Below are 55,185 nucleotides of genomic sequence, written 5' to 3' on the forward strand. Positions count from 1 at the left end.
TCGACGGCATCCGCTTCGATAGCAAGGCAGAAGCCGCCTATTATGCCAAACTCAAACAGCGTGAGAAAGCCGGTGAAGTCGGTGGCGTAGAGCTACAGCGACCATTCGCCATCCTCGGCCCGAAGGGCGAGCTTATCACGACATACAAGGCAGACTTTGCCTTTTGGGATTTCAAAGAAGACCGCTTTCGCGTGATCGATGTGAAGGGCGTGGAAACACAGGTTTTCAAGCTCAAGCGCAAGCTCGTTAAAGCTTATCTCGGCATTGATGTGGAGTTGGCAAAATGAGCAAAGACCGCATCCCGTATTTTGATTTCTACCCGTCTGACTTCATGCACGGCGTTCGAGGCCTGTCGGCTCAGGAAGTCGGCGTCTATACTATGATGCTTTGCCGCATCTATGAAGAAAACGGGCCGGTAGAATATCACGTCATGCGCCTCGCAACCTATTGCGGCATGCGTGAAGCAACGTTCGTTAGGACAGTCGAAAAGCTCATTGAGCTTGGCAAGCTGGATCTTGTTGACGGCATGATTTCCAACCATCGCGCCGAAGCCGAAATTTCAAGTCGTGCGCACAAGTTGAAAATTAATTCCAAGGCAGGAAAAGCAAGTGCCGAAAAAAGGCAACAAAATCAACGATTGAGTTCAACGGACGTTCAACAGGCGTTCAACCATACAGATACAGATACAGATACAGATAATACATCTTCACTTCGTTCAGATGTAACGATCAAGCCAGATTTCGAAAGCGAATTTGAACAGCAGTTTTGGCCAGCTTATCCCCGCCGTGTCGGCAAGGGGCAGGCTCTCAAGGCATTCCGTGCTGCTCGAAAGCAAAACGATCTGGAAACGATCATGGCAGGCGTTCGGCGCTATTCCGCCAGCCGCCAAGGCGAAAACCCTGAATTCACGAAACACGCTTCGACGTGGCTCAACGGCCAGTGCTGGCTCGATGAAGCCGATCCGAAGTTCACCACAGCCCGAAACGAACCGCCTCCAAAGCCTCGAAATATCGGGGATGCAATACGCGACGAAGCAAGGCGACTTGGAGTTTTGAGAAATGAACCAGATAGCGAAAACCGAGGATTTCACAGCGAAGGCCAGCCAGCAGGAAATGTTCGAGTGCTTGACCTTGCTTTCAAGCCTGCCCTCAAGGGCTTCGGCTGACGATCAGGTCAACATTGCTGGTTTCTACATGGCTCTCGAAGGTGTGACACGCCACGGCCTCCAGACAGCAACGAAGCAAATCATGCAGGGTTCGCTCGGCCACGCCTTTCTCCCAAGCCCGCCAGAGCTTCGTCAGGAATGTGACAAGGTGATGAAGCCGATCCTCGAAGCCCGTGCCAGAGACAGCTACGAGCGCCGTATTCTCAAGGAAATGGCAGCAGATAATACTCGGGCAAAATGGACGCCAGAAAGCCGCGCCCGCGTAACTGCAAAGTGGGAAGCCACAAAGGCAAAGCAGCGCCTCGACAACGCGGCAGAAGAAACCCGCAGCGACCAGTACGACACAAGCCCAGAGGCTTCCATGGCTCGTCTCAAGCAAGCAGCGGAAGCCAACGGCAAGGAATTCAATCTCGACAATCTCAAGAACGCGCCAAGCGACACATTCAAGCAAGCAGGGAGGGCAGCATAATGGCCGATACAAAGTTTACGCCGGGGCCGTGGGTTTACGATGAAGATCGTAGGCACATTGTTAGAGATGGTGATTACGATGTTTGTAGTATCGATATTGGATGGAATGAGAGCGATCAATCTGAGTTAGCAGAGATGGATGCTACAGCCCACCTAATCTCCGCAGCGCCAGAGCTTTATGAGGCGCTCTACCGTCTCGTCAGGGATTGTGAAATCGCAGGTCTTCAAGAGCAAGCCGGTTTCGATTGCTGGATCAACATGGCTAACAAGGCCCTCGCCAAAGCTCGCGGGGAGGCTCCATCATGACGGCTTACAGCCCCCACACCTGTCCGCTTTGGCTATTCCGATCAGGCAAGGACACTTACGAAATAGCCGCCATTCTCAGGATTAACGAATCCGAAGTTGAGCGCCGCATTCACATCGTGCGCAGCCATGAAACAAGAAAGAAAGCACGGTTTGAACGCCCCGGCGATCAAGCGGCATAGGAGAAGGCGATGGGACGAATTAAGCGAATGGTCAGATGGCTAATCAGTCGTGCAGCAAATTTGACGCCGAACGTGACCTACTACGCGAAGTCGTGGCCAGTGCGCATAAACGAGAAGCTCGTAGACATCGCTTCTCAAAAGGATGGGAAGTCAACCCCTATGACCGTGGCCTCAATCTCCATGTGCTGCGCTCTGCATTCAAACTTGCAAGTGGGAGATAGAGCCGAAATCGAACTTCATGGCGTGACTACCGGAGGCGACGAGGTTGGAAACTTCGTTGTGAACGTGAAGCGCATCTAAGCATAACCCCAGGCGATGAGGAAACACTATGGCGGCGAAGACCAAAACAGAACGCAGAAAGTTAAGGCTTCTGGAACAGGCTCAAGCAAGAGCCAATCAGTGGAAGCCTAAAGAGGATATCGTCTTCATGGACGTTGATAATCCTTTTTATAGCAGGGCGCACAATGCAAGCAGTACAAACCCGCCAAAGATAAGGGCCGCTTTGAATGCGAAGGAAAGCGCAATTTCCAGCATGGCGGCACGTGGTCATCTAAGCGTGGCTCAGATCCGAGCTGCTAAGACTTTTTGTTCACTATGGGAGGCCATCGGTGGCGCAGGAGCCAAGGCAATCGATTATTCCAGGGCCAAAGTTGACGGCGGTAAGAACGCGCAAGATATTTCAGACAGACAGCTGCAGGCAGGCGTTGAATTGAAAAAATGCTCCGATCTTCTAGGCATTCTCGGCTACGAGCTGGTAGTCCGTACAGCAGGCATGGGAATGACCATTGAAGACATAGCAGGAAAAGAACGCCGACGCCGAGACCACGCCACCGATAGCCTGCGAGGTTGTTTAGATGTGCTGGCTGTCCGGTGGGGATATTCTAACGCAAAGATAAGAGGGTGGGCGGCTTAGCCCGTCCTGCCGCAGAGGGCGATTAGAATAGCTTCGCTACGAGCCAGATAACAGTTCCATAAATTAGCCCGCCCACGAATACCATAAACACCATTGCTTGGATCGGGTGGCCTCCGAAGACTGGTTGCTTTAGCCAGCGGATAGCAAATTGGATAATGCCGAGCGCAGCGCCAATAAGCAAAGCAGTAACGTAACTCATGAATCCCCCTCAGTGCCACCCGGCACAGCGAATGAATAGCAGTAAGATAATGGAAAGGAAATAATGATGATGGATAGCGCCGCAGCGTGGGCAGCAGAGCAGCTTAATGCTTCACTCCGCTCTCTATTTCAGTCAGAGAAGCCTCCAGAACGTCAACGAAATTATGGATCAGTTTCGCTTCTTCAGTCTGGCCGCTGTCGTACAACTGTTTCACTTGATCTCTCAAAAAAGAAACAGCGACGTCTTTTGAAAGAACTCCTGACTTTATCAGCATGACAAGGATCGACCGATCCAAAAACTGATGCGCATTGTGAGCTGCTAAATGCCCATCTTTTACCATAGTGACCGCCCCTCCGTTGTTAACTCAACCAATCAAGCCGAGTCGCAACCGGGAGTCGAGGGCTACTTGTTTTTGCTCTTACGGAGCTTGTTCGCATTTGCGAGTAATGCATCAACCTCATTCAACAAACTGCGTGCGCGATTAAAGGCATCATCCTCTGTTTCCGCATGGGCATTCACCTGTGGCTCGTAAGTGTCCATTTCAAGCGTAGTTTGAAGACGGTGAATAATCTCGGCGTTCATTGAGCGATTATTCTGTTCAGCTTCCGCACGGATGCGGTCCCGCATCCCTTCTGGGAAACGGAGCATAAACTTATCGCTTTCTCGTCCTGTTGATACTGTCATGGTGACATATTCATAAGCACGAAAGGCCAATTGTGAAAATCGTGGCACGGTGACATCTTTACGCTTGCAGGTTATGTGTCACTGTGACATATATATAGGTGTCACGGTGACACAAAGGAGTTGTAGATGTACCCAAGCCAAATAGCCGAGCGCTTCAATGTCAGGATGCCGGACGGTTTAAGAGAAAGGCTTAAGGCCTCGGCAGAATTGAATAAACGCTCAATGAATGCGGAATTGATTTTCCATTTGGACAGAGCTTTGCCGCTCTATGTCCAAGAAAACAAAAAGGCCGAGGCGCTTTGCAGAGCGTGATCCTCGACCTTTCTCCATCCCAAGCAAAATAGGAATATGTCATGCACAATAGCACACATACCAATTCCGTATCAACAGTTGCGATGAATGTCGAGATCGAGACTGATCCAGTTGTCTTCGAGCGCGATGGCGGCGTATTCACAAATAGCCGTGATGTTGCTGCCTATTTTGGCAAAGAACACCGAAACGTAATTCGTGATATCGACAACCTGATCAAGAGCGAGCCGAATCTGGGTGTGCTCAATTTTGAGCAGACCCCATATGTTGAGCCTTCCAACGGTCAGACATACCGATCGTATGATATTGACCGCGACGGCTTCGCTTTGCTGGCAATGGGCTTTACTGGCAAGAAGGCACTTAAGTTCAAGCTCAAGTACGTGGCCCAGTTCAATGCCATGGAACAGGAACTGAAAAAGTTAGCTTCGGAGCCGTCCCTTGCTTTTGCGAATGATCCGGCTGCATTGCGCAATTATCTGCTTACGTACAGCGAGAAGGTTATTCAACTTGAAGGTCAGGTTGAAGCGATGCAGCCAGCAGTTCAGGCGCTGGAGCAGATCGCGGAAGCCCACGGCAGTTTCACACGAACAGAAGCGGCAAAACACCTCGGTGTAGCCCCGCATATGCTGTGCAAGTGGATGACAACAAACGGCTGGACTTACCGTCGCGCTGGCACAAAGAGCGATATTGCCTATCAGTCGAAGATTTTAGCTGGTTATCTGGAGCATAAAGTGCGCACAGGGCCGAAGCCAGACGGCACGGAATGGATTGAAACGCAGGTTCGCGTCACTCCGAAAGGTCTGACCGTTCTTGCTAAGGCTTTTCCGCAAGCGGCGAGGGCGGTCTAATGAACAGGAGAACGTTCTTCCGCGCAGCTGCACTTGTCGTTTCTTCACCTGTTGCTGCGGCGATTCCCGTTGTGAGTGAAATTGAGGCATTGATTAAACAGCATGAGTTTGCTTGGAGCCGCGATGATGCGGCTTGGCGAGTTGTCGACACTCTCGATGACCACCCTGAACTGCGCAAATTATCTACCCCAGAGGTGCAAATCGGTAGGCAGCGCGGGAAAAAGAAGGACGATGGAGAATACGAATTGTTGCCATTGTATGTTCATAGCGACTTGGCGATAGATGAATATATCGATCGGAACCTCGAAACTCAGTTGATGTTTATCAGCAAGCCACTGGTTAAAGAGAGTTTGCTCTCGAAAACAGAAGCGTATCGTGCGGAGAAAAAAGCCGAATTGGCTCAACAGGAATCCATCAGAAGGTCTGTTGAGGACAAGATAGGCCGGAACAAAGCTTGTAGATACGCGGAAAAGTGCAGTGCGGAGACAAAAGAGATTGAGATGAAAATCCTCAATTTCAAGCCTTCTTCATTGCGTGACGCCGCTTTGCAGTCCTTGTTCGTGATTGACGCTCTCGAAACCGGCCACAGTTACATTGAACAAGATCAAATGATTGACGTCTTACGGTCGATAGCAAGTTCAATAACCTCTCAGCAAATCGCAGCATAACAGAGCGGCCTACGGGCCGCTTTCTTATCTACTTGACATGTGCGCATGGGAAAGGCATGATTCGTGTATGGTGCAATACTGCGCCCAGTGATTTACAGCGGCTTTCGAGCCGCTTTTTGATTCGAGTGCTGCGATGATTGCAAAACGTGCGCGCCGGATAGCTGACAAGCTGAGAATGAAAGCCAAAGCAAAGCGCGTCTATCCACGTGACGATAAGGCGCGACATGCCGACCACTTGAAAAGCTGCTCATGCTTCATGTGTGGCAATCCTCGGAAGTGGTGGAAGCAAAAGACCATAGCTGAGAATATGGCTGATGACTGGCAGCGCCTACAGCGTGACTGGTCGAAGGTGTACGGATAAGCGGGTGCAAGTAGCAGGCTATCAGCTTCCACCTGATTGCCGGGAGGTGCAAATCCTCCCACAGCGCCAAAGTATCACGCGGTACGCCGCATGATGGGGAGAACTCGCAAGGGTTCCTGACTGCCTAATTTCTATCTCGAGCGGCTACTCGGCATAGAACGACAGTGTGGGGCTGCTACCCCACCTGTAGAATTCGAGGCAACGCCTCAACGGAATGTGCGAGACGCGGTGAATGCCAAGGCCGTCCTCCCCGTAAGGGTGTAGAGTTACCGAGAGATTTGGCGCTCGGCGCACACGGAATGCGAGAGGGAGACATTCATTCCCGCCCTGTCTACGGATAGGCTCGCAAACATGACATGACCGCCGCCACTGCTTTGCATCCAGATAGCGCAAGGTACGCGGCGGTTCTCAATCAGAACGGCGGCGCTGAAAGCAGGGGCGCAAAACGCACTTGGATAGATAGGTCAGCTTGCTTTGGTGAAAGCCAAAGAGCCGGGATAGCGTCTGGTCTGCCTGACTTAGTCAAACATCCTAATGATATCGGCAGCTCGTTTGGCGGTTAGTTCGATATTCCCGTCGCTTTGGTCGAAGATACGAATTATGTAGCGAGCCAATTGGTCTTTGTCGTCATGGGTTGTGGGGCACCGCCCGAGTATTTCGCAGCATAGGTTATAGGCCTCCTGCACAGCCGCTAAATCTTCGGGTGTGAAAATACCTTTATACAATGCACTTTTAAATGGCATTATTCTTCTCCTCCCGTATAGGGAGAACAACGAAGCGGCAAAAAATGCAAGATAAATTATCGGGAACGGCCTCGCTCACGCGGGGCTTTTCTAATTCTGGGAGCGGCACTCCTTCAATCATCCCGCCGGGCGATGAGGCAATAGCTACACTCGTGCAGAAGAAGCAACACTGGCCGCTCCGAGGCAATGCCTTGCATTAAGCAGTGTGAAGTGGGCAAGCCCGGTTAAACGCTAATCAGGAGGATGGAATGCTGAAGGTCATGGCAGTTCTGTTCGTTGTGTACACGTATCGGCATCGCGTGAAGTTCGTTCCCGGATCGAACGGAAAGTTCAAGTGCGTACCGAATGGATCATTCCTTTTCCTTTGAACAACTGAGGATCTGACATGCTTAGACGCACATTCCTGCGAATGCTTAGCCTCGCGCCTGTAGCCGCTGCCGTTCCTGCAATGGCGCTGCCAAGGCCGGAGAACGTCAGAGAGACGGTCAAGGGCAGTGTGACAATGGGTGATCGAGCATGGTCGCAAAGTGAGATGTTTCTCGATGCGTCTCAAGCAGGTCCAAGCAAGATCGTGATCGATTATGACGCGCTGAACCGTGATCTAGAAGGTGTATTACGCTGGATCAACGAAAGCACAAGAAATCTTGTGGCGGATGGGATGAAGGTAAGGGGATAAAGATGACCACCAAGCTTCTCGCTCTCAGCGTTTATAGTGTTTGTATGCAAAGCCCTAGACTGGCTTAAGAATGATAGAAGTTCCCATTATAACATGTTCCCCAAACCTGTTAAGTTCTGTCGATCTTCCGTCATCCAACTCGTAGTAGTAATGTGCGGATTGGCTTTTGCTCATGCGACCCCAAGTTTGATCCGGAGAGTTTATGTCAACGGATAATCGTATACCCCGGTAGATTTGGCCGTCACTGCCAATAAGGTCAACGAAACTGTTGTCACTCATACTGCGTCTCCGACATGTAATATGCTATAATAATACAACGATCATCATAGAAATGAACCCACCATTTAACCCTGCCAACGAGCAGGTTTTATACATTTAGTGAATAGTTTCTAATCTATGCTATCAGCGTGTCGAATTATCCGAGCAATCTCATAAGGGTCTTCAATACCGCTATCGTATATCTTGTAAACTTGTTTCGCGATCTTCAGGGTTTCTGCCGCTGTAGGCGAAGAAATATTAAGCAGCACACAGGTTTCGACATATGCGCGTTGCAGGGCTCTAAGCTGCTCTGGCTTGTATGTTCCAACAAACTGGTCTGTACGAAATGGCATTCAATATGTCCTTAATATCAATTGAATCAACGCTCCTCCATTACCCATCAGGAATACAACCGTGAGTCTCACACCAAAACAAGAGGCATTCGCTCTCACATTCTTTGAAACAGGAAATGCAGCAGAAGCTTATCGCCGGTCATATGATGTGAGCGAGAATGCCAAGGATCAGTGGATATATGTCGAAGCATGCCAGCTTCTCGACAACCCTAAGATTACCCTGAGGCTCCAGGAACTCCGTGAGCATGCAGAACGGCATTCGATTTACACGCGCCAGCAGGCATTAGACGAATACGAAACGGCTCGACAGCTAGCTTTTAAAACCGGCAATCCAAGCGCGGTAGTTTCTGCCGTCAATGGCAAGGTGAAGCTATTCGGGTTGGAGGCGCCTGTGAAAGCCAAAGTGGATCACACTTCAAGCGATGGCAGTATGACACCAAAGCCGACAACAATCAGGATCGTGGCAGCAGATGACGGAAGCAATGATACGGTTGCCGCCGAAACTGGTGCCGATATTCAGTAAGCCGCGTGGAGCTGTTCAATATCGTGGCGCATATGGTGGTCGTGGTTCGGGGAAGTCATTTAACTTTGCAAAAATGGCTGCGGTATGGGGTTATGCTGAGCCTCTGCGCGTTCTTTGCACCCGCGAGTTTCAAGCATCCATCAAGGAAAGCTTTCACGCTGAGTTAAAAGCGGCGATAGCATCCGAGCCTTGGCTTGAGGCGCATTATGACGTTGGCATTGATTATCTGCGAGGGTCGAACGGTACAGAGTTCATCTTTCGCGGTCTTCGTCATGGTGTGAGCAGCATCAAATCGCTGGCAAAAATCGACCTGACGATTGTCGAAGAAGCTGAAGACGTGCCGGAGGTTTCGTGGCTGGCACTGGAGGCGACTGTCTTTCGTCAGCCCAGATCAGAACTATGGCCGATCTGGAACCCGCGGCTAGACGGCTCACCGGTTGATTTGCGTTTCCGCAAGAACGCGCCAGCCAATGCAATCGTCACGGAAATGAACTGGAACGACAATCCGTTCTTTCCTGTGGGTTTGGAAACGCTCCGTAAACGCGAACAGGAACGATTAGACCCGAATACCTATGCCCACGTATGGGAAGGCGCATATCTCGAAAATTCGAATGCGCAGGTCTTTGCAGGAAAGTATCGGATTGCAGAGTTTGAACTAAAAACTAATTGGGATGGACCGTATCAAGGTGGCGACTTTGGCTTTGCGCAAGACCCTACAGCCGCAATTCGTTGCTGGATCAATGATGATGTTCTCTACATTAGTCACGAAGCTGGGCGGGTTGGCTTAGAACTCGATGACACGTCGCCTTTCATTTTGCGACACATCAGTGGCTTTGATCAATACGCCACTCGATGGGATAATGCGCGGCCTGAAAGTATCAGCCACTTAAAGCGGCACGGCCTTCCTCGATCTGAGCCGGTTGATAAATGGAAGGGTAGCGTAGAGGACGGTATTGCGTTCCTCCGTTCATTTCGTGAAATTGTAGTGCACCCGCGCTGCGTCGAGACAATCAAGGAAATGCGCCTATACAGCTACAAGGTGGATCGTCTGACAGGTGATGTGCTGCCGACGCTTGTAGATGCAAACAATCACTACATTGATGCGCTGAGATATGCCGTTTCGCCAATGATTAAGCGAGGGCCAAGCGCATCGATTTTCCTTACAAAGAGGCACAGATGAACCCTATTCGAGCCTTGGCTAATGCTGCGGCGCGTCGGCTCGACGTTATGTTTCCGGGCTTCTTCGCGACGGCAAAGCATAATCACTATGCTGACTTTGGCTATCCTGAGTTCATCAGCTTCGACATGCTGTATGGGATGTATTGCCGGAATGGTGTAGCGGCAGCCGGTGTAGATAAGACCATTCTCAAGACATGGCAGGATGCGCCCTTTCTGCAAGAGAAGCAGCGGGACGGTTCACAAGGACAGTCAACGGAAGAAACCAAAGTCGAGAAGGAAATCCGCGAGCGCTTTACCGATCTTCGGGTATGGTCCCGCATTGCAGAGGCCGATAGACGCTCATTGGTTGGCAGATACGGCGGTTTGATCCTTCGTCTGGGCGATAGCAAGACATTCTCCGAACCGGTCGATACTGTGCCGGGGGGCATCCTCGGCCTTGTTGAAGTCGTCCCAGCTTGGGAAGGACAGCTTCAAGTTTCTCAGTGGGATACGGATGAGACGAGCCAGACCTACGGTCAGCCGCTCATGTTTCAGTTCAACGAAGCCAGCGTAGGCGACAACACCAACAATCAGCCACGACAGTTCCAGCTTCACCCTGACCGGGTAGTGATCTGGTCACGCGATGGCACGATGGACTGTAAGTCGCTGCTTGAGCCTGGCTATAACGATCTGCTTACACTGGAAAAGATCAGCGGTGCAGGCGGTGAGGGCTTCTGGAAGAACGCCAAGTCAGCTCCGGTTCTTGAAGTTGATCCAGAGGCTAAGATCGAAGAAATGGCTAAGGCCATGGGTATCCCGGTCGAGGAACTGGCCGACAAGATGAATGAGCAGGTTGAGGACTGGCAGAAGGGATTCGATAAGCTCCTGATGATCCAAGGCATGCAGGCCAAGAGCCTAAGCGTCACCCTGCCAAGTCCTGAGCACTTCTTCGCCATCGCACTACAGTCCTTTGCTGCGTCTATCTCTATGCCAGTGAAGATCCTTGTTGGTTCGCAGACAGGTGAGCGGGCAAGCACCGAGGACGCGAACGAGTGGGCTCAGACCAACATGTCTCGGCGGAACAACACAGTTCGCCCGAACATCATGGACTTTGTGAACCGTTTGGAGCGCTTCAAGATACTGCCTGAAAAGGATTGGTATCTCGACTGGTCTGATCTCACTGAGGCTTCAATGTCTGAGAAGATCGACCGTGTGACCAAGATGGCGGATGCCAATCAGAAGATGGGCGGCTCTGAATGGTTGTTTACACCCGAGGAAATGCGTGAGGTCGTGGGCAAAGAGCCACTCTCAGAGGATCAACGGTTCCCTGAACCGCTTGGCGATGATGAATTTGATAAACCGCCAATCGTCATCCCGGGGCCAAACGATCCTAAAACCGAGGACTAATCAATGAAAACAGTTCGGGTGAATATCCGATCACTGGCTAACGCCGGTGCGATTAGACACGAGAAGAGGAATGGTCGAGACGTTGTGATCGTGCCATCTGCAACTCTGCCTGACAACGTTGTGATGAACAGCATCATGTATCCGGCAGACGAGATCGAAAAGAGCTTTGCAGGGCTTGAACGCACACCGGCGCCACTCGGCCACCCGACCATTAACGGCAAGTTCGTATCTGCCAGAGACCCGGAAGGGATCAATCTCGGGTGGATCGGCGCATGGAATGAGAATGTGCGTCGCGAGAATGGCCGCGTGTTTCTCGACAAGGTGATCGACGTTGAAACCGCCAACCGCTCAGAAGGCGGAAAGCGGGTGCTGGAAGCGATTGTGAAAGGTGGTCCTATCCACACATCAACCGGCTTGCTCGCCATGCTGGATGCCGCAAATGGCGACGTTGATTACAAACACATCGCCCGGTCCCTTGAGTTTGATCATGACGCCATCCTCTTGGATGAGCCCGGTGCCGCTACCCCTGAACAAGGTGTCGGGATGCTCGTGAATGCCAAGGGTGAGCAGGAAGAGGTCGAGGTTATCAACTCGATCATCGAAGATGCTGACCGGGAAATGGATTGGGCGGTTGAACATCTCGCCCGAGCCTTGGAGCGACGTGAGAAAGCGTCGGTACTTGAGCGATTTAAGACCGCGATATTGGAGGCCATCGGCATTTCCGAGCGGGAACCATCTGCAAACAGAAAGGAAAAACAGATGACTGTTTCGAAAGAACAGTTCGACGCACTTTCCGCGAAGGTTGATACCCTCTCGGAAGGCTTCTCGAATATCGGAGCAACTATCGGTGATGCGGTCGCTAATGCGGTCAAGCCACTGGTCGATGCGCAAGCCGCACTGGTCGCCAATCAGCAAGCACAGGAACAGGCAGAAAAGGCCGGTCTGGTTGAGAAGGTGGTTAAAGCCAACCTCCTGACCGAAGCCGTTGCAAACAGCCTATCACTGGATGCTCTGAAGGAACTCGCCCCAAAGGCAGAACCGGGCAAGGCCGCTCCGCTCAACAGCCAGTTCAAGCCATCTGCTGAAAAGCCAGGCTTCAAGGTTCCGGAAGGAGAATAAACCCATGGCCCGTTACAACAAGATTTTCGCTGGCCCATTCACTGAGGCCACGCCACAGGTTCAGGAGGGTATTGCAGCCGCTGCAACGCTTCCAGGCCTTGCTGTCGTGTTCAACGGTACGGGCGGCTTTGCCATCGCAGGCGCTTCGACCAATGAAAAAGTTCTGATCGCTCAGGACAACTATCTCACGCTCAAGGGCGTAGATGATGCTTGGGCCGCAGGTGATCGCATGATCGGTATGGAAATGCTCGATGAGCAGTTCTTCAACGTCCGTGTACCAACTGGTCAGAACATCGCCAAGGGCGCCAAGCTCACCACGAACGCCACAGGGCGCTTTATCGTGGCCGCCGCTGACAGCCGCATCATCGCGATTGCGGAAGAAGCATTCAACAATACCTCTGGCTCTGATCAGCTCGTACGTGTCCGTGCGGCTAAGGGCCATCTGGCAGCAGCGTAAGGGAGCAACACCACATGCGCTATTTTTCTTCACAGCTCCTCAACACGTCGCGTATTCACGCCGGATGGTGGGATGAGGTATCGGCGGACCGTGAATGGTTCCACAACTCCGAAGATCAGCTTGCAGCAGTGCGTAATCAGGCAGCTATCCTGCCGCGTGATGCATGGCTTGAACTCGACGGCATCACCCGCCGCGTAATGCGCAACGATGAAGGTCAGGTCTATATGGCTGATCTGATGCCGTTGGCTAAGCCGGTGAACATCGGCAAGCTTGTCCACCTCAACCGTGTGTCGTCTGATGCTGGTACGGTCGTTCGCTCGCTCTCCGGTCAGGTTCCTGTCCCGCTCGACAAGGTAGTTTATGACTATCGCGGTTCGCCTGTGCCTATTTTCTCGACCGCTTATGGCCGTGAATGGCGTGAGTGGAATACCCTGCAGTCTGAAAACTTCGACGCTCTGTCGGACGATCAGGAAGCACACACCGCAAAAATCCGTCGCGATATGGCGCTCTATGCGCTTGACGGCGATGCTTCGATTACCGTGCAGGGTTATTCGGGTTACGGCATCCGCACGTCGCCATACTCCAAGGCAATCAACCTCGGTTCGGCTGCTGGCGGTGCGAATATCGATCTGACCACGGCTGGCAGTGATGAAATCGATAACCTCATCACTCAGACACTCGGCGCGATGCTGGACGCCAATCTGATAACCGGCGAGGTCAATCTGTACGTCTCGCCGGAAATCGGTCGCAACCTGGACAAGTCTTATTCGGGCTCGACAGGCTTCAAGGGCGGCACACTGCTTTCCTACCTGCTCACGAACCGCCGCATCAACAAGATCGCGGTCACGTATGAACTGACCGGCAACCAGTTCTTCGGCTTCGTGCCGAACGCTGACTATATCCGTCCGCTAATCGGCATGGCTGTGAACACCACGGCAAAGGTTCGTCTCAACCCGACCGACAACTACCAGTTCTTGGTCATGGGCGCGATGGGCCTTGAAATCCGTGCGGACTACAACGGCAAGTCAGGCGTGTTCTACAGCACTGTTGTCAACTGATGAAGTTGCCCCGCCATCGTGCGGGGCGCTCTCATCCGGAAAGGATCAAATCATGCGTGTGAAAATCACGAAACCCGGCATTTATGGTGCTCAGGGCGAAATTGCTGTTGGCACCGAACTGACGCTCAAGTCTGAGCCGAAGGGTTGGGAAGGCCGTTATGAAGTCATCGAAGGTGATGGCGCAGGCAAGACCGAAATCACCAATCGTGAAGAACTGAAGAAACAGGCCGATGATCTTGGCATTGAGTATGCCCGAAACATCACCGATGAAAAGCTTCAGGAACTGATTGACGCTAAACTGGCGGAATAAGAACATGGCGGGATACGGAACGGACGAACAGTTCACACAATGGCTGCTCGATAATGGCTATACGCTGCCAACTGACGCGCCGTCTCCCGCCGTCCTTCGCCAGCGTGGAAGTCAGTATATCGATGCGGTGTATGGGGATCGGTTTATCGGTCGCATAGCCACATTCGATCAGGAACGGGCGTGGCCGCGCATTGGTGCATCTTTGCGGGGTACAGCTATACCGACCGATGTCGTGCCGCAGGCGGTCATCTACGCCTCTTTCATCGCAGCGTATGAGGATGCAACAAACCCCGGCAGCCTAAGTGTCGTCGGGTCAGTCTCGGGCACGGTAACTCGTGAGAAGGTTGGGGAACTCGAAGTTCAGTACGCGGGGCCGCAGGCCGATGGTGCTGTATCGCTCACGCCGCTGATTTCAACGGTGGATGGGATGCTTGCGCCTTACCTGCGTGATCTGAACGCCTCATGCGTCTTCATCAGATCGGTTGGATGACATGGCAGGCTTCAACTACACGAAATCAGCCCAGACCGCTCTAAGGCTCATTGATAAGTTCGGGGCGGAAGCAACGCTTATCCGTGCGATGCCAGGTCAAGGCGGGACAGATTGGGAACCGGCGCCGCCGTTTGAAGCCAAGTATTCAGTCCGGTTTGCTCGCCTGCCTGCATCTTCATCGAAGACAGACAACTTCGGTATTCAGATCGATGAAAACCTCGTCATGCAGAAAATGCGCTTCGGCTACATGTCGGTGCAGATGACGCGGATCAGTGATGACGGCCCTGAGAGCATCATTCCGGGGCCTACAGACGTTCTGGAGTTCGCCGGGGAGGTATTCACTCTCCTTGGGTCGAACACACTCAGCCCGGCTGGTGTGCCGGTCTATCACGCGGTAGCTGGGAAGGTTTAGCCATGGCACGTCGCCCGTCTCGATCACTGACCCGCAAGTTTCATGATCTGACGGAAACATACGAGCCAAAGCTTCGGGATGCATTCTGTCAGGCAATGGATAACGTGACCGATGGCGCTGATTATCAGGCAGTCGTGCGGGCGTTGATTGCGAATGACATCGAAGCCGCCATGCGAGCGCTGAACATCAGTTCGGCTGCATTCCGTCCGTTCGATGTATCTGTCACGGAAGCATTCGAAGCGGCTGGACGTTCTGCCGTATCAGATATGCCGATCATTAGAGGACCATCAGGCGCCAAAATCGCATTCCGCTTTGATGTGCGTCACCCGGTCGTTGAACGCCGTCTACAGAGCCAGATAACAGGGCGCATTCAGGGAATGACCTCTGAAATGGAAGGCGTGGCGCGGGGTGTGCTTACTCAAGGGCTGGCAGAGGGGCGCAACCCACGCCGGACGGCATCTCGATTGATGGGCGTGATTAACCCAGCCACAGGCAAGCGGGAAGGCGGCTTGCTAACTCTCGCAAGCAATCAGGTTGATTGGGTAGATCGCGCCAGAGCCGAACTTGAGAGCGGAGACGCCGCAGCACTACGTCGCTTTCTCACAAGGACGCGCAGGGACAGGCGTTTCGACCGCGCAGTAGATAAAGCCATAAGCGGGAAGCAATCGCTCGCACAGGAGCAAATCGAGAAGATACTCAACCGCTATTCGGACAGGCTCTTACGGTCTCGCGCTGAAATGGTCGCCCGAACCGAGACAACAGAAGCTTTGAACAGTGGCAAGCGGTCTTCATATGCACAGATGGCTGATGAAACCGGCATGGACCCGAACGAAGCGACTAAAAAATGGATCGCCACACGGGACAACCGGACGCGTGATCAGCATGCAGCAATGAACGGCATGGAGATAACAGGCTTGGATACGCCTTTCACCATGCCAGACGGCTCACAGATGATGCACCCATGCGACAGCTCACTAGGGGCTGGCGCAAGTCAAACGGTTGGTTGTCGTTGCACGTTCTCGGTGCGGCTTAATTACATGGCGAGGGCAGCGTGAGCTTTTCATCTGAACTTCTCGCTTGGGTGGAGCGGACTAAGCGCCGACAGCAAGTCGTGTTTCAGACAGCCGTTCATTTCTTGGCTGAAGACATTCTTGAGAGAACGCCGGTCGATACCGGATACCTCAGAGGATCGTTTTCAGCGTCTATATCTGGACCTATTAGCGTTGGCGATGCCGGGCTAGGTCTTGGCGCCATTGGTTCAGCCAAGGCGACTGACACCATCTATCTTGGCTTTGGTGCCGTCTACGCGATGCGCATTGAATACGGCTTCGACGGTGAGGACAGTCTGGGCCGCTATTACTATCAGGATGGGGCAGGAATGGTTCGCCTTGCATGGCAGAACTGGCCCCAACACGTCGCTAAGGCAGCAGCGCAGACACGAAGCAGTTGGAAGGGCCAGACGGCCAGCGAGAAAGCACAGAAGGCAAACGCAGCATGACAACGCCAGATATCGACGCAAATGTCATGCGGGCTCTTTACACCCATCTAAGCCAGTGGACGCCGCCAGGTGGACAGACAATCGTCTACCCACTCCAAAAGTTCGAGCCGGGACAGTCGCCTTACATCAGGATCACATTGCTTCGGAACACACCGGCGCGGCTGACGATCAACAATGGCGGCATCCATCAGCTCCAAGGCATCTTGCAGGCTAACTTCGTCTATCCAGTGAATGCGAAGACCGTGGCAGAGCCTGTCATGATGGCTCACGCGGGAAGCCTTATCGAATATTTCAAATCCGGCACGACAATCCCTGTCAGTGGGAAGCGGATTGAAATCCCGCGAAGGCCGGAAATCGGAGCGATCTCCATCTCGGCTGACAGGGTGCAAGTGCCAGTTTCCATAGGCTGGCGGATTTTTGACTAACAGAAAACGAGGCTAACCATGGCACTCTTTGCAGTTGCAGATAGTAAGATTTTCATTGGTCCGCAGAAGGATGATCAGGCAACTGACTTCGTTCCAGCGGACTTCGCATCAATCGATCCTGAAGACTGGGTTGAAATCGACGGTTGGGAAACCTGCGGTCAGATCGGTGACAACGCTGCCGTTATCACTACAGCACTCATTAACCGTGGTCGCGACGTGAAGCAGAAGGGAACCAAGAACGCCGGTTCCATGCAGAACAACTTCGCGGTTATCCCCGGTGATGCTGGTCAGACTGCCTTCATTGCAGCGGCAGCAACGAACAAGAACTATGCGTTCAAGATCGAATGGTCATCAGGTGTCAAGAATGCATTCGTTGGTCTTGCTATGACCAATCAGCGACAGGGCGGTCAGGCAAACACGGTTGACCTCAGTCAGATGACTATCGAAGTCAATTCGAACGTCGTCACTCTCCCGTAACAGTCGGGATCAGTAACCAAATCAGCAGCGGGGCTTCGGCTCCGCTTTTCTTTTGTGGGAAAGGCTATCATGTTCGATCTATCGGAGATCAAAATCAATCTGGATGCAATGGAATGTGAAATCCGTCATCCAGCGACCGGCGAAGTGCTTAAGGGCAAAGATGGCCCGTTTGTCATCCTTCTGCACGGTCAGGACAGCGAGATATACAAGAATCACGCTCGTAAGCTTCTCAATGCGCGGATGAACGCTGGCAAGAAGAAGATGCGTGTCGAAGACATCGAGCGCGAAGCACTTGACCAGCTTGTCTCCCTCACTGTCGGGTGGAAAAATCTCTATTGGGCGAAAAAGCCACTCGAATACTCGGCGGATGAAGCCCGTAAGCTCTATTCGAACGGTGAATACAGTTGGCTACGTGAACAGGTCGAAACCTTCATCGCGGATCGTTCCAATTTTTTGCCGAAATCGCCGGAGAGCTAATAGCATTCGCGGAAGCTGCATTCACAAGGCCGGGTGCCGATATCGAAGACCTGCCCGAACTGCCTTCCGCGTTTCAGTATCTCTGGCGTTGGTACATGGACCTGTCAGACGGTCGGCATGCGTCAGGCTTCGCAGTATCCCCGATTTCATGGTCAGACATGAAGAACTATTCCGACATGATGGGTCTGGCGATCTATCCTTGGGAATATCGGGTGCTGCGGGACATTGATAAGGCTGTGATCATTGCGGTGCGGGAGAAAGCTGAACGGCAAAAGGCTGGAGAGCCTGAGCCTCAGCCCGTCGTTGAAGGCCACGTCATGACCCCGGAAATATTCGGGGCCATGTTTGGGAAGTAGGAGAATATAGTGGCAATCCCACGCCAGTTGGCAGTCATCGAAGAACTTTGGATTGATTTAGTCGAAGTGGACCAATCATCGTTGCGGGTCGCCATGGCGCCGAAACACGCTCCTAAGCATGAAGAATTTTACATTGAAATAGCAGCGTCAGGGGTTTGTATCGGGTTCGCCAGAATGCGGTTCTTAGCTTTCATGAAAGGCCGAGCGATTTATGAAGCCACTGAATTACATCCGGCAAACTATCGATCCCAGCTTTCAAGCCTTCCACTGTTGCCACTTTCGTCATCTCAGCTGGTAACGACTTGATCTGATCGATGAGCTTTTTCTTTACGGTCGGTTCAGCCGACGATTGCTCTACCTTCTTGATCAGCAACTCTTTGATTGTGTCTTCATGCAGCTTGACGGTGACGACGCCAAGAATTGCAGAAAGTCCTCCATCGTCTTGGAGGAAATCAAGGCCCTTCGCTGTGATGTTCGTCATGATCGGAGTGGTTGGACGGTTGATTAACGCTGTCTAGTTCGATCTCGTCAGACCGTGGTCATCTAAATAAGCCAGATTATAGGCGACTTCTGCTTCGCCAAAAGATCTGAAGAGAACTTCGGGGCTGATATCGGATGGGTATGTTTCAGACAGTTTGTTTAGAATTCCCAGCTGTATTTTTCGATCAAGCAATGTTGCCACCCCCGTTGTTAACCCGGCAAAACAATCCGAGTCGTGCTGGGGCGTCTAGGACAAGTAGTGGGGCCGAAGCCGCCTTTGATGCCATGATCATCGCTGACTTATTCGCGCAAGGTGCTTCAGCGTCTACGTGAGCTTCTGTAATGTGGGCGAACGTATGATCCATTCTTGCGGTAGTGTCCGCGAACGTATGTGGACCCTCCGAACGAACTATAGCCGCGCCGATACGTTGGAGCCCACCCGCTGTAGCCATCGTAGCCTCCAGAGCGAGACGCTGCGCTTCTGGCACCACATCTGCGCCCCGCAGCATCTAAGCTGTCGGGAGTAGGGCAATTGCCAGTATAAGTTCTGGTTGAATAACTTGGCGAGGAGGTGTCGTATGCAGATGCCGATAGCGTGGATGGAGAATTGAAAGCGTAGGATGGTTGTTGGATTAGTATATCTCCAGCATTATTACCGAATGCCACCACACCATGCTTGCCGTCCGAAGTTGTAACGTATCCTCGGCCCCCAAGCCCGTCAGGATTTCGCGTGACCACTGCCGTTCCATAGCGCCCATCGCTACACGTTACAGGAATGGATATGGTCGGCTTCAAATCAAGGGCGTCGTAATTGCCGCTGCATGACAGGGATTTGTCGGCAGTCGCCAATTGGAAATGTCCGCCAGATACGGCGGCGGTCGTAGTTCCCATTAAAGCTGTGCCGTCATCAAGCTTGACGGCAGCGGGTGTCGTATAGGTTCCGCAGCCAGCTAGTATTAGACATGCAAAAGTAAAAGCAAACTTGCTCATTCTCGCCCCTCAAATTCCCCGAGGGTAGATAAGCAAAAAGACTGAGAAGAGTCGATAGGGGCAATGCCGCTTTTAGTCTAATGCTATATTTATGGCGTAACGAATTGAAGAAGGGCGCTAGGCGCCCTTTTTCATAAGCTTGGTTCTCGTCGTGTAGGGTTTGCGAAACCGTCGTTTCGCGTTTCGCCTGCAATCTTCGCAAGATGCCCTTCAATCAATGCGAGGTATGCGATTAATCCGCAGGCGAGAGCGGCAACCAGTACGCCAAGTGCGGTTCCTATAATCAGGCTCAAAACGCCGCCATACGGATTTGAATAGCCTAGGTAAACGCCACAAGCGACGATGACGAACGCAATGGAAATGTTCAGGACTGATAGTGTTTCAGCGAGGAAGCGGTTCATTTGAATTCTTCCTTTGTGCCGTCTTGGTAGATGATTGACCAAACACAGGTCCGGTAGCCGATATCATCGGAATTTACCTGACCTAAAATCAGCAACCATGGCATCGTATACCTCTGAGAAACCAGATAGATAGGCTGCATGAGGGGCTACCCCACAATATGGCCAGCTTGCCTGTTCTTCCCGTGTATATAGCGTACCGGCCTTCATTCTATCGATCTGTGTTTCGTCCGACATGCTATCGATACGCTGCCCATCTACCGCAATTCTCCGCGGGGAGTTTTCGCAAGGGCTGTCAGCTGTAGGGCGTATTATTTTTGGCTTTCCGCCGGAGTATCTAACTATGTCGGATAGCTTGATGGTGTAACTGTTACCGATCAGAGTTTTGCCTAGATTGTCTACAGAAACGATGCAGTACGGTGACTTCTTGTTCTCGCCGAACGCATCGCTTCCTCCCTTATAGCAGGCATAAGTCCACTTTGACGAGGTAGCAGAAACGATTTGATAGAAGTCCTGCGGTTTGTTGTTGGAGCTTGCGGTATTGCTCGGAGGCGGGGTCTGGCAAGCGGAAGTGGCAAGTAAGAGGAATATGCCAATCGTTTTCTTGATCATCGTGTGATCCTGTTATGCAAATGTATACTTAGTAAACGCTTCAACGTCTTTTGGACCGCCCTTTATCAGAGCTTTTCGACCGTCTTTGAAGCGAACCGCCATAACTCGATCTTTCTTGTTGCCGCCGCCCAGAACGCCGGCAAGAAGGCCGAGAGGACCAAGTACGATAGCGCCAGCTGCGCCCCAGCCGACTTTTCCTAATATGGAAGCTTTGTTTTCTTCTGTGACCATATCGAAGTTAGCGATCTCAGAGAGTGGCACACGTTCATTACTGAATATGCCTTTCTGAAAAACAACTCCTTTGGGGCCAACTAAAACGTTGATCCCCTCTTTCCAGTCACCCGCGAGCACCTTCATTCAACCCTCCGCACAAAGATAGCGGCGGGAAGATAGCTCACGTCTCTATGAAAGGCAAAGCCATGGATGATCTCGCAACACTAGGCATCAAAGTCTCCTACGCCGATGTGCAGGGGGCTGTTGCTGCCTTGGACCAACTCGCAGAACGTGGCCCGAAAGTCGAGCGAGCAATAGAAGGTATAGGCAAAGCATCAAGAGGAGCAACCGCTGAAATTGGGTTACTCAAGACCGCAGCGGGTGCTTTGTTTGGTGGATTATCTGTCAAGTTGCTGATGGATACAGCTGATGCTTTCTCCGATATTTCTTCACGCGTTAACCTAGCCGCTGGATCAGTGGAAAAGGGCGGGGCGGTGATGGACCGTCTTTCGGAAATCGCACGTAATACATATTCCAGTCTATCGCAGACAGCTGAAGGCTATCTCGCCAACGCATCTACCATGCGAGAACTTGGCTATTCAACACAACAGGTGCTCGATTACACCTCGGCTTTGAACAATGCGTTTGTTGTCTCTGGCGCTAAGGGAGAACGTGCAGCACAGGTTCAAGATGCACTTGCGAAAGCCATGGCATCGGGGAAGCTTAGCGGACAGGACCTGAACACGGTAATCGAACGCGGCGGTGTTGTCGCAGAGCTACTAGCTGCAAGGTTCAATACAACGCAAGGCGGGTTACGCAAGCTTGGTGCAGAAGGAAAACTGACCGGCGATGTTCTTGTAGACACCCTTCTGAAAGCGATGCTCGACTTGGAGCAAAAAGCGGCAAGCATGCCAGCAACGATTGCTGATGGGTTCACATTGATTGGCAACTCGTTGCTTCAAGTTATTGGTATTTACGATCAAGCTGGAACCGTATCAGAAAGTTTTGCGGCGGGTTTGATATTTGTTGCCGACAATATGGAGCAGATAGCCATAGTCGGGGGAACTGCTGCTGCCGTTTACGGAGGAGTGTTTGTTGCATCTATGGCCGCAGCATTCTTAGCAACTAATGGTTTGACTGGAGCGGTTGAACTGCTTCGCGGAGCGCTTTTAAAAACATTGGTTGGTGCGTTCGTCGTAGCTCTTGGACAAATGGTCTACATGCTTGTCAAGGCTCGTGAGGCGACAGGTTCATGGGGAGCGGCTTTTGAAGTGCTCGGCGGTCGCCTGAACACGCTATGGGAAGGCGTAAAAGAGGGCTTCCGTGGACTGACGCTTTACATGGAAAGTCTTTGGTACGGTCTGATGCAAAAGCTCTACACGTCAACCGATGGCGTGGTTAAGGGCATGCTTCGTTTGTTCGGTATTGATGCGGGGACGGCGGAAGCGCTTGGAATGCAATATGCAGTTATGGGGGAGACGGCAGGGAAATATGCTTCTGACGCCTTCGCTAACTCTTTCCAGTTGTTCAAGGACGGAATGGCGTCTTTTGAGATGCCGACAGGTGATGTTGTTGACTTAAACGACAAACTCACCCGCCTGAACGTAGCCTCAAACGACAACGATAAGGCTGCAAAACGTCTCAAAAAGGCGTGGGATGATCTTCTCCGGACTGCAAAAGACCGTGTCGCCCAGATGGAGCTTGAGGCTCAACTGGTCGGCAAGAATGCGATTGAAGCCGATGTCCTGAGAATGAAGCTTGAAGCCTTGCAAGAGGCTGAAAAGAAGGGGCTGAAGCTTAAGCCTGAACAGATCGCCCAGCTTGACGCATTGGCGGACAAGTACGGCGAACTGGCAAGGAAAGTAGCCGAATATCAGCTGATGGAAGATGCCGCATTCGAGCGGCAGCAGATGTTCCGATCGCCTATTGATCAGCGCATTGCAGCCGACTTGAAACAAGCCGGCATCGAGATGGACAGCGCAGGCGGTCAAGCCTACGCGACCTTCGTTCGGACCACTGAACAGATCGGCATTGCTAAAGATGCTGTTCGGGATTTTGCCGGGACATTTGTATCAGACCTTCTGCAAGGGAAGTCAGCGCTTGAGGCCCTTGTGAATGCTTTGTCTCAATTGGCCGATAAACTCATTAGCATGGCTTTGGATCAGGCCATAAATTCTCTTTTTGGGAACCTCCTTGGCATAACTGGCGGTAGCGGTTTTGGGATGAACTTTTTCCCTGCAGCGCCATCCAGCGGAGGTATAGGCCTGTTTGCAAAAGGTGGCATTTCTGACCGTCCGGCGATTTTTGGTGAGGCAGGGCCGGAAGCGGCAGTGCCTCTTCCAGACGGCAGATCAATACCCGTCACCCTGTCAGGTCCAAGCAGCTCTGCAAATGAGCGCGGGCAGGGCGTTCACGTAACAATTGGCTGGGCAAAAGGGTCAGATGGAAACATTGCGCCAATCATCAAGGACGTTTCGCAGCAAACCTTTAAGCAGGGCATGCAACAGTACGAAAAGGGTGGCGCAGTTCGCACTGCTTCAAATTTGAGACAGGTTAGCATGAGAGGGATGGCAAAGTGAGTATCTACCTCCCAACTAACTTAGGCTACCAAGCTGGTCGACCACGCCTAAATAAGCCGGTTTCCATGTCTCGTTATGGAAATCGCGCAATCTCAATGATCCAAAATGGTGACGAGTGGTGGACGGTTAATATTGAAACACAACCACTTTATGATGAGCAACTAGCTGCCTTTGAAGGTTGGCTAGCGCAGGCAAAGAACGGACTGGAAACCGTAGTATATACAGTGCTTGGCAGACAGTCTGTTCCCTTGGCGTATTGGTCAGATCCCAATAACGCTGCGATAACGGGGAACCCAATGCTCACAGTGATCAATGGTAGTATTTTAACAATTAGCCCGGTTGTGGTCGGGCTTAAAATGAAGTCTGGCGATCTAATTGGGTTTTCAAATGGGGAGTATAACTTTTTTACACGCATCATCGCTGACGCAACCGCATCAAGTACTTTGCTTCAAGTTGTGGTTGAGCCGTTTCTGCCATCGTACATAACAATCGGTTCAACGGTTCGTCTCAAAGACGCAAAGATAAATACTCGCGTCGTTCCTGGTTCAACTGAGGTTGGAGAAGGGGTCATGCCGACAGTGAAGTTCCAGCTTATCGAGGTGCCGAAGTGAGTGCTTCACTTGACCTGAGAGACCCAGCAGTTATTTCGATGCTGAAGGCCGAATGCAAAAAAACCAATCACAACAGTTGTATGTTCGCCGGTAATGACCCCGGATGAAAGGTCAATGTGTGAAGAGCTTTGGGCTCATAATAATGGAGATAAATATGGAAAAGAAAGAAAAGGCGGAGTTATCTCCGCCAGTTGCTTTTTTGCGATCTGCGATGAAAAATGCACCGCTTTTCGACCCACGCGAAGATGATTACGCTGCTTTTGTTAGGCAGGTTTCTTCGCAAGCATCCGCGTGACGGTTTCGGCTATATTAGCCATTTCCCCGGCAGGCATTGCAATCGAAAAAAGTGCTTTGCCAAACGTTAACTGAAGGCGTGGTTCACCGCTTTCACGATCAAATTCCACAGCAGCGCCGGTTGGATATAGCACGGCGCCGCCTTCGGGAACTACATTGCCACTTTGCGCAGCCTGTTCAGACGTCTGCCAGAGAACTCGTGAGATGAATGCTGCTACTGTAGCAGATTGAATAGTTTCAGTTTTACCGTCGATATGGATTTGAACATCGCCATTAGGTGAGGCTTTAGTATCAATCATTCCCAAACTCCCGTTGTTAACGGGTGGCATCAAAACCGAGTCTCAACCAATAGTCGATTACACTTTCCTACAATTCGGAGGCTTCATGGCTTTCCCAACCCGTCTACAGCAACTCTTAAACGAGGGCAGAGGTAAGATTGCTTCTGCCGTCAAGTTTGAGTTTGGTACCGGAACCTATGGCTTTTTTTCTGGTAAGGGCAGCGTCGAATATGGTGGCCTGACCTATAACGGGAATACACTTATTGACGTCGAAGAGCCAACCTACGCGCTTGGTACAGCCGCCCAGCCAATAACAATGAAGCTTCCGGCAAAGTCTGATTTTGGATTGACGCCTGACAAGCTCGGCTTGATCGAGCAGGAAGATTACAAAAATCGACCTGTCACATTTTACGACTTCTATTTTGATCCTGACAACAATGCGTTCTTACACGCCGAACAGACGTTCTATGGTTACATGGACGTCATTGATCATCGGGAAGAGGGAGATGATATTTGGCTGGAAGGGCATATCGAGACAGGAGCGATTGATAACTTCCGAGAGGGGTATCGCTACGCATCCCATGAGGATCAACAGCTTGTTTCGCCTGGTGATATGTTCTTTGAATATGCTGCAAGGATTAAAAATGAATTCTTCAAAATTAAGTTTGGATAGGGTCGCTCAGTGGGACAGGGCGCTGGAGGATGTGGCCACCCTGCACATCCACACTCCTCCAGAATGGGGTGTATCTGACTGCCTGATGTGTGCTGCCGATGCAATAAAAGCTGTGACCAGCATCGATCCACTCTCAAAGTTTCGTGGGAAGTATCAGACTGAAGTCGGGGCAGCGCGCAAGATGCGACAGCATGGCTGTGAGAACGTCAAAGATGTGTTCGAGACCTATCTTGGTCTTGAGCGTGTTAATCGCCTCTCGGCGCGTCGTGGAGACGTTGGTGTGATGAAAATCAACGGTGAATACGTTGCTGGGTTCATTTGCGGATCTGGCTTTGCAGTCAAACAGCCTATTGGCCTGGCATTCTTTCCTGTGACGGAAATCGAACAAGCCTACAAGATTGGCTAATAGCAGGACCGACAATTTGCACGCTTAGAAGCCCGGTTCTCTGGGCTTTTTTTGTTGTGCCAAAATGAGGCTAATCAATGCCATTTCTAGCGCCAATCTTTACCGCTATAGGCGGAATTGTTTCGAGCGTTGCGGCATGGGCCGCAGCAAGCCCAATTTTGGCCGGTATTGCACAAACGGCTTTCGGCATTGCGCTGAAATATGCGGTCAACGCGCTTTTCCCACCCAAGACCCAGAGCCGTGCATCTGAGCTGGAAACGCAATATGGCGCAAACATTCCGCGCTCGGTCATTCTCGGTACGTGCGGCATTGAAGGGCATCATATCTACCGGAATAGTTATGGCTCTGGTGGCCGGCTTATCCAAGACGTGTTTGCTCTTGCGAGCTTTCGTATCACAGCCGTTCCGCGTGTTCGATACAACGGCGCATGGCGCGTGCTGGCTGAGCAAGATGCTGATGGTTATTGGCTGGTTCCGAACGAGGGCACGAGTGGCGATGACCATGACAACGTACGCGTCAAATTCTACTACGGAACTATGGATCAGCAGGCCGATGCGACACTGATCAATCGTGCGCGTCCCGCTGGCCGCTGGACCGCAAACCACCGTGGCGCAGGCGTTGCTTATGCGATTGTGTTCTCTGAATTGCGCAAAAACGGTGATGGCCTAACATCTCCGGCAAAACTCCTCTTTGAGGTCGTTGGCGCTCCTCTTTATGATTGGCGTAAGGACAGCACAGTCGGTGGATCTGGGCCTCATCGTTGGGATAATCAAAACACATGGGAATACAGCGATAATCCCGCCGTGCAACTCTACAATCTGGAACGTGGCTTCTTCAACGGCGCTCAACGTATGGTTGGTAAAGCAGTCCGTGCAAGCAGGCTTCCACTCGCTGAATATACGCAAGCCGCAAACATTTGCGATGAGTTGATGATTGACAACACAAAGCGCTATCGCTCAAGCGCAATTGTGAAGGATGGCCCAGGTGCAAACCACGATGCGAACCTCACGCCTATTCTTGAGGCAATGTGCGGATCGTGGGTTGAGCGTGTTGATGGAGAATTTCCGATTGCCGGTGCGCCACAGGCTATTGTCGCCACAATAACCGATGATGATATCAAGAAGGGTGCTCCGCTTCGGGTGAGTACCAAGCGCAAGCGGTCTGAACTGATTAACACCGTCGCTGCGTCTTATATCTCGGCAGATGATTTCTATGAAACGAAAGACGCCGCGACCCGCATCGACACAGGCGCTTTAGCAGAAGACCGCGAGACGCTTGCCAGTGCTATCCCGTATGGTGCTGTCACCGATCCTAAGCAGGTTGACCGTCTGGCAGATATTGCAATTCGGGGCGCTCGCTATCAGGCATCCGCCGAAATCACCGTTCATCCTAAGTTTCTTGATATGATCAAGGAAGGGCGGTGGCTTCGTTGGAACAGTGCGAAGTATGGCGACAGGACGTTTCAGGTTCTCACGCGCCAGCTCGGCGGAGTTAATACGGATGGTGCGCGTGATATCTCAATTGCGTTGCAGCAGATCAGCAACGGCGTATTCGATCCGACTGCGTATGAAACCAACCCTCCGAATATCGTGGTTGTTCCTCCGCCTCAGTATCTTGCTGAGGTCCAGAACTTCGACGTTATCCCGATCCTTGTCAAGGCAGACGGCGGTGGCCAGTTACCCGGTGCGCGGCTCCTTTGGGACACGATTGATGACATTTCCGTTGTTGGTGTCGATATCGAGTATTGGCCAGCCAATGACCCGACGCAGGTGTTTAAGCCGTTTGTTACCTGGGATGTTACTAACGTCATCCTTGTTGAAGGGCTGACATCGCTCACGGATTGGTTTGTTCGCACCCGACTTCGTGTTGATAACGGTCGCAACGTTGCATGGTCCACACCTAAGCCTTTCCACACTTTAAATGCACAAAGTGAACAGAACCCGATTGATTATAAGGGGCTTGCTGAAGACCTCAAAGGCTATCTGGGATGGATTGGTCCACAGATGCGCGAAATCATCCGTCAGGCGGAAGAACTGGCGACAAGAACGTCTGATAACCACAATGCCAATTATTCGGATATTCAGCGTCTCAGCCGCCAGCTTACAAGCACATTCGCTGATGCAAAGGCGCAGTGGGAAGAGGAAATTCTGGTCGCAACTGGCCCAAATAGCGTCATAGTTCAGCAACTGACGCAACAGAAAGCTGAAATAGACAGCAAGGCATCAGCTTCAGCTCTTAATGCTGTTACCAGTCGAGTTAGTGAAAACGAAGGTTCTATATCGTCACTTTCTCAGCAGTTGACACAGACGAATGCAGCAGTTGGCACTAAAGCAGATGCAAGTACGGTCGTCTTACTTCAAGATCGTGTCGAAGATATCGAGGGAGATGTTAGCGCGCAGTCGAACTTGATCGGCACTTTAACAACCCGCGTTAACGCCGTCAGCGCGAATGCTACTTTCCGAATGGCAAGTTCTGTCGCTCCGACTGGCTGGAATTCTCGTATTGGTATGCAGGTTGAAGGCGGAACGGTCGGCGACTGGAAAAGTGCAGGGTTGTTTCTTGATGCCAATGCATCAGGCGCTCGTATCGCGATGATCGCCGCTCAACTGGTGTTCTCAAACGGTGATGAGTATTTCAGGCCGTTCGTCATTCAAAATGGCATCATGTATGGCGATGCCTTTGTTATGGATTGGGCAAAAATCCAGAATGTTGAAATCACGTGGGCGCAGATTGGTACGGCTGTTGTCAATAATCTGATCGTCGGAACGAGCAACCTCGACTTCAACGCCGTCACGCGTTCCTATTCCAATTCTGGTTCCGCCTCAGCTGCCGGTGCTTTCGTCACATTGAACACGACAAGTGGCCAGGGAAATACAGCTCTCATAGATTGTCAATTTACCACTTCCTTCACGACGACTGGCGGTAGCAATACCGTTACGATCAGACTGGAAAACCTAACCACAAACACTGTGCTTCGTTCATTCACTCAACAGTATGGAAATGGGGGGCAGTCCTTTAACGGAAACTCAATGGCTATCGATAGCTCTGCCGTGGTTGGTCAAAATGTCTACAGACTAATGTTTGTATGGAATGGCACAGGAACCGGCAGCATTAACGCATCGGGCGCTTTGAAAGCCCTGATCTGGAACCGCTAATCATCAAAATCCAATCATTCGCACCGCATGAATACGCGGGGAGGTAACTCATGGCTGTATTGCCTGATTATGTCAGTGGCACCATTACACTCGCCAATGGCTCAACAAATGTGACCGGGTCAGGGACGGCGTTTCAACTCGCAGCTTTCAAGTCTGGTGACACACTTCAAATCCAGAACCTGACTGCGGTCATCGCTAGTGTGAACAGCGACACGTCACTGACGTTAACAGCACCGTGGACAGGAACAACACTGACGAATGCACCATACCGTGCTCGTTATCTCCCAGACGGCGCTCGTGTGACCGCGCAGACGACCACAATGATTGAGCTTCTTGGCAACGGCAATCTTCAATCCATCGCAGGTCTGACAGGTGCCGCCAACAAAGGAATTTATTTCACTGGTGCCGGAACAGCTGGGACTTTTGATCTGACGGAACTAGGCCGCGCTCTTTTGGCTCTAACCGGAACCAACGGGAATATTCCTGTCATGACGGGTTCGGGAGCGGTAGCTAGTCGGCCCATTGTTGGAACGGTTTCACAATCGGGCGGCGTTCCTACTGGCGGTATTGTGCAGTCAGGTACAAACGCCAACGGTACGTTTGTGAGATTTGCAGACGGAACTCAAATTTGCTGGCGCGTAAATTCAACTGCTTATGCGATGATAACAGGGCAAACAGGCGGCGGATTTAGGTCGGATGCGGTAAATTGGGCTTACCCTGCTTCCTTTATCGCCCAACCGGGTCTTTTGGCCCTTAACAACGGTGCCGTCCCCGGAGCAGCTGGCAGTGCATTTCCGTTCGTTGTTCCGGGTTTCGGTGGTGGCACTACAAGCGTCGTTTTTTACTTATTTAGCATGAACAACGCTGCTGTATCAGGGCTTTATTCTTTTGCGATAGGAAGGTGGTTCGCATGATCATTCATTTCTCTCCCGCGATGTCAGATGGCAGTATCACCCTGTCAAAGAACGGTGATGTTCTAACGGTCAACGGGGACGCTCTCGATTTCTCCGATTTACCTGAAGGCGGCGAATATCCAGCTGAGGCTATCGACAATGAATTTATCATCGGCGGAGTTAAGCGCGTGGATGGCAAGGTAAATATCACCATCCGCCTTCCTTATACTAATCCTAACCCGCCGCATTCGGTTGCTTTCCCTGCACCTCTAATCGTGGATCAGGACGGCGCAATTGCATTGCCGGAAGGCTTAGCTGCTGAGGTCCAAAATGCCGATTAATAAAGCCCTTCTTATCACTGCGGAAATGAAGCAGGCTGATGCGGTCAGCTCGGCTATCACTGGCTTTCGGATTGTTATCCAGCAACTGATAGATGAGAAAGCGAGTGAACGCCAGTATGACAGCGGCGCGACCTTGGCAAGTTACGTCAACTCGACAATTCCCGAATGGTCTGCCGAAGCTAAGGCCTTTGTCGCGTGGCGTGACGCGGTTTGGCTCTATGCACTGGCGGAATTGGACAAAGTGCAGAATGGCGAACGCGATCAGCCCAACGTTGCGGAATTCTTAGCTGAGTTGCCGGTTTTTGAGTGGCCTGAAGCTTAAACCCCGCCGCAAACAATTTCACCTTGTCGCACCGCCCTAAGGGCGGTTTTTTATTGCCACACATTATCCCCGTCACGCTGGCGCAGGGTAATGTGGTGGGGTGACAGTACTAATAATCTGAGGCCCTGCAATCGCGGGGCCTTTTCTTTTGCCGAAAGGAAACACCGTGAATATGAACCTTGGCGATACCCGTCTCTTGATTGAGGTTGGTCGAGAACGCGGACTATTGCGCAATCAAATGGCGTATGTGCTTGCGACTGCTTACCATGAAACGGCTAAGACAATGAAGCCGATCAACGAAATGGGCGGCGAGAAGTATCTTCGATCGAAGAAGTACTGGCCTTACATCGGTCGTGGCTATGTTCAAATCACTTGGAAGGTGAACTACGAAAAGGCTGGTAAGGTTCTGGGCGTGGACTTTGTGTCAAAGCCTGAATTGTTGCTCAAGCCTGAATATGCCGCGCCCATCATCATCGCTGGCATGGCCGAAGGCTGGTTCACTGGCAAGAAGCTTTCCGATTACATTACCCTGCAGAAGTCCGACTTCAAAGGCGCTCGACGGATCGTCAATGGAACCGACAAGGCCGATCTGATTGCAGGCTATGCGCGTGAGTACGACAAGGCATTGCTGGCAGAGGGCTATGGCGTTGATACCATCATCGAAGCCAAGCCGAACGATGTGTTGCCTGAGCCGGCTGTTGAAAAGCCAGTGTCCAAGTCTTCACGCTTTTGGACTTGGTTCAGTACCGGTGGCGGTGCTGCTGTAATGCCGTTTGTGGACTGGAAGGTGCAGCTCGTCATTGTGGCCGCAATCATTCTTATCGCAGCATATGCGATCTTCACGATGCCACAGGCCAAGGCCAAGCTTGAAAAGCTGGTGGATGCGATATGAGCGCAATCTGGGCCGTAATCCCCAACTGGTTGAAGATCGTCGCCGCCGCTGTTCTGGCGGTTTTTTTGTGTCTGGCGGTTGGATACGTCGCTGGAACCATCAAAGAGCGTCACCGGTCAGCATTGGCCGCAGCAGAAGCAACCGCAAAGGCAATCCAAAAGAGGGCGGATATAGATGAGGAAGTTATCAATATGGATGCTTACAGGCTTTGCCTTGAGCTTGGCGGGGTGCGCGAGCAATGCGACCAACTGCGCGGGCTGGAAGCCAGTAAGCGTTAAGCCTGACACGGCTCTCTACCTGTCCGCCAATGATTTGAAAGCCGGGCAGGGTATTGCAGGGCATAATGCGTTCGGGAAGTCGCGGGGGTGCTGGTAATGACTGATGCAGGGCAGGAGCGGGCATTAGGCCGTGTCGAGGGCAAGCTTGATCATATCATCAGGGATCAGGAGCAAGCCAGATCAGACCGGAAGCAGCAATATGAGCGCCAAGAGAAAACCGAACGTCTGCTTGAGGAAATGAGCAGGCAGATGAAAGGCATGAACCATCGTCTTGAAAAGGTCGAGGAACCAGTTGCCGACTTCAATCGCTGGAGGGAGCGTGGCGTTGGAGCGATCATGCTTGTGTCATTCGCAGCCGCATCACTCGGCGGATTATTTGCCACCTTTGGAAAGAAGATTTGGGCGTTGATGACGGGGTGAAAGGTGAGGGCGAGGAACGGGATTACTGAATGGTTTCAATATCGTTTTTGGGTCGTAGGTGAGGGGATTTAAGGACCCTCATATTGTTGTTATGTATTTGATTATATTAAACAAAATACGCAATTTTAAGGAGTTCGAATGGTGGGCGTAACAGGGATTGAACCTGTGACCCCTACAATGTCAATGTAGTGCTCTCCCGCTGAGCTATACGCCCATTCGATGTGGCGCATACACCATATAGCGTTGCGCCCGTCAATGCCCTTTTTCCAAGTTTTTTATTCTTTTTGTTGAATACCTTACTAAAGGCCGGCAAAGCCGCTGGTCGCCTTAGGCGGCGATCAGCATTTTTTCAATTTCGTTTACGAGATCGCGCAGGTGGAAAGGCTTGGAAAGCACTTTCGCATCGCGCGGGGCGTCCGAATCTGGATTAAGGGCGACTGCGGCAAAGCCCGTAATGAACATTATCTTCAGGTCAGGATCGATTTCGGTTGCGCGCCGCGCAAGCTCGATGCCATCCATTTCTGGCATGACGATATCGGTTAGCAGCAGCGAGAATGGCTCCTCACGCAGCCTCTCATAGGCGCTGGCACCGTTATCAAAATGAGTAACGTGATAGCCTGCCTTTTCCAGCGCCTTCACGAGGAAACGACGCATATCATTGTCGTCTTCAGCTAGCAGAATTCTTTTCATGGGTCCGTCCGAATTTCGCGCCGTCGATTTGTGCCTCCAGGCACAGATGGCGACTCAGTTTTCACACTAGAAAACGCTTTTTTGGTAAATATGAAATGAATGCTCTCGCAAATGTTAATTGTTATGGCCACTGTTTGGCAACAAGCTGTTATGTGTTACAGCTTTGCATCGTTTGAACAGTCTGCCAAGGGGAGGAAGGCTGGTTTTCAAATATTGGATATTGTACCTCGCCGGACTATTATAAGATACTGCTTTGAAAGCGTAATTATCTTATGATCGGTCGTCCAAAGGCAGTCGAGACGGGTTGAAGTATGAGTCTGGAACGTGATTTTCATCTGATGCCCCCTTTCGAGGTCTGCGCACCAGCGCAGCAGCGCATTCCTTTCGTTTTCAATTCTCCCCATAGCGGTCGAGTCTATCCCAAGTCGTTTCTCGAAGAATCACGGCTAAATTCGCTCGCCATTCGCTATTCCGAAGATTGCTACGTCGATGAGCTTTTTGCAGCCGTGCCGCGCCTTGGCGCGCCGCTGCTCAAGGCGCACTTTCCGCGCGCCTTTCTCGACGTGAACCGTGAGCCATACGAGCTTGATCCGCGCATGTTTGCGGAGCCTCTGCCGCCATATGTGAACAGCCAGTCGGCCCGTGTTGCGGGTGGGCTGGGCACTGTGCCGCGTCTGGTCGGCGAAGGACAGCTGATTTATCCTGGCCGTATATCACTTGGAGAGGCTTATTATCGTATTGAGGAGCTCTATAAGCCCTATCATCGTGCGCTGGATGGTCTGCTCCAGTCGACGCATGAGCGGTTCGGCTATTCGGTTCTGATTGATTGCCACTCAATGCCGGGCGGCACGCGCTCCGGCGATGTTGGCGGCCGGCCTGATTTCATCATTGGCGATCGTTTCGGCAGATCCTGCAGTGAGCAGCTGACACAGGCGGCAATAGAGTTACTGAGGAGTCTCGGTTATACAGTGGCGCACAACAAGCCCTATGCGGGTGGTTTTATCACCGAGCATTATGGCAGGCCCGCAGCTGCCTGCTATGCGCTGCAGATTGAGATCAACCGCAGTCTTTATATGAATGAGGAGACGTTGCAGAAGCTTGTCGGCTTCGATGCGCTATGTGCCGATCTCTATCAGTTCCTGAGCGATCTCACGTCCTTGCCGGATGAACTTCTGGTCGTACCGCCGCTCGCAGCAGAGTAGCCGTCTGGTGCTGCTCAGGACAGAAAATCCATCATCAACTGCATAAAAAAGAGCCGCGCTCCAAGAAGAAAGCGCGGCCAAAGACTAGGGAGGAAATGCCCCGAAAGGCACCGACAGGACAGCCTGTCTGACCTTTAAGCTACGCGTCAAAGCCTTATGCGTCAAGGATTTACGCATATTTTTTGTGCTAAAAAATAGTCAGCTCAAATTATGAGCAATATTAGCATGAGATGCACATCAATGCATCATTTTATGAAAACGGGAGATTGGGATTGCTGATCGATAAGGCATTTTTTTCCGAAGTCGCTTCGGTCGCCGCTGCTGAAACCTTGCCACGGTTTCGCCAGTTCAACGAGATCGACAACAAATATACTTCGGGATTTGATCCGGTCACGGAAGCCGACCGCGCTGCTGAACGTGCGATTCGTGCCGTGATCGGGCGCGAGTTTCCAGATCACGGCATTCTTGGCGAAGAATATGGCCCGGAAAATATCGACCGCAGTCATGTCTGGGTGATCGATCCCGTTGATGGCACCCGCGCTTTCATTTCCGGCCTGCCTGTATGGGGAACGCTGGTCGGTCTGACCGTCGATGGCGATGCAAAGGCTGGTATGATGTCTCAGCCTTTCACGGGTGAGCTGTTTTACGGTGACGCCAATGGTTCATATCTGGTCCGCGAAGGTGCGGAACCACGTCGGCTTTCTGTGCGCGCTCAGGCAAAACTTGAAGATGCGACAATGTTCACCACCACCCCAGCGCTTTTCAAGGGCGATTTGCGCCATAGCTTTGACCGGCTGGAAAATGCGGTGCGTCTGTCGCGTTACGGCGTTGATTGCTATGCCTTTGCGATGCTGGCCAGCGGCTTTGCCGATATCGTCGTGGAAGCGGGCCTTCAGCCTTATGATATCGTGGCGCTTATTCCAATCATCGAGCAGGCGGGTGGTGTTATAACACAGCGCGATGGTGGCCCGGCAGAAAAAGGCGGTGATGTTGTTGCCGCAGCTTCACCGGCGCTGCACAAGGCCGCTCTTGATTTGCTGAACAGCTGATCGTCAGGCTTTGTCTGGATTTGCAGGCTCTATGCTCTCTGGAAGCGCTTCAATTTCCGACGTACCGGGAATGAACGCATCAAAGGCGGCAAGAGCCTGCTCCCGGTAGAAATCGGCTTCCTGAAGCAATTCATGGCGCGCCCCGTCGATGACGACGAGGGAGACGTTGCGCGCGCTGGCAGCAAAACGTTCTATGGCTGTGGTCGAGACGACCTTGTCCGCACCTGCAGCGATAACCAGTACAGGCACCGTCGGCCCATCATAGAAGCCGGGCTGGTAAATACGCGCAGCCGCAGCAAGCGCATTGCCGATCCAGTTGATTGTCGGCCCGCCAAGCGCCAGTTCCGGATGTTTTCGGACCACCGCCATATTGCGTTCAAATCGTGCCGGATCATTGGTGAGCGGGTTGTTTTCAAAGGGCCTTTCACCGCGTACGCGTCCACCGGCGGCATAATTTCGGCCCATTCCCAGCCAGCGCAAGGCGGTTGCTATGCGGCGCATTTTGTTGTCGCCGGATTGTGATGGACGTAATCCCATCAACGGCGCGCACAGCACGATACGGGTCACGCGCGATGCCAGTTTGTGAATCGAAGAATAGGTAATCAGAGCGCCTGCCGAATGCGCCAGCACATAGAAGGGGGGCGGACAATCAGGCAGCACAATCTCGGTCAGAAACTGATCGAGATCGTCGGTATAGTCACCGAAATTCCGAACATAGCCGCGCAGTCGGTCTTTGAGCAGCCGTTGCGAACCACCTTGGCCCCGCCAGTCGAGCGTTGCGACCGTGAACCCGCGTGTGGCCAGATCCGAGATGGTTTCAAAGTATTTTTCGATAAACTCATTGCGGCCCTGCAGCAGAATGATGGTGCCGCGCGACGGTTTTGTTTCGGGCCTCATGATGGCGTAGCGCAGATTTATGCCATCCTTCGACGTAAGCTGTCCCGATGTCGTCCCTGCGGGAATGGGGTTCGCGTCGGTTTCAAAAAGAAGTTCTGACATGATAGCATTTCCAGCAAAAGTGCGAAGCGGCTTTGCGTCGGATAATGCGTGAAAACAAACAGTTACAGCGGCTCCAACGATTAAGTCTAAACTGGATCCGCTGTAAGGCTGCGGCCCCAATTTAAATCATGCACCAGTATAATCGGATAAAGAATGATAAAAAGTAACCGGAAGTTTGCAAGCAAACTTCCGGTTCAGGAAACAACCAGTGCAAGGGACGTTACACTGGCTGATCTTTCCAAATCAGAGAATATTACCAGCCGCGACCAACGCGACGTTCATCAATGATGCGACCGCTGAATGCATCGACCACAACGATTACGCGGCGGCCATTCGGGCGGGTTGCCTTGACGAGGTAAGCTCCGCGTTCGCGGCGCATGTCGCCAACGTCATAGCCGCGGCGCTGCAGTGAACGCGAAATCTGGCGTGGGCTTAGTGTTTCCCGGCGACCATAGCCGTCACCCCAGCCTGGTCCGCGTCCCGGGCCTCTATCATATCCACGATCTGGACCGTCCCAACCCGGACGTGGTCCTCCGCGTGGCGGCATCGGAGGACGATAGCCATCGTCGTCGTAATACTGGACCTGAACACGCAGGCCGTTATCAGCTGCATGGGACGTAGTCGCAATTCCGGTTGCGACGGTGGCAAGTGCGGCAAAAGCAAGATAAGCTTTTTTCATAACCGTAATCCTTTGATGAACCCGCCTCTCAGCAGGCATAGTGGGACAATAGCCCCAAGCATCTGAACGCTCACCGAAGATGATGTTCATTTTGGGTTCATTGCATGGCGTACCCGCCAATTTCCGGGGGGCAGGCGATCAGGAGTTGTTACGCCAAGTGATAAGCCGTGTAACGATATTCTCAGTGCTCGTGCGCGGCCGTGGCAGCGTTTTATGCAAGACACAGTAAAATCGGTCTTGAAATGAAAAAGCAGCATTCCCAATTAAGTTTTGCGGTCGCCGATAACGGGATCGCCGGCATGAAGAATTCGCCAGAATGGGAGTTCTGCCGCCAAACCAATGCATTATGTCGCTCTTAAGGAGGGCTTACACATGCGTCACGTTGATTTTTCCCCGCTCTATCGTTCCACGGTAGGTTTCGACCGTCTTTTCTCGTCGATGCTCGACACGCTCGCATCGCCAGAAGGTTCGCAGTCTTATCCGCCATACAATATTGAGCGGACCGGTGAGAACACCTATCGCATCACCATGGCCGTTGCAGGCTTTTCGGAAAGCGAACTTGAAATCGAAGCCCATCGCAATCAGCTGACCGTGAAAGGCCAGAAGGCCGAGAACGATGATTCTGAAACCGGTGAAGTGCTTTATCGCGGCATTGCTTCGCGTGCTTTCGAGCGCCGCTTCCAGCTTGCAGACTTTGTTGAAGTCGCTGGCGCCAGCCTCAAGAACGGTCTGCTCCACATCGATCTCAAGCGCGAAATCCCTGAACAGATGAAGCCGCGCAAGATTGAAGTCAGCAAAGCATCGGTTGGGGAAGCCCAGCAGATCGAAACGAAAACTGCCCACTAATCTCTGCTGAAGACTATGTATAAAGAAAGCGGCGCATTAAGCGCCGCTTTTTTGGCTTTTGAAATATCGGCTTTAGAGCATAAGTCCGGGTACCGATCTGATCCAAGCAGATCGAAACCCGTTAAGCGATAAGCTTGCCGAATTGATCAACTTCTTCTTCGGTATTTGCAAAGCTTGTGACGAAGCGTGCAAAGATTTCGCCTTCGCTGATGCGGTTGACTTCCGAATGCGGCGGGTTCCAGTCATAGAACATTGCACCAGCATCGCGCAGCCGGTCATAGACTGACTGCTTCATGATTGCGAAAACCTCATTGGCCTCGGGCTTCCATGCAAGTCGCATTTGGCTGGATGCGTCGATGTGACGGGCGAGCCGCGCAGAGAGCGCATTGGAGTGTTTCGCAAGTTCGATCCAGAGATCATCTGCGAGATAGGCATCAAACTGTGCCGCGATGAAGCGAGTCTTGGAGAAAAGTTGCGCTGCGCGTTTGCGGATGAAAGGCAGGTCGCGCGCGCGGGCGGGGTCCATGAAGACAAGCGCTTCCGCACACCAGCAACCATTCTTGGTGCCGCCAAAGGATACGATGTCGACGCCCTGCTTCCACGTCATTTCCGCTGGCGTCAAACCAAGTGATACCAACGCGTTGGCAAAACGTGCGCCATCCATATGCAGCGGCAGGCCTGCATCACGGCAAATCTGTGAGATCGTCGCAATATGTTCAGGCTGATATAGCGTGCCGACTTCTGTGGCTTGCGTGATGCTGACTGCCATCGGTTGACCAGCATGAACGAAGGCCGGATTGAAACGTTTGAGCTCGCGCTTGAGTAATTCAGGATCGATACGACCCATTGCGCCATCAATCGGATGCAGCCGTGCGCCGCCGGTGAAATATTCAGGCGCACCGCATTCATCTTCAATCACATGCGCTTCGCGATGCACGAGCGAGACACCGCCCGGACGGTTGACGCTGGCAAGGGCCAGCGAGTTGGCCGCCGTACCAGTGCCGACAAAGAAGACCGCCACTTCCCGCTCGAACAATTCGTTGAAACGCTGTTCCACGCGCTTGTCGAGCTCGCTGGCACCATAGGCAGCAGCAAATCCATTTGCATGGAGGGAAAGACTTTCAGCGATTTTCGGGTGGGCGCCTGCCCAATTGTCTGAAGCAAAATGCACGATGTTCTCCGCTGGCGGTATGACCTGAGAGCGCATTTCGATCTGACTGGATCAGATCGGCGCTCCAAGCTTTTGTTTCATCGCGCATCTTTATCCGAAAACCGTTTCACACTTTTCGGGATGCGCTCTAGAGCAAAGGTCTATAACCGGACTCGTTAACAGGTGTAAGGTGTACATGTGCTAAAATTCTGGCCGAAAATGTCACTTTTCGATGTGCCCTATGCCAGATATGTGCCGCGCCAAACTGACGCAACCAATGCTAAACGTAATTAAATAATGCTGTGGCTTATATCTGCGACACTTTGTTTCGCAATTGGCTCGAAAAAATCATGTTTCCATCTTGTGAGCGAATTTGAATTCTGTCATACGTGATTAGGACAGTAATGCTGACTAATTCACCCTTGCTGTCCAATTCATCACTGTGATCGTCAGGTTTCTTTTCAAAGCTTCCGTCAGTTACAGAAAGAAAGTGTCGCGCAGATCGGGTTAATCCGGCAGAATGCGGCACTTAATGAGACAGGGGAGTTTAGCGCACCGCCATGGTGGGCTGAGGTCGCTTGTCGAGCCTGAAAGACTAAGGCGCCAAAACAATATTCCTTTCGATGGCTATGCCATCGGCCCCGGAACGTCGTCCAACGCCTTTTCGATAAGGCTTTCCATACACAGACTAAAGTGCGTCCCAAAAAGTGCGAAGCGGTTTTTGGATCAGACGCACGGCGAGACACAGCGCATCCCGAAAAGTGCGAAGCGGTTTTCGGATCAGATGCGCGACTAAAACAGTTCGGAACGAATAGCCGTTCCGGTTCATTATCGTATCGCGCAGGGTTGCGCGCTCACTGGAGGGAATGACGATGCCGCATTTGACGCCATCTGTATCGCATGTGGATTTACACAACGGTCAGAACGGAACGGTCAAAGCTGCGACCAATTCCACCAACGCCACCCGAAAAACGCGAACTTCGGCGGGTACTCCCCCCGCCCAAGGCCTCTATGACCCGCGCAACGAACGCGACGCCTGCGGCGTTGGCTTCATTGCGCATATGAAGGGTCAGAAGTCCCATCAGGTTGTCGAAAACGGCCTCAAGATGCTTGAAAACCTCACGCATCGTGGTGCGGTTGGCGCCGACCCTCTGATGGGCGACGGTGCCGGCATTCTGGTGCAGATTCCAGATCGCTTCTTTCGCGAGGAAATGGCTCGTCAGGCTATCGATCTGCCGCAGCCGGGGCATTACGCCGTAGGCTATATCTTCATGCCGCGCGATGCGGAATTGCGCGCACATATCGAAGATATCATCAAGGAAGTCATCGCTGCGGAAGGACAGACCTTCATCGGTTTCCGTCAGGTCCCTGTTGACAACTCTTCGCTGTCAAAGGCGCCGGAAATTGCCGCGACCGAACCCTTCCACGTTCAGGTTTTCATTGGCCGCAGCGCGACCATTGCAACCGACGATGAGTTTGAACGCCGCTTGTTTGTGCTGCGCAAAGTCATCTCCAATCGCATCTATCAGGAAAACGACGGCGACGATAAGGGCTTCTATATCGTCTCCATGTCGGCACGCACTGTCGTCTACAAGGGCATGTTTCTGGCCTATCAGGTTGGCGCCTATTACAACGACCTGAAAGACCCGCGCTTTGAAAGCGCTGTGGCACTCGTTCACCAGCGCTTTTCGACCAACACTTTCCCGTCATGGCGCCTCGCGCATCCATATCGCATGGTTGCGCATAATGGCGAAATCAACACGCTGCGCGGCAACGTCAACTGGATGGCTGCTCGTCAGGCATCGGTGGATTCGGAGTTGTTTGGCAACGACATTTCGAAGCTATGGCCGATTTCCTACGAAGGTCAGTCGGACACGGCGTGCTTCGATAATGCGCTCGAATTCCTGCATCAGGGTGGCTACAGCCTCGCACATGCGATGATGATGCTGATCCCGGAAGCATGGTCGGGCAACAAGCTGATGTCGGACGAACGCCGTGCGTTCTACGAATATCATGCAGCCCTGATGGAGCCATGGGATGGTCCTGCGGCTGTTGCCTTCACCGATGGTCGCCAGATCGGTGCGACGCTCGACCGTAACGGTCTGCGTCCGGCCCGTTATCTTGTGACTGACGATGATTTTGTCATTCTGGCTTCGGAAGCAGGCGTGTTGCCTGTTGAGGAAAAGAAGGTCGTCAAGAAGTGGCGTCTTCAGCCAGGTCGTATGCTGCTCATCGATATGGAAGAAGGCCGCATCGTTTCGGATGAGGAAATCAAGTCGCAGATCGCGCAGAAGCATCCTTACAAGCAGTGGCTTTCCAACACGCAGCTCATTCTGGAAGACCTGAACCCGGTTGAGCCTCGCGCGCTGCGCAAGGACGTAAGTCTTCTCGACCGTCAGCAGTCATTTGGTTACAGTCAGGAAGATACCAAGCTTCTGATGTCGCCAATGGCCACCACCGGTCAGGAAGCCATCGGTTCGATGGGGACGGATACGCCGATTTCCGCCATGTCCGACAAGTCGAAGCTGCTCTACACCTATTTCAAGCAGAACTTCGCGCAGGTGACGAACCCGCCGATTGATCCGATCCGGGAAGAGCTGGTGATGAGTCTTGTCTCCTTCATCGGACCGCGCCCGAATATCTTCGATCTGGTTGGTACCTCGCGCCGCAAGCGTCTGGAAGTGCGCCAGCCGATCCTGACCAATGGCGATCTCGAAAAGATCCGCTCCATTGGCCACACGGAAGATCGCTTTGATACCAAGACGCTCGACATTACCTATAATGTCGGTGAAGGCGCGGCGGGTATGCATGGTGCGCTTGAGCGTCTGTGCGACCGTGCGGAAGCAGCGGTTCATGGCGGTTATAACATTGTCATCCTGTCGGATCGTCAGGTTGGTCCCGATCGCATTCCGATCCCGGCACTCCTTGCAACAGCGGCTGTCCACCATCACCTGATCCGCAAGGGTCTGCGCACTTCGGTGGGTCTGGTTGTTGAATCGGGTGAGCCGCGCGAAGTGCATCATTTCGCCTGCCTCGCAGGTTATGGTGCGGAAGCAATCAACCCGTATCTCGCTTTCGACACCCTGCTCGACATGCATCGCCGTCGCGAATTTCCGCCGGAAGTTGACGAGAATGAAGTGGTCAAGCGTTACATCAAGTCGATTGGCAAGGGCATTCTCAAGGTCATGTCCAAGATGGGCATTTCGACCTACCAGTCCTATTGCGGCGCGCAGATTTTCGATGCGGTTGGCTTGCAGACGCGCTTTGTCGATCAGTTCTTCTTTGGCACCGCAACGAGCATCGAAGGTGTTGGCCTTGACGAAATCGCAGAAGAAACCGTGCGTCGTCATACCGATGCGTTCGGCAACGACCCGGTTCTGCTGACAGCACTCGAAGTCGGTGGCGAATATGCCTATCGTATGCGTGGTGAAGCACATCTCTGGTCGCCGGATGCGGTTGCGAAACTCCAGCACGCCGTCCGCACTTCAAACCCGGATACATTCACCGAATATACGTCCATGCTCGACTCTAAGGCGGCTCAGGCAAAGACAATTCGTGGCCTGTTCGATATCCGCTTTGCAGAAGCAAGCGGTCGCAAGCCGGTTTCGATTGATGAGGTGGAATCGGCTGCCGATATCGTCAAGCGCTTCTCGACGGGCGCCATGTCGTTTGGTTCGATCTCGCGTGAAGCCCATACGACGCTTGCGCGCGCGATGAACACCATTGGCGGCAAATCGAACACGGGTGAGGGTGGTGAAGAGCCGGATCGTTTCTATCCTCTGCCGGATGGCACGCCAAACCCTGAACGCTCTGCGATCAAGCAGGTGGCATCGGGCCGCTTTGGTGTGACGACGGAATATCTGGTCAATTCCGATCTCATCCAGATCAAGGTTGCGCAGGGTGCAAAGCCGGGTGAAGGCGGTCAGCTGCCGGGTCATAAGGTTGACGCGACCATCGCCAAGACACGTCACTCGACACAGGGTGTGGGCCTCATTTCGCCTCCGCCACACCATGACATCTACTCGATCGAAGATCTGGCACAGCTGATCTATGATCTGAAGAACGTCAATCCAGCCGCCGATATTTCGGTCAAGCTGGTGTCGGAAGTGGGTGTCGGTACGGTTGCGGCCGGTGTCGCCAAGGCGCGCGCCGATCACATCACCATTTCAGGCTATGATGGCGGCACCGGTGCATCGCCGCTGACATCGCTCAAGCACGCTGGTTCGCCGTGGGAAATTGGCCTTGCCGAAACCCATCAGACGCTGGTGTTGAACGGTCTTCGTTCGCGCATTGCGCTGCAGGTCGATGGCGGTCTTCGGACCGGTCGCGACGTGGTGATTGGTGCGCTGCTCGGTGCTGACGAGTTCGGTTTCTCAACCGCTCCGCTGATTGCCGCTGGCTGCATTATGATGCGCAAGTGCCATCTCAACACCTGCCCTGTTGGCGTTGCCACACAGGACCCTGTTCTGCGCAAGCGCTTCAAGGGCACGCCTGAGCATGTGATCAACTTCTTCTTCTATCTGGCAGAAGAAGTGCGCGCATTGCTGGCAGCTATGGGCTTCACCAAACTTGAGCAGATTATCGGTGAAACGGAACTGCTCGAAAAGCAGACCATGATCGATCACTGGAAGGCCAAGGGTCTCGACTTCAGCCGTATCTTCTACAAGCCGGAAGCCGAGAAGCACGAAATCTTCTGGACCGAGCGTCAGCATCATCCGATTGAAGATATTCTGGATCGCAAGTTGATTGCCGAAGCCATGCCAGCGCTGGAAAACAAGACCCCGGTCAAGATTGATGTCGCGATAAAGAACGTTGACCGTTCGGCAGGTGCGATGCTTTCGGGCGAAGTGGCCAAGCGTTTCCGCCACAAGGGCCTGCCGGAAGACACCATTGCTGTTACCCTACGCGGTACGGCTGGCCAGTCTTTCGGTGCCTTCCTTGCACGCGGCGTCTCGTTTGAGCTGATCGGCGACGGCAACGACTATATCGGCAAGGGTCTTTCGGGTGGTCGCATTGTCATACGTCCGCCAGAAGACACGCGTATTGTGGCTGAAAACTCGATCATCGCAGGCAATACCGTGCTTTACGGTGCGCTTGAAGGCGAGTGCTATTTCCGCGGTGTGGCAGGCGAACGCTTCGCCGTGCGTAACTCCGGTGCCGTCACGGTTGTCGAAGGCGTGGGTGACCACGGCTGCGAATATATGACGGGCGGTGTGGTTGTCGTTATCGGTCAGACCGGCCGTAACTTTGCAGCCGGCATGTCGGGCGGTGTCGCCTATGTGCTGGACGAAGAAGGTGACTTCGCACAGCGCTGCAACATGGCGATGGTCGAGCTGGAACCGGTGCCGGAAGAGGATGATATCCTCGAAAAGCTGCACCATCACGGCGGCGACCTGATGCATAAGGGTCGTGTGGATGTATCAGCAAACATGACGCGCCACGACGAAGAACGTCTGGTGCAGCTGATTGCCAACCATTTGCACTACACCGGCTCTACGCGTGCCAAGGATATTCTCGATAATTGGGAGAGCTATCGCCCGAAATTCGTGAAGGTCATGCCGGTCGAATATCGCCGCGCTCTGGAAGAAATGGAACGCATGCAGATCGGCGTCGCAGCTGAGTAAACTAATATCATAACGGGGTGCTCGTGCGCCTGAAATGGCGAATAGCCCCCGAATCTCACGTGGTGAGAGGAGCATGGAATAATGGGTAAGGTTACTGGTTTTCTTGAGGTTGATCGGCAGGTAGCAAAATACCAGCCAGCATCGGATCGCATTCGTCACTTCCGCGAATTCACGCTGCCGATGACGGATGGTGAAGTGCAGAAGCAGGCAGCACGCTGCATGGATTGCGGCATCCCGTTCTGCCACGGTCCAACGGGCTGCCCTGTGCACAATCAGATTCCTGACTGGAACGATCTCGTCTATAACAACAACTGGGATCAGGCGATCCGCAACCTGCATCTGACCAACAACTTTCCGGAATTCACCGGTCGTGTTTGTCCGGCGCCTTGCGAGGAAGCCTGCACGCTGAACCTTGAAGATGCGCCAGTTGCGATCAAGACCGTTGAACAGGCACTGGGCGACAAGGCCTATGAGCTTGGCTATATCGTTCCGCAGCCGGCAGCGCAAAAGACCGGCAAGTCGGTCGCGATCATCGGTTCGGGTCCGGCAGGTCTTGCTGCCGCACAGCAGCTCGCACGCGCCGGTCACATGGTTGATGTCTATGAACGCGAAAGCCGGCCGGGTGGTCTGCTGCGTTATGGCATTCCTGACTTCAAGATGGAAAAGCACCTGATCGACCGTCGCGTCGCCCAGATGGAAGGCGAAGGTGTCCGCTTCCTTTGTGGCGTCAATATCGGTGTCGATAAGCCGCTGCGCGGCTTGCTCGATACCTATGATGCGGTGCTTTATTCGGGTGGTTCGGAAAAGCCGCGTCCAGCCGGTATTCCGGGTGCAGACCTTGAAGGCGTGCATGATGCCATGCCTTACCTCGTTCAGCAGAACCGTCGTGTTGGCCGCGAAAACATTGAATCTGTCGCCTGGCACGAAGCGCCAATCCTTGCCGGTGGCAAGCATATTGTCGTTGTTGGCGGTGGTGATACGGCTTCTGACTGCGTTGGCACAGCTTTCCGTCAGGGCGCGGTCAATGTCACGCAACTCGATATTCGCCCGCAACCACCTGAAAAAGAAGACAAGCTGAGCGTCTGGCCTTATTGGGCAACCAAGATGCGTACATCTTCCAGTCAGGCCGAGGGGGCTAATCGCGAGTTTCAGGTGGCAACGCTTGAGTTCATCGGTGAAGACGGCAAGCTCACTCATGTGAAGTGCTGTCAGGTTGACGAGAAGCGCAAGCCGATTGCTGGCTCTGAATTCTTTATCAAGGCGGATCTTGCTTTTATCGCCATCGGCTTCTTCGGTCCGGCGGAAAACAGCGTGTTGAAGGAACTCGGCGATAAGCTCGAAATCGCAACGGATCGTCGCGGTGGAACTTCCGTGAAGGCCAATGAGCAAGACTATCGCACCAATGTCGATAAACTCTATGCAGCGGGCGACGTGCGCCGCGGTCAGTCGCTGGTTGTATGGGCAATTCGTGAAGGCCGTCAGGCAGCCCATGCAATCGACGCAGATCTGATGGGATCATCCGTCCTCCCTCGTTAATTCGGACTGCATCCATTAAAAAAAGCCCGGCTTGTAGCCGGGCTTTTTGTCGTCGTGTTAGTTCTGCTGGCGACTTTTGCGAATTGCCAGATAGATTATGCCCAGAAGCACGAACCAGACAGGTGTTACTTTCAGGGCAACCGCCGTATCCGGCTCCTGTGCCAGCGCCCAGAGAATGAAGGCGAAGAAGGCAAGCACCATAATGACGGAAGCGCGTCCGCCCGGCAGCTTGAAGGTCGATTTTTCATGCAGATCAGGACGCTTGCGGCGATACTGAAGATAAGACGCAAGAATGATCGACCAGATGAAGATGAACAGAAGCGCTGAAATCGTCGTGACGATGGTAAAGGCTTCAATGATGCTCTGACCTGCATAAAGCAGTACGACGCCTGCAAGCAGGAAGATGCAGGAGAAGAACAGCGCATTCACCGGCACCTTGCGGCTGTTAAGTTTGCCGAGTGTCTGCGGTGCGAGGCGGGAGGTTGCCAGACCATAGATCATGCGCGAGGTCGAGTAGATGCCGGAATTGGCGCTCGATGCTGCCGACGTCAGCACCACGAAGTTGACGACATGAGCAGCAATACCAAGACCTGCCAGCGAGAACATGGCCACGAATGGGCTTGAACCCGGGTCAACCTGATCCCACGGAATGACGGTAATGATGACGAACAGTGCACCCACATAGAAAAGCACGACGCGGATCGGGATCGAGTTGATCGCCTTTGGCAGATTGCGCGTTGGGTTTTCGGTTTCAGCCGCTGCCGTACCAACAAGCTCAATGCCAACAAATGCGAAAACCGCGATCTGGAAGCCTGCCACAAAACCAAAGAAGCCTGTCGGGAAAAAGCCGCCGTTCGCCCACAGATGCGTGACCGAGGCCTGAGTGCCATTTGGCAGCGTGAAATTCGTGATCAGCATATAGGCGCCAGCCAGAATAAGCGCTACGATTGCGATGATCTTGATTAGCGCAAACCAGAACTCGATTTCACCGAAATTGCGTACGTTTGGAAGGTTTAGCAGCAGCAAGACAGCGATTAGGCCAAGCGCTGGAATCCACAGAGCCAGTTCCGGATACCAGAACGATACATAGCCGGAAACGGCCACCACATCGGCAATACCGGTTACAATCCAGCAGAGCCAATAGGTCCAGCCAGTGAAGAACTGTGCCCATGGTCCGAGATAGTCGCCTGCGAAATCAGCGAATGAGCGATATTCGAGATTGGATAGCAGGATTTCGCCCAGCGCTCGCATCACAAAGAACAGCATGAAGCCGATGATCGCGTAAACCAGCAGAATGGATGGTCCTGCGAGCGAGATGGTCTTGCCCGAACCCATGAAAAGGCCCGTGCCGATGGCGCCACCAATGGCGATCAGCTGGAGATGTCGATTGGACAGATTGCGTGCAAGATGGGGTTCCTCCTCCCGGTTGGTTTCAACGGGAGGCTTCGATGCAATATTCATTCAGATGCCTCTTATGCATTGCGGTCGCGTCGGGGACGCACCCTCAAAATCATGCCCGAAACGGACAACAGGTTTCTGATAGACGAGGAATGAAGCAAAAGAAACTATGAGAAACATAGCATTTAGACTGAGAAATGCCGGGTATTTCACGGCATTTTCAATAAAACAGGGTCAGCTTGGTCTTTATTATACTTAAGTTTCAGTGATTTACGCTTTTCTGCGGCCAACTGAAGTCATCAGCCCGACCGGGGGCCATTTTGTGCTCCGCGAACGGCTTTTTCTCATCCTTCTCGCGCGAAGCCAGCGCTCCGCCCAGCAAAACACCGCTGTTGTCGCGGTCGATTTCACGAAGACTCATCGGAGCGATGCGGTCCACCGGCTTGGAAGGGTCTTGTTTTCCGGTCGTGGGCAGCAATTGTTCATTGTCGCGAATGTCTCCGAAAAGTGCCTTCAGAGGTTTTTCTGCGTAGAAAGCAAGTTTGCGTTTGCCAGCCGTGGTGGTGTTGATCCCGTCATTGCCGCGCAGACGCGCCGTCTGACCATTGATGTCAAAGCCTGTCTGGCTGAAATTGCCGTCATCATCAACAAAGCCGTCCCAAACATCGACAAACTTTGCGCCCGCCTTTTCGGATGTGGTTTGATAGATTTCATTGAGCGCAAGCATATCCTGCGACATGCCGCGCGGCCGAAACGGTGGTTGGCCAACCCATATCAGCGGATAATTCTTATCGGTGATTTCTTTCATGAATCTGGAAACGCGGCTTTGATATTCTGCCGTCCATTCGGGCGAGCGGGCCGCAAGACTTTGACCTTTGGCGGTGATCGCTTGTCGATCGTTTGAGCCAATCATCACAATCACAGCAGCGGGCTTTTCCTCATCAAGAATCTTGCCAATGCTGGCAGGCCAATCAAAATGGTCGTCGCGGACAAAGCCGGAGGAGCCGTTGATACGGCTGACGATGCGTATGTCCGGGTTGGACGCAAAGGCAACGTCGAGTCCTTCCGCAAGACCGTTGCCGATAAAGTCACCTACCACCAGAACCTTTTTGGCGTCAGGCTTCTTTTCGATGAAATTGACTTCGGGCTGAGGTGCGGGTGTGGGTGCGGAGCGAGCTGCGGGTGTTGTTTTTGGCACGCGTTTGGGTTTGGTCGGGCGCACACGCTGGGGCTTTGGCTGCTCATATTGCTGCTGTGGCTGTGCTTTCTTGGGACCGAACAGCAGGTCGAAAATTGTGCGTGGACGTTCCTGTGCCGATACAGATGACGAGGCGGAGAGAACCATCGCGAAGGCAACGAGCATCGCCGCTAAAGCGCTGAAAGCCGTTTTTTTGCACCGCTTTGCCTGCATTGGTCTCACCTTCCTGCTTCCGGAATAGTAGCGCCCACCGCTAAAAGAAAAAGGAGCGCACATAATGAACGCTCCATTGCTTTAAAGCGGCTCTAACGGCGACGGAGAACCGAAAGCACTTCCGCGCTTGGATGGCCGTCTGGCTGCAAGCCATTGCGCTGCTGGAACGCTTCAATCGCCTTGCGTGAAGTGGAACCGATCTTGCCATCGATCTTGCCATCGTAATAACCGAGCGCTTTAAGATGTGTCTGCAGTTCTTCGCGCTCGTTCATAGTGATTGGCGTGAAAGGACGGTTCCAATCCTGACGCAAACCCTGATAGCCACCGATGCGATCTGCAAGTAGGCCAACAGCGAGTGCATATTTATCGGCATTGTTATAACGTTTGATGACAGAGAAGTTCTTGCCCATCAGGAACGCTGGACCCTCACGGCCATCGAGAACTTTCAAAGTTACCTTCTCATTGGCATCCGGGAATGGACGGCCATTGGCGCGGACGACACCGAGCTTCTGCCATTCTGCAGCCGAAAGTGAGCCGGATGGGAACTTGCGGCCTGCCGGAAGCACAACTTCATAGCCCCATGTGCGACCTGGCTGCCAGCCATTGCGGTGCAGAAGGTTGGCGGCCGTTCCAAGAGCATCTGGAACCGAATTCCAGATGTCGCGCTTGCCGTTGCCATCCATATCGACCGCATAGGCCTGATAGCTTGTCGGGATGAACTGGGTGTGACCCATCGCGCCTGCCCAGGAGCCGGTCAGATGTCCGCGGTCAATATCGCCCGTCTGGAGAATTTTCATGGCAGCGATCAGCTGCGTGCGACCAAATTTGGCGCGGCGCTGATCGGCATAGGCCAGTGTCGCCAGTGAGCGGATCGTGTCCATCATGACGTCGTCGCGCTTGAGGATTTCGCCGTAATTGCTTTCCATCGACCAGATGGCCAGCAGGATGTTACGATCAACCGAGAAGCGCTGTTCGATGCGCTGGAGCCACGGACCCCATTTTTTCGCCATACTCTGGCCCACAGCCACGGAATGTTCATTCACGCGGTTGTCGATATAGTTCCAGACAGGTTCGTTGAATTCCGGCTGAAAGCGCGCTTTACGCAGCACTTCTGGATCGGGGGAATCAACACCTCGAAATGCGCGATCAAAAGTTGATGGCGATACGCCATTCTGAATAGCCGTGGCACGGAAACTGGAAACCCATTTTCGGAAATTGGCGTCAGCGAAAGCGCTGCCAGCCGTCAGCCCAGATGCAAGCATTGCCACCGCAACGGTTGCTGTAATCTTGGCGCACATTCCTCGTCCCAGAGTGAATGGAAATCGCAGCATTCTGTGTTTCCCTTCTGCAATCATGTTTTGCCGCCTCAAACGGCGAGTTGCCTTTCATGCCGAGCCTGTTTCATTTAGATTGCATTAAGTCGTTAATACTATCCAGTGTTGAATTTGGGGCCGACCCTGATGAGGCTTAAAATTATAGGCTTCAGGTTAGCATTTGGTTTACCATCGCGCGTTTTGCGAAAAAATTGCCTGAACTTTTATGAAAGACTTGAATCAATTAACATTAAGATGAGGTCATCGAATGTGATAAGGGAAAAGATGGAAATTCGCCATTCCTTAATGAAAACGCCCTATTTGAAATACAATGTTTTCAATGCTTTGATAGCACAACGCTGTTTGTAACAAATCGAGGAGACGAATGAGTTCGATCCGCAAAATCCGTAAGGCAGTTTTCCCGGTCGCCGGTCTTGGGACTCGCTTTCTTCCAGCGACAAAGTCCATCCCCAAGGAAATGCTTACCGTCGTCGACAAGCCAGTCATCCAGTATGTGGTGGACGAGGCTCGTGAAGCCGGTATCGAACATCTGATTTTCGTCACCGGACGCAACAAGGCTGTCATTGAAGACTACTTCGATGCACAGGTCGAGCTTTATTCCACGCTAGCCGAACGCGGCAAGAAGGCCGAGCTTGAGCACCTACAAGAATTGCAGCCGCAGCCCGGAACCACCAGCTTCACCCGCCAGCAGGTTCCACTCGGCCTTGGCCATGCGGTCTGGTGCGCACGTGAACTGGTTGGCGATGAGCCTTTCGCACTGCTTTTGCCAGATATGGTCATGCAGTCGAAGAAGGGTTGCTTAAAGGAAATGGTCGAGCTTTATGAGCAGACTGGCGGCAATGTGATTGCCGTGCAGGAATGCGATCCCGAGGAAGCCCATAAATACGGCATTGTTGGCAAGGGCAAGGCAATCGGCAACGGCTTTGAGATCAATCAGATGGTTGAAAAGCCTGCCAAGGGCACCGCACCTTCCAATCTCTACATCAATGGCCGCTACATTCTTCAGCCGGAAATCTTTGAGCTGCTAAGCAAGCAGGAAAAAGGCGCGGGCAATGAAATCCAGCTGACCGACGCCATGCTCAAGCTTGCAAATCAGCAGCAGTTCTTCGGTTTCAATTACCATGGGCGGACGTTCGACTGCGGCTCGAAATCCGGCTTTATTGAAGCAAACGTGGCCTTTGCGCTTTGGCGCAAGGATATCCGTCCAACGGTCGAAGTTTCGATTGCCGACCTGCTCAAGACTATTCAGCCGCAATAAGTTGAATTGAGTTGCATTCCAACAATACCCCGCTTTCATTTCTGAAAGCGGGGTATTGTTTTAGAGCACCGATCTGTTTGAATAAGATCTGTGCTCTAACCCTTTTTAATAAGAGCATAATTTTGTCTTAAACTGATCCAAAGTTTAGGGAATTATAATTTAACTTACAGCTCCATGCGTCGGCACATGGCGATGAAGCTTTTAACCGCCTGCGATGGCTCGCTTTTACGGAATGCGAGCGCCACGTCGGATGTGGTGGTAATGCCTGTCACATCAATATAGCGAATGCCGGGCAGTCCTACCGCACTCAGCGATTTCGGCGCAAGTGCCACGCCCATTCCGATTGATGCGCGGCTCACAATTTCGGTGAAATCAAGCGCCTGCGCGCTGATGTTGGGTTCAAAGCCTGCGCTGTGACAGGCTTCGATTGTTGTACCGTGAAAGCCGATATCAGCTGGCTGACGCGGGGTGATGAAAACTTCATCCTTTAGCGATGACAGACCAATGGCAGCCTGATGTGCCAGCGGGTGCGTTTCGCTGAGCACTGCAACAAGCGGCTCCTTTCTTACCACGAGGCTCGTCAGGCCCGGCAAAAGAAGAGCAGGCCAGCGCACGAATCCCATGTCGAGAAGTCCTTCAGAAATGCGGGTCAACTGCATCCGCAACTCCATCTCGACCAGATTGACCGAAACGTCCGGATATTCCTGTTTGAACTTGCGAATGGTCTCGAACACCACGCCCGAATAGGCGGCAGAGGCGACATAGCCGATGGAAATCTGACCGATTTCACCACGCCCGGCACGGTTGACCGCAATCATCGTCGCATCGACTTGCGTGAGTATTTTGACGGCCTCGCGATAAAGCACTTCGCCTGATTGCGTCAGTTGAACGGCACGTCGTGAGCGATCAAGAAGCGGCGCACCGAGAATGGTCTCCAACGCCATAATCTGCTGGCTGAGGCCAGGTTGGGCAATACCAAGTCTCGCGGCCGCCCGTTCAAAGTTTTTCTCTTCAACAAGCGCACAGAAATAACGCAAATGGCGCAGTTCAAAGGATTTTGACTTGATGAGATTGCTGCGCTGTTCCGGCATGACTGTTTCTTTGAATAATTCAAAACTATGGCGATTTTGATTAACATAACTCAAACTTATGAAAAATATGCCCTTGAATTATTGGATAGATTACGAAAAGATGATTAATGGGGTCCAGTTTAAACCTTGAGGGGATCAAAGTGAAAATCCTGGCCCGAAACCGCCAAGCATTATTGGTCGTCGTTCTTTCCGGTACAACATTTGCTTCTATCGTTGCAGCGCATGCGCAGGAAGCAGCAAGCCACACCGTGCTTGCACCGATTGTCGTCAATAGTGGTTCGGAGGATCCCACAGCGCCGATCAAGGGATATGTGGCTAAAACCAGTATCAGCGCGACGAAGACCGGCACACCGCTCGTTGAAACTCCCCAGTCAATATCGGTCGTCACAGCAAACGAAATGGCGGCACAGGGTGCACAGACACTGGGGCAGGCGCTTGGTTATACGCCCGGTGTTGTTTCCGAGCCTTATGGTTCCGATCCGCGCTTTGATTCACCGCTGATCCGTGGTTTTGATGGCCGTCAGGTACAGTTCTTAAACGGTCTTCGCCTGATGCGCACTGCAGGTGCCTCGGCGGTTGATCCCTATATGCTAGAGCGTATCGAAGTGGTGCGCGGACCTGCTTCGGTGATGTTCGGTCAGGGTAACCCCGGCGGACTGATCAATATGATCAACAAACGTCCGACCTTTGAGAAGTTCGGAGAAATTGGTGTTCAGGCTGGCAGCTATGAGACCTATGGCACCTATTTCGACTTTGGTGGTCCTGTTGCGGAAAGCGATCAGTTTACCTATCGCCTGACTGGTATGGTGCGCAAAGCTGGTACACAGACCGACTTTCTCGACAATGACCGCTATTTCATCGCGCCCGCTTTCACATGGAAGCCGGATGAAGATACCAAGCTGACCATTCTCACCAGCTTCCAGCACGACAATCCAAGTTCACCGTCGGGCCTGCCGCCGGAATTCACGCTCAATTCAACCGGCTACACCCTGCCGCGTGATTTTTCGCTGGGTGATCCTGATTTTGATCGCTCAAGCCGTGACGTCATCAATCTTGGCTATGAACTGGAGCATCGTATCAATGATACGTGGACCTTCCGCCAGAATGCACGCTTTTCCAATCAGAGCTGGCAATATCAGGCGCTCGGTTATTCTAATTCTGGTCGCATCACTGACGGCCGAACGCTGAGGCGTATCGCAACCTTTCAGGATGAGCGATTGAACACTTACAACATCGATAACAATCTGGTTGCTGAATTTAATACCGGCCCGTTTGAGCATAAGTTTCTCGCTGGCCTCGATTATCGTTACTTCGACAACAATGTCGAAACGCAGTTCTGGCGTTGGGCGCCGCTGGATATTTTTAACCCGATCTATGGTCAGCCTATCAATCTGACCGAAAGAAATCTGGCGACTAAGGTTGATTCAAGCCTGACACAGCTTGGCATATATGCGCAGGACGAACTGGCCTATGAAAACTGGCGAGCCACTTTTGGTCTGCGTCAGGACTGGGCGAGCACGAAGGGCACATCGAGCAATCTGAATTCAGGGATAACGCGTCCGCTCGACAAGGATGATCATAAACTGACAGGCCGTGCTGGCCTAGGTTACGTGTTTGATAACGGCATTGCGCCTTACATCAGCTATTCCACCTCGTTCGAACCGCTTGCTGTGCCTGCAACTGGCCCAGTACTGGAGCCGACCACTGGCAAACAGTGGGAAGCAGGCATTAAATATCAGCCGAATGGCTGGGACGGCTATTTCACAGCGGCCATTTACGATTTGCGCCAGCAGAATGTTGCTGTCTCGGTCCTTGAGAATGACAAAACTGTTACAAAGCAGATTGGTGAAGTACGCGTTCGGGGTTTGGAACTTGAGGGCGTTGCAAGTCTAGCACAAGGCCTCGATCTGCGCGCCGCTTACACCTACATGGATGCTGAAAATATTGAGGGAAATTATAATGGCAAGCGTCCTGCCAATGTGCCCAAACATGCCGCAAGCCTCTGGCTCGACTATACTTTCCAAGAAGATTCAGCGCTTGAAGGTTTTGGCATAGGCGGCGGTGTACGCTATGTTGGTCAACGTTACGGCGATCTTGATAACAATTATAATCTTGATGCAATCACTCTTACAGATGCTGCAATTCACTATCAGAAGGATCACATCAGGGCGTCGCTCAATATCAAGAATATTGCGGACAAGAATTATGTCGCAAGTTGCAGTTCGTTCGGATGTAACTATGGTGACGGCAGAACCTATCTGAGCAAGCTGACATTTACATGGTAACAGACCCGCAGCGCGGATCGATATTTTCTGCATCTCAAATCAGCCGCCGGAAAGCCCTTGGCCTTCTGGCGGCTTTGGCTTTGCCAAATGTGGCGCGCGCCAATCCATTTCCGCGCATTGCGGCAATCGATTGGGCCATGCTCGAATGTCTGGTGGCTTTGGGTGTCACGCCGATCGCGGCAACAGAGTTGATCCGATTTCGTGAAGATGCGGTTGAGCCGCAATTGCCTGCTTCCGTCGTTGATCTCGGTCTGCGGGGTTCACCGAATTTCGAGCTGCTCTATCTGCTCAAACCTGATCTGATCCTGAGTTCCCCTTTCTATACCCGGTATGAAGAGGCGATGAAATCGATAGCGCCGATCATGTCGTTGCCGTTTTATGTGCGCGGCGAGAGCCCCTATGAGAAAGCGCTGCAAGCTGTAACGGCGCTTGGCGATAAGCTTGAACTCAGCGCCAGAGCATCAGGTGTTATTGAGGCCCAGGCGAAGTTTATCGCTGAAG

Annotated in this window: 63 protein-coding genes and 1 tRNA gene (2 of these 64 only partly in view); 46 read left to right on the forward strand and 18 right to left on the reverse strand. The window is 52.6% G+C overall.

Translation table 11 applies throughout. The features are described from left to right. From H5024_RS14480 to H5024_RS14505, 6 genes are all read left to right on the forward strand, one after another. Positions 1-287: the 3' portion of a DUF1064 domain-containing protein gene (locus H5024_RS14480; RefSeq protein WP_187547873.1), read on the forward strand. 70 nt of this gene lie to the left of the window's left edge; 287 of the gene's 357 nt are visible here — the last part of the coding sequence; the start codon falls outside the window, past its left edge; the stop codon is at positions 285-287. Next, positions 284-1,165: a DUF1376 domain-containing protein gene (locus H5024_RS14485; RefSeq protein ID WP_187547874.1), complete on the forward strand. Its 882-nt coding sequence runs from the start codon at positions 284-286 to the stop codon at positions 1,163-1,165. The genes H5024_RS14480 and H5024_RS14485 overlap by 4 nt, the downstream gene beginning before the upstream one ends. After that, the gene (locus tag H5024_RS14490; protein WP_187547875.1) at positions 1,125-1,634 is read left to right on the forward strand and encodes a hypothetical protein; all 510 of its coding nucleotides are present in this window, start codon (positions 1,125-1,127) and stop codon (positions 1,632-1,634) included. The genes H5024_RS14485 and H5024_RS14490 overlap by 41 nt, the downstream gene beginning before the upstream one ends. Then, a complete protein-coding gene (locus H5024_RS14495; RefSeq protein WP_187547876.1) occupies positions 1,634-1,939 on the forward strand; it encodes a hypothetical protein in 306 nt (101 codons plus the stop codon). The genes H5024_RS14490 and H5024_RS14495 overlap by 1 nt, the downstream gene beginning before the upstream one ends. Continuing rightward, the gene (locus tag H5024_RS14500; RefSeq protein WP_187547877.1) at positions 1,936-2,118 is read left to right on the forward strand and encodes a hypothetical protein; all 183 of its coding nucleotides are present in this window, start codon (positions 1,936-1,938) and stop codon (positions 2,116-2,118) included. Before H5024_RS14495 ends, H5024_RS14500 begins: the two co-directional genes overlap by 4 nt. Positions 2,119-2,446: 328 nt before the next feature. Next, positions 2,447-3,031 carry a hypothetical protein gene (locus tag H5024_RS14505; protein ID WP_187547878.1) on the forward strand — a complete coding sequence of 195 codons (585 nt, stop codon included), beginning with the start codon at positions 2,447-2,449 and terminating at the stop codon, positions 3,029-3,031. A gap of 22 nt (positions 3,032-3,053) precedes the next feature. Here the strand turns inward: H5024_RS14505 and H5024_RS14510 are convergent, their stop codons facing one another. From H5024_RS14510 to H5024_RS14520, 3 genes are all read right to left on the reverse strand, one after another. Further along, a complete protein-coding gene (locus H5024_RS14510) occupies positions 3,054-3,230 on the reverse strand; it encodes a hypothetical protein (RefSeq protein WP_187547879.1) in 177 nt (58 codons plus the stop codon). 103 nt (positions 3,231-3,333) lie between these two features. After that, complete coding sequence (locus tag H5024_RS14515; RefSeq protein ID WP_187547880.1) at positions 3,334-3,570, reverse strand: hypothetical protein; 237 nt, start codon at positions 3,568-3,570, stop codon at positions 3,334-3,336. A gap of 62 nt (positions 3,571-3,632) precedes the next feature. Then, entirely contained in the window at positions 3,633-3,914 is a 282-nt protein-coding gene (locus H5024_RS14520; RefSeq protein WP_187547881.1) for an Arc family DNA-binding protein, read from the reverse strand. Between the two features lie 126 nt (positions 3,915-4,040). Between H5024_RS14520 and H5024_RS14525 the strand changes: the two genes are divergently transcribed. The 5 genes from H5024_RS14525 to H5024_RS14545 all read left to right on the forward strand — a co-directional run bounded on the left by H5024_RS14525 (position 4,041) and on the right by H5024_RS14545 (position 7,519). Next, complete coding sequence (locus H5024_RS14525) at positions 4,041-4,226, forward strand: Arc family DNA-binding protein (RefSeq protein WP_187547882.1); 186 nt, start codon at positions 4,041-4,043, stop codon at positions 4,224-4,226. 41 nt (positions 4,227-4,267) lie between these two features. Then, positions 4,268-5,071 carry a phage regulatory protein/antirepressor Ant gene (locus H5024_RS14530; RefSeq protein WP_247875296.1) on the forward strand — a complete coding sequence of 268 codons (804 nt, stop codon included), beginning with the start codon at positions 4,268-4,270 and terminating at the stop codon, positions 5,069-5,071. Continuing rightward, positions 5,071-5,739, forward strand: coding sequence for a hypothetical protein (locus tag H5024_RS14535; protein WP_187547883.1), 669 nt, complete (start codon positions 5,071-5,073; stop codon positions 5,737-5,739). The genes H5024_RS14530 and H5024_RS14535 overlap by 1 nt, the downstream gene beginning before the upstream one ends. A gap of 133 nt (positions 5,740-5,872) precedes the next feature. Further along, complete coding sequence (locus H5024_RS14540; RefSeq protein WP_187547884.1) at positions 5,873-6,100, forward strand: hypothetical protein; 228 nt, start codon at positions 5,873-5,875, stop codon at positions 6,098-6,100. 1,128 nt (positions 6,101-7,228) lie between these two features. Next, a complete protein-coding gene (locus tag H5024_RS14545) occupies positions 7,229-7,519 on the forward strand; it encodes a hypothetical protein (protein ID WP_187547885.1) in 291 nt (96 codons plus the stop codon). 389 nt (positions 7,520-7,908) lie between these two features. Here H5024_RS14545 and H5024_RS14550 read toward each other — a convergent pair whose 3' ends face one another. Then, entirely contained in the window at positions 7,909-8,130 is a 222-nt protein-coding gene (locus H5024_RS14550; RefSeq protein ID WP_187547886.1) for a hypothetical protein, read from the reverse strand. A gap of 61 nt (positions 8,131-8,191) precedes the next feature. Between H5024_RS14550 and H5024_RS14555 the strand changes: the two genes are divergently transcribed. The 15 genes from H5024_RS14555 (at position 8,192) to H5024_RS14625 (ending at position 18,297) form a co-directional block, all read left to right on the forward strand. After that, positions 8,192-8,653, forward strand: a complete 462-nt coding sequence (locus tag H5024_RS14555; protein WP_187547887.1) for a terminase small subunit — start codon at positions 8,192-8,194, stop codon at positions 8,651-8,653. Beyond that, positions 8,601-9,833 carry a phage terminase large subunit gene (locus tag H5024_RS14560; protein WP_187547888.1) on the forward strand — a complete coding sequence of 411 codons (1,233 nt, stop codon included), beginning with the start codon at positions 8,601-8,603 and terminating at the stop codon, positions 9,831-9,833. The genes H5024_RS14555 and H5024_RS14560 overlap by 53 nt, the downstream gene beginning before the upstream one ends. Then, entirely contained in the window at positions 9,830-11,218 is a 1,389-nt protein-coding gene (locus tag H5024_RS14565; RefSeq protein WP_187547889.1) for a phage portal protein, read from the forward strand. Before H5024_RS14560 ends, H5024_RS14565 begins: the two co-directional genes overlap by 4 nt. 3 nt (positions 11,219-11,221) lie before the next feature. Continuing rightward, positions 11,222-12,337, forward strand: a complete 1,116-nt coding sequence (locus H5024_RS14570; RefSeq protein WP_187547890.1) for a hypothetical protein — start codon at positions 11,222-11,224, stop codon at positions 12,335-12,337. A gap of 4 nt (positions 12,338-12,341) precedes the next feature. Further along, positions 12,342-12,794 (forward strand): hypothetical protein, encoded by a 453-nt coding sequence (locus H5024_RS14575; RefSeq protein ID WP_187547891.1) that lies wholly within the window; start codon positions 12,342-12,344, stop codon positions 12,792-12,794. Positions 12,795-12,808: 14 nt separating this feature from the next. Further along, positions 12,809-13,852 carry a major capsid protein gene (locus H5024_RS14580; protein WP_187547892.1) on the forward strand — a complete coding sequence of 348 codons (1,044 nt, stop codon included), beginning with the start codon at positions 12,809-12,811 and terminating at the stop codon, positions 13,850-13,852. 52 nt (positions 13,853-13,904) lie between these two features. Beyond that, the gene (locus tag H5024_RS14585) at positions 13,905-14,162 is read left to right on the forward strand and encodes a hypothetical protein (RefSeq protein ID WP_187548702.1); all 258 of its coding nucleotides are present in this window, start codon (positions 13,905-13,907) and stop codon (positions 14,160-14,162) included. Between the two features lie 4 nt (positions 14,163-14,166). Continuing rightward, a complete protein-coding gene (locus tag H5024_RS14590; protein ID WP_187547893.1) occupies positions 14,167-14,652 on the forward strand; it encodes a DnaT-like ssDNA-binding protein in 486 nt (161 codons plus the stop codon). Position 14,653: 1 nt separating this feature from the next. Beyond that, the gene (locus tag H5024_RS14595; RefSeq protein WP_187547894.1) at positions 14,654-15,064 is read left to right on the forward strand and encodes a hypothetical protein; all 411 of its coding nucleotides are present in this window, start codon (positions 14,654-14,656) and stop codon (positions 15,062-15,064) included. Between the two features lie 2 nt (positions 15,065-15,066). Next, positions 15,067-16,119 (forward strand): phage minor head protein, encoded by a 1,053-nt coding sequence (locus H5024_RS14600; RefSeq protein ID WP_187547895.1) that lies wholly within the window; start codon positions 15,067-15,069, stop codon positions 16,117-16,119. Then, the gene (locus H5024_RS14605) at positions 16,116-16,562 is read left to right on the forward strand and encodes an HK97 gp10 family phage protein (protein ID WP_187547896.1); all 447 of its coding nucleotides are present in this window, start codon (positions 16,116-16,118) and stop codon (positions 16,560-16,562) included. Before H5024_RS14600 ends, H5024_RS14605 begins: the two co-directional genes overlap by 4 nt. Next, the gene (locus H5024_RS14610; RefSeq protein ID WP_187547897.1) at positions 16,559-16,987 is read left to right on the forward strand and encodes a phage tail terminator-like protein; all 429 of its coding nucleotides are present in this window, start codon (positions 16,559-16,561) and stop codon (positions 16,985-16,987) included. Before H5024_RS14605 ends, H5024_RS14610 begins: the two co-directional genes overlap by 4 nt. A gap of 18 nt (positions 16,988-17,005) precedes the next feature. Next, positions 17,006-17,464, forward strand: coding sequence for a hypothetical protein (locus tag H5024_RS14615; RefSeq protein ID WP_187547898.1), 459 nt, complete (start codon positions 17,006-17,008; stop codon positions 17,462-17,464). Positions 17,465-17,533: 69 nt separating this feature from the next. Beyond that, positions 17,534-17,941 (forward strand): hypothetical protein, encoded by a 408-nt coding sequence (locus H5024_RS14620; protein ID WP_187547899.1) that lies wholly within the window; start codon positions 17,534-17,536, stop codon positions 17,939-17,941. 95 nt (positions 17,942-18,036) lie between these two features. After that, complete coding sequence (locus H5024_RS14625) at positions 18,037-18,297, forward strand: hypothetical protein (RefSeq protein ID WP_187547900.1); 261 nt, start codon at positions 18,037-18,039, stop codon at positions 18,295-18,297. Positions 18,298-18,487: 190 nt separating this feature from the next. Here the strand turns inward: H5024_RS14625 and H5024_RS14630 are convergent, their stop codons facing one another. From H5024_RS14630 to H5024_RS14645, 4 genes are all read right to left on the reverse strand, one after another. After that, positions 18,488-18,778: a hypothetical protein gene (locus tag H5024_RS14630; RefSeq protein WP_187547901.1), complete on the reverse strand. Its 291-nt coding sequence runs from the start codon at positions 18,776-18,778 to the stop codon at positions 18,488-18,490. Between the two features lie 1,120 nt (positions 18,779-19,898). Further along, on the reverse strand, positions 19,899-20,168 hold the full coding sequence (locus H5024_RS14635) for a hypothetical protein (RefSeq protein ID WP_187547902.1): 270 nt from the start codon (positions 20,166-20,168) through the stop codon (positions 19,899-19,901). A gap of 63 nt (positions 20,169-20,231) precedes the next feature. After that, positions 20,232-20,777, reverse strand: coding sequence for a hypothetical protein (locus H5024_RS14640; RefSeq protein WP_187547903.1), 546 nt, complete (start codon positions 20,775-20,777; stop codon positions 20,232-20,234). A 12-nt stretch (positions 20,778-20,789) separates the two neighbouring features. After that, positions 20,790-21,134 carry a hypothetical protein gene (locus H5024_RS14645; protein ID WP_187547904.1) on the reverse strand — a complete coding sequence of 115 codons (345 nt, stop codon included), beginning with the start codon at positions 21,132-21,134 and terminating at the stop codon, positions 20,790-20,792. 62 nt (positions 21,135-21,196) lie between these two features. Between H5024_RS14645 and H5024_RS14650 the strand changes: the two genes are divergently transcribed. From H5024_RS14650 to H5024_RS14660, 3 genes are all read left to right on the forward strand, one after another. After that, on the forward strand, positions 21,197-23,569 hold the full coding sequence (locus H5024_RS14650; RefSeq protein ID WP_187547905.1) for a tape measure protein: 2,373 nt from the start codon (positions 21,197-21,199) through the stop codon (positions 23,567-23,569). Beyond that, positions 23,566-24,180, forward strand: a complete 615-nt coding sequence (locus H5024_RS14655) for a hypothetical protein (protein WP_187547906.1) — start codon at positions 23,566-23,568, stop codon at positions 24,178-24,180. The genes H5024_RS14650 and H5024_RS14655 overlap by 4 nt, the downstream gene beginning before the upstream one ends. 154 nt (positions 24,181-24,334) lie before the next feature. Beyond that, positions 24,335-24,475, forward strand: a complete 141-nt coding sequence (locus H5024_RS14660) for a hypothetical protein (protein WP_187547907.1) — start codon at positions 24,335-24,337, stop codon at positions 24,473-24,475. On the opposite strand, the gene H5024_RS14665 is transcribed toward H5024_RS14660, so the two are convergent. Beyond that, positions 24,444-24,773, reverse strand: coding sequence for a hypothetical protein (locus H5024_RS14665; RefSeq protein WP_187547908.1), 330 nt, complete (start codon positions 24,771-24,773; stop codon positions 24,444-24,446). The two genes, H5024_RS14660 and H5024_RS14665, sit on opposite strands and share 32 nt — an antisense overlap. 85 nt (positions 24,774-24,858) lie before the next feature. Between H5024_RS14665 and H5024_RS14670 the strand changes: the two genes are divergently transcribed. The 9 genes from H5024_RS14670 (at position 24,859) to H5024_RS14710 (ending at position 32,132) form a co-directional block, all read left to right on the forward strand. Next, positions 24,859-25,425, forward strand: a complete 567-nt coding sequence (locus H5024_RS14670) for a hypothetical protein (RefSeq protein ID WP_187547909.1) — start codon at positions 24,859-24,861, stop codon at positions 25,423-25,425. Continuing rightward, the gene (locus tag H5024_RS14675; protein ID WP_187547910.1) at positions 25,397-25,831 is read left to right on the forward strand and encodes a hypothetical protein; all 435 of its coding nucleotides are present in this window, start codon (positions 25,397-25,399) and stop codon (positions 25,829-25,831) included. Before H5024_RS14670 ends, H5024_RS14675 begins: the two co-directional genes overlap by 29 nt. 77 nt (positions 25,832-25,908) lie before the next feature. Further along, positions 25,909-28,986, forward strand: coding sequence for a hypothetical protein (locus tag H5024_RS14680; protein WP_187547911.1), 3,078 nt, complete (start codon positions 25,909-25,911; stop codon positions 28,984-28,986). Between the two features lie 50 nt (positions 28,987-29,036). Next, positions 29,037-29,900, forward strand: a complete 864-nt coding sequence (locus H5024_RS14685; RefSeq protein ID WP_187547912.1) for a hypothetical protein — start codon at positions 29,037-29,039, stop codon at positions 29,898-29,900. Next, positions 29,897-30,220, forward strand: coding sequence for a hypothetical protein (locus H5024_RS14690; RefSeq protein WP_187547913.1), 324 nt, complete (start codon positions 29,897-29,899; stop codon positions 30,218-30,220). Before H5024_RS14685 ends, H5024_RS14690 begins: the two co-directional genes overlap by 4 nt. Then, positions 30,210-30,542, forward strand: a complete 333-nt coding sequence (locus tag H5024_RS14695; RefSeq protein WP_210309702.1) for a hypothetical protein — start codon at positions 30,210-30,212, stop codon at positions 30,540-30,542. Before H5024_RS14690 ends, H5024_RS14695 begins: the two co-directional genes overlap by 11 nt. A gap of 172 nt (positions 30,543-30,714) precedes the next feature. After that, entirely contained in the window at positions 30,715-31,434 is a 720-nt protein-coding gene (locus H5024_RS14700) for a glycoside hydrolase family 19 protein (RefSeq protein WP_187548637.1), read from the forward strand. Continuing rightward, positions 31,431-31,712, forward strand: a complete 282-nt coding sequence (locus H5024_RS14705) for a hypothetical protein (protein ID WP_187548703.1) — start codon at positions 31,431-31,433, stop codon at positions 31,710-31,712. Before H5024_RS14700 ends, H5024_RS14705 begins: the two co-directional genes overlap by 4 nt. Before the next feature lie 96 nt (positions 31,713-31,808). After that, positions 31,809-32,132, forward strand: coding sequence for a DUF1515 family protein (locus H5024_RS14710; protein WP_187547914.1), 324 nt, complete (start codon positions 31,809-31,811; stop codon positions 32,130-32,132). 139 nt (positions 32,133-32,271) lie between these two features. On the opposite strand, the gene H5024_RS14715 is transcribed toward H5024_RS14710, so the two are convergent. After that, a tRNA-Val gene (locus H5024_RS14715) sits at positions 32,272-32,346 on the reverse strand. A gap of 113 nt (positions 32,347-32,459) precedes the next feature. Then, positions 32,460-32,822 carry a response regulator gene (locus H5024_RS14720; RefSeq protein ID WP_007877205.1) on the reverse strand — a complete coding sequence of 121 codons (363 nt, stop codon included), beginning with the start codon at positions 32,820-32,822 and terminating at the stop codon, positions 32,460-32,462. A gap of 311 nt (positions 32,823-33,133) precedes the next feature. Between H5024_RS14720 and H5024_RS14725 the strand changes: the two genes are divergently transcribed. Further along, positions 33,134-34,024: an N-formylglutamate amidohydrolase gene (locus H5024_RS14725; protein WP_187547915.1), complete on the forward strand. Its 891-nt coding sequence runs from the start codon at positions 33,134-33,136 to the stop codon at positions 34,022-34,024. Positions 34,025-34,296: 272 nt separating this feature from the next. Next, entirely contained in the window at positions 34,297-35,073 is a 777-nt protein-coding gene (gene hisN, locus H5024_RS14730; RefSeq protein ID WP_187547916.1) for a histidinol-phosphatase, read from the forward strand. 3 nt (positions 35,074-35,076) lie between these two features. Here the strand turns inward: hisN and H5024_RS14735 are convergent, their stop codons facing one another. Together H5024_RS14735 and H5024_RS14740 are read right to left on the reverse strand one after the other, a co-directional pair. Then, the gene (locus H5024_RS14735; protein WP_187547917.1) at positions 35,077-36,072 is read right to left on the reverse strand and encodes an alpha/beta hydrolase; all 996 of its coding nucleotides are present in this window, start codon (positions 36,070-36,072) and stop codon (positions 35,077-35,079) included. A gap of 253 nt (positions 36,073-36,325) precedes the next feature. Then, the gene (locus tag H5024_RS14740; protein WP_187547918.1) at positions 36,326-36,751 is read right to left on the reverse strand and encodes a PepSY domain-containing protein; all 426 of its coding nucleotides are present in this window, start codon (positions 36,749-36,751) and stop codon (positions 36,326-36,328) included. Positions 36,752-37,123: 372 nt separating this feature from the next. On the opposite strand from H5024_RS14740, the gene H5024_RS14745 reads away from it, so the two are divergent. Continuing rightward, positions 37,124-37,597, forward strand: a complete 474-nt coding sequence (locus H5024_RS14745) for an Hsp20 family protein (protein WP_187547919.1) — start codon at positions 37,124-37,126, stop codon at positions 37,595-37,597. Positions 37,598-37,718: 121 nt separating this feature from the next. On the opposite strand, the gene H5024_RS14750 is transcribed toward H5024_RS14745, so the two are convergent. Further along, positions 37,719-38,768: a low specificity L-threonine aldolase gene (locus tag H5024_RS14750; RefSeq protein WP_187547920.1), complete on the reverse strand. Its 1,050-nt coding sequence runs from the start codon at positions 38,766-38,768 to the stop codon at positions 37,719-37,721. An 851-nt stretch (positions 38,769-39,619) separates the two neighbouring features. Between H5024_RS14750 and gltB the strand changes: the two genes are divergently transcribed. Together gltB and H5024_RS14760 are read left to right on the forward strand one after the other, a co-directional pair. Next, positions 39,620-44,371, forward strand: a complete 4,752-nt coding sequence (gene gltB / locus H5024_RS14755) for a glutamate synthase large subunit (protein WP_187547921.1) — start codon at positions 39,620-39,622, stop codon at positions 44,369-44,371. 81 nt (positions 44,372-44,452) lie between these two features. Then, positions 44,453-45,907 carry a glutamate synthase subunit beta gene (locus H5024_RS14760; protein ID WP_187547922.1) on the forward strand — a complete coding sequence of 485 codons (1,455 nt, stop codon included), beginning with the start codon at positions 44,453-44,455 and terminating at the stop codon, positions 45,905-45,907. A gap of 57 nt (positions 45,908-45,964) precedes the next feature. Here H5024_RS14760 and H5024_RS14765 read toward each other — a convergent pair whose 3' ends face one another. From H5024_RS14765 to H5024_RS14775, 3 genes are all read right to left on the reverse strand, one after another. Then, a complete protein-coding gene (locus H5024_RS14765; protein ID WP_187547923.1) occupies positions 45,965-47,368 on the reverse strand; it encodes an amino acid permease in 1,404 nt (467 codons plus the stop codon). Between the two features lie 199 nt (positions 47,369-47,567). Continuing rightward, on the reverse strand, positions 47,568-48,716 hold the full coding sequence (locus H5024_RS14770; RefSeq protein ID WP_187547924.1) for a DUF459 domain-containing protein: 1,149 nt from the start codon (positions 48,714-48,716) through the stop codon (positions 47,568-47,570). Positions 48,717-48,808: 92 nt separating this feature from the next. Then, complete coding sequence (locus H5024_RS14775; RefSeq protein ID WP_187547925.1) at positions 48,809-50,047, reverse strand: lytic murein transglycosylase; 1,239 nt, start codon at positions 50,045-50,047, stop codon at positions 48,809-48,811. A 367-nt stretch (positions 50,048-50,414) separates the two neighbouring features. Here H5024_RS14775 and galU point away from each other — a divergent pair, with 367 nt between their 5' ends. Next, positions 50,415-51,308: a UTP--glucose-1-phosphate uridylyltransferase GalU gene (galU, locus tag H5024_RS14780; RefSeq protein ID WP_187547926.1), complete on the forward strand. Its 894-nt coding sequence runs from the start codon at positions 50,415-50,417 to the stop codon at positions 51,306-51,308. Between the two features lie 164 nt (positions 51,309-51,472). On the opposite strand, the gene H5024_RS14785 is transcribed toward galU, so the two are convergent. After that, a complete protein-coding gene (locus H5024_RS14785) occupies positions 51,473-52,399 on the reverse strand; it encodes a LysR family transcriptional regulator (RefSeq protein WP_187547927.1) in 927 nt (308 codons plus the stop codon). Positions 52,400-52,506: 107 nt separating this feature from the next. Between H5024_RS14785 and H5024_RS14790 the strand changes: the two genes are divergently transcribed. Together H5024_RS14790 and H5024_RS14795 are read left to right on the forward strand one after the other, a co-directional pair. Continuing rightward, positions 52,507-54,684 (forward strand): TonB-dependent siderophore receptor, encoded by a 2,178-nt coding sequence (locus H5024_RS14790; RefSeq protein WP_187547928.1) that lies wholly within the window; start codon positions 52,507-52,509, stop codon positions 54,682-54,684. Then, on the forward strand, positions 54,678-55,185 hold the 5' portion of the coding sequence (locus H5024_RS14795) for an iron-siderophore ABC transporter substrate-binding protein (protein WP_187547929.1). The gene runs 410 nt beyond the window's last position; the window shows 508 of its 918 coding nt (coding positions 1-508); the start codon lies at positions 54,678-54,680; the stop codon falls past the right edge of the window. The genes H5024_RS14790 and H5024_RS14795 overlap by 7 nt, the downstream gene beginning before the upstream one ends.

The sequence above is a fragment of the Ochrobactrum sp. Marseille-Q0166 genome (assembly GCF_014397025.1).
Classification (GTDB): Bacteria; Pseudomonadota; Alphaproteobacteria; order Rhizobiales; family Rhizobiaceae; genus Brucella.

Bases quoted from the DNA above. Each gene is read 5' to 3' on its own strand.
- H5024_RS14720 (WP_007877205.1), bottom strand. From the start codon at position 32,822: ATGAAAAGAATTCTGCTAGCTGAAGACGACAATGATATGCGTCGTTTC.
- H5024_RS14705 (WP_187548703.1), top strand. From the start codon at position 31,431: ATGAGCGCAATCTGGGCCGTAATCCCCAACTGGTTGAAGATCGTCGCC.
- H5024_RS14670 (WP_187547909.1), top strand. From the start codon at position 24,859: ATGGCTTTCCCAACCCGTCTACAGCAACTCTTAAACGAGGGCAGAGGT.
- H5024_RS14665 (WP_187547908.1), bottom strand. From the start codon at position 24,773: ATGATTGATACTAAAGCCTCACCTAATGGCGATGTTCAAATCCATATC.
- H5024_RS14775 (WP_187547925.1), bottom strand. From the start codon at position 50,047: ATGCTGCGATTTCCATTCACTCTGGGACGAGGAATGTGCGCCAAGATT.
- H5024_RS14710 (WP_187547914.1), top strand. From the start codon at position 31,809: ATGACTGATGCAGGGCAGGAGCGGGCATTAGGCCGTGTCGAGGGCAAG.
- H5024_RS14660 (WP_187547907.1), top strand. From the start codon at position 24,335: ATGGAAAAGAAAGAAAAGGCGGAGTTATCTCCGCCAGTTGCTTTTTTG.
- H5024_RS14565 (WP_187547889.1), top strand. From the start codon at position 9,830: ATGAACCCTATTCGAGCCTTGGCTAATGCTGCGGCGCGTCGGCTCGAC.
- H5024_RS14630 (WP_187547901.1), bottom strand. From the start codon at position 18,778: ATGACGAACATCACAGCGAAGGGCCTTGATTTCCTCCAAGACGATGGA.
- H5024_RS14725 (WP_187547915.1), top strand. From the start codon at position 33,134: ATGAGTCTGGAACGTGATTTTCATCTGATGCCCCCTTTCGAGGTCTGC.
- H5024_RS14485 (WP_187547874.1), top strand. From the start codon at position 284: ATGAGCAAAGACCGCATCCCGTATTTTGATTTCTACCCGTCTGACTTC.
- H5024_RS14735 (WP_187547917.1), bottom strand. From the start codon at position 36,072: ATGTCAGAACTTCTTTTTGAAACCGACGCGAACCCCATTCCCGCAGGG.
- H5024_RS14770 (WP_187547924.1), bottom strand. From the start codon at position 48,716: ATGCAGGCAAAGCGGTGCAAAAAAACGGCTTTCAGCGCTTTAGCGGCG.
- H5024_RS14590 (WP_187547893.1), top strand. From the start codon at position 14,167: ATGGCGGGATACGGAACGGACGAACAGTTCACACAATGGCTGCTCGAT.
- H5024_RS14685 (WP_187547912.1), top strand. From the start codon at position 29,037: ATGGCTGTATTGCCTGATTATGTCAGTGGCACCATTACACTCGCCAAT.
- H5024_RS14530 (WP_247875296.1), top strand. From the start codon at position 4,268: ATGCACAATAGCACACATACCAATTCCGTATCAACAGTTGCGATGAAT.
- H5024_RS14585 (WP_187548702.1), top strand. From the start codon at position 13,905: ATGCGTGTGAAAATCACGAAACCCGGCATTTATGGTGCTCAGGGCGAA.
- H5024_RS14580 (WP_187547892.1), top strand. From the start codon at position 12,809: ATGCGCTATTTTTCTTCACAGCTCCTCAACACGTCGCGTATTCACGCC.
- H5024_RS14700 (WP_187548637.1), top strand. From the start codon at position 30,715: ATGAACCTTGGCGATACCCGTCTCTTGATTGAGGTTGGTCGAGAACGC.
- H5024_RS14540 (WP_187547884.1), top strand. From the start codon at position 5,873: ATGATTGCAAAACGTGCGCGCCGGATAGCTGACAAGCTGAGAATGAAA.
- H5024_RS14650 (WP_187547905.1), top strand. From the start codon at position 21,197: ATGGATGATCTCGCAACACTAGGCATCAAAGTCTCCTACGCCGATGTG.
- H5024_RS14760 (WP_187547922.1), top strand. From the start codon at position 44,453: ATGGGTAAGGTTACTGGTTTTCTTGAGGTTGATCGGCAGGTAGCAAAA.
- gltB (WP_187547921.1), top strand. From the start codon at position 39,620: ATGCCGCATTTGACGCCATCTGTATCGCATGTGGATTTACACAACGGT.
- H5024_RS14625 (WP_187547900.1), top strand. From the start codon at position 18,037: ATGGACCTGTCAGACGGTCGGCATGCGTCAGGCTTCGCAGTATCCCCG.
- H5024_RS14525 (WP_187547882.1), top strand. From the start codon at position 4,041: ATGTACCCAAGCCAAATAGCCGAGCGCTTCAATGTCAGGATGCCGGAC.
- H5024_RS14600 (WP_187547895.1), top strand. From the start codon at position 15,067: ATGGCACGTCGCCCGTCTCGATCACTGACCCGCAAGTTTCATGATCTG.
- H5024_RS14595 (WP_187547894.1), top strand. From the start codon at position 14,654: ATGGCAGGCTTCAACTACACGAAATCAGCCCAGACCGCTCTAAGGCTC.
- H5024_RS14745 (WP_187547919.1), top strand. From the start codon at position 37,124: ATGCGTCACGTTGATTTTTCCCCGCTCTATCGTTCCACGGTAGGTTTC.
- H5024_RS14495 (WP_187547876.1), top strand. From the start codon at position 1,634: ATGGCCGATACAAAGTTTACGCCGGGGCCGTGGGTTTACGATGAAGAT.
- H5024_RS14645 (WP_187547904.1), bottom strand. From the start codon at position 21,134: ATGAAGGTGCTCGCGGGTGACTGGAAAGAGGGGATCAACGTTTTAGTT.
- H5024_RS14575 (WP_187547891.1), top strand. From the start codon at position 12,342: ATGGCCCGTTACAACAAGATTTTCGCTGGCCCATTCACTGAGGCCACG.
- H5024_RS14620 (WP_187547899.1), top strand. From the start codon at position 17,534: ATGTTCGATCTATCGGAGATCAAAATCAATCTGGATGCAATGGAATGT.
- H5024_RS14765 (WP_187547923.1), bottom strand. From the start codon at position 47,368: ATGAATATTGCATCGAAGCCTCCCGTTGAAACCAACCGGGAGGAGGAA.
- H5024_RS14675 (WP_187547910.1), top strand. From the start codon at position 25,397: ATGAATTCTTCAAAATTAAGTTTGGATAGGGTCGCTCAGTGGGACAGG.
- H5024_RS14635 (WP_187547902.1), bottom strand. From the start codon at position 20,168: ATGAACCGCTTCCTCGCTGAAACACTATCAGTCCTGAACATTTCCATT.
- H5024_RS14560 (WP_187547888.1), top strand. From the start codon at position 8,601: ATGACGGAAGCAATGATACGGTTGCCGCCGAAACTGGTGCCGATATTC.
- H5024_RS14785 (WP_187547927.1), bottom strand. From the start codon at position 52,399: ATGCCGGAACAGCGCAGCAATCTCATCAAGTCAAAATCCTTTGAACTG.
- H5024_RS14510 (WP_187547879.1), bottom strand. From the start codon at position 3,230: ATGAGTTACGTTACTGCTTTGCTTATTGGCGCTGCGCTCGGCATTATC.
- H5024_RS14695 (WP_210309702.1), top strand. From the start codon at position 30,210: ATGCCGATTAATAAAGCCCTTCTTATCACTGCGGAAATGAAGCAGGCT.
- H5024_RS14615 (WP_187547898.1), top strand. From the start codon at position 17,006: ATGGCACTCTTTGCAGTTGCAGATAGTAAGATTTTCATTGGTCCGCAG.
- H5024_RS14515 (WP_187547880.1), bottom strand. From the start codon at position 3,570: ATGGTAAAAGATGGGCATTTAGCAGCTCACAATGCGCATCAGTTTTTG.
- H5024_RS14500 (WP_187547877.1), top strand. From the start codon at position 1,936: ATGACGGCTTACAGCCCCCACACCTGTCCGCTTTGGCTATTCCGATCA.
- galU (WP_187547926.1), top strand. From the start codon at position 50,415: ATGAGTTCGATCCGCAAAATCCGTAAGGCAGTTTTCCCGGTCGCCGGT.
- H5024_RS14680 (WP_187547911.1), top strand. From the start codon at position 25,909: ATGCCATTTCTAGCGCCAATCTTTACCGCTATAGGCGGAATTGTTTCG.
- H5024_RS14690 (WP_187547913.1), top strand. From the start codon at position 29,897: ATGATCATTCATTTCTCTCCCGCGATGTCAGATGGCAGTATCACCCTG.
- H5024_RS14640 (WP_187547903.1), bottom strand. From the start codon at position 20,777: ATGATCAAGAAAACGATTGGCATATTCCTCTTACTTGCCACTTCCGCT.
- H5024_RS14570 (WP_187547890.1), top strand. From the start codon at position 11,222: ATGAAAACAGTTCGGGTGAATATCCGATCACTGGCTAACGCCGGTGCG.
- H5024_RS14545 (WP_187547885.1), top strand. From the start codon at position 7,229: ATGCTTAGACGCACATTCCTGCGAATGCTTAGCCTCGCGCCTGTAGCC.
- H5024_RS14535 (WP_187547883.1), top strand. From the start codon at position 5,071: ATGAACAGGAGAACGTTCTTCCGCGCAGCTGCACTTGTCGTTTCTTCA.
- H5024_RS14520 (WP_187547881.1), bottom strand. From the start codon at position 3,914: ATGACAGTATCAACAGGACGAGAAAGCGATAAGTTTATGCTCCGTTTC.
- H5024_RS14740 (WP_187547918.1), bottom strand. From the start codon at position 36,751: ATGAAAAAAGCTTATCTTGCTTTTGCCGCACTTGCCACCGTCGCAACC.
- H5024_RS14550 (WP_187547886.1), bottom strand. From the start codon at position 8,130: ATGCCATTTCGTACAGACCAGTTTGTTGGAACATACAAGCCAGAGCAG.
- H5024_RS14505 (WP_187547878.1), top strand. From the start codon at position 2,447: ATGGCGGCGAAGACCAAAACAGAACGCAGAAAGTTAAGGCTTCTGGAA.
- H5024_RS14610 (WP_187547897.1), top strand. From the start codon at position 16,559: ATGACAACGCCAGATATCGACGCAAATGTCATGCGGGCTCTTTACACC.
- H5024_RS14790 (WP_187547928.1), top strand. From the start codon at position 52,507: ATGGGGTCCAGTTTAAACCTTGAGGGGATCAAAGTGAAAATCCTGGCC.